Origin of the sequence: Streptomyces tagetis, from assembly GCF_018069565.1 — a bacterium.
Lineage (GTDB): Bacteria > Actinomycetota > Actinomycetes > Streptomycetales > Streptomycetaceae > Streptomyces > Streptomyces tagetis.
The window spans coordinates 225831-283501 of the sequence record NZ_JAGPNL010000006.1; the positions used below are offsets into that span (position 1 = coordinate 225831).

At 74.2% G+C, this 57671-nt stretch carries 45 protein-coding genes, 1 tRNA gene and 2 pseudogenes (1 of these 48 only partly in view); 18 read left to right on the plus strand and 30 right to left on the minus strand.

Translation table 11 applies throughout. From position 1 onward, the window contains the following. Both J5Y05_RS21885 and J5Y05_RS21890 read left to right on the plus strand, forming a co-directional pair. Positions 1-296, plus strand: the final stretch of a protein-coding gene (locus J5Y05_RS21885; RefSeq protein WP_210874744.1) for a sensor histidine kinase. It extends 1111 nt beyond the left edge of the window; 296 of the gene's 1407 nt are visible here — the last part of the coding sequence; its start codon lies beyond the left edge, outside the window; it ends in the stop codon at positions 294-296. A 209-nt stretch (positions 297-505) separates the two neighbouring features. Then, positions 506-1984 (plus strand): glycoside hydrolase family 18 protein, encoded by a 1479-nt coding sequence (locus tag J5Y05_RS21890; protein ID WP_210874745.1) that lies wholly within the window; start codon positions 506-508, stop codon positions 1982-1984. 103 nt (positions 1985-2087) lie between these two features. On the opposite strand, the gene J5Y05_RS21895 is transcribed toward J5Y05_RS21890, so the two are convergent. The 4 genes from J5Y05_RS21895 to J5Y05_RS21910 form a co-directional block, all read right to left on the minus strand. Then, positions 2088-3536 carry a GH1 family beta-glucosidase gene (locus tag J5Y05_RS21895; protein ID WP_210874746.1) on the minus strand — a complete coding sequence of 483 codons (1449 nt, stop codon included), beginning with the start codon at positions 3534-3536 and terminating at the stop codon, positions 2088-2090. A gap of 107 nt (positions 3537-3643) precedes the next feature. After that, a complete protein-coding gene (locus J5Y05_RS21900; RefSeq protein WP_210874747.1) occupies positions 3644-4552 on the minus strand; it encodes a carbohydrate ABC transporter permease in 909 nt (302 codons plus the stop codon). Between the two features lie 12 nt (positions 4553-4564). Further along, positions 4565-5572 (minus strand): carbohydrate ABC transporter permease, encoded by a 1008-nt coding sequence (locus J5Y05_RS21905; RefSeq protein ID WP_210874879.1) that lies wholly within the window; start codon positions 5570-5572, stop codon positions 4565-4567. Between the two features lie 5 nt (positions 5573-5577). Beyond that, positions 5578-6900 (minus strand): ABC transporter substrate-binding protein, encoded by a 1323-nt coding sequence (locus J5Y05_RS21910; protein ID WP_210874748.1) that lies wholly within the window; start codon positions 6898-6900, stop codon positions 5578-5580. Between the two features lie 362 nt (positions 6901-7262). Here J5Y05_RS21910 and J5Y05_RS21915 point away from each other — a divergent pair, with 362 nt between their 5' ends. Then, positions 7263-8318, plus strand: a complete 1056-nt coding sequence (locus J5Y05_RS21915; RefSeq protein WP_210874749.1) for a LacI family DNA-binding transcriptional regulator — start codon at positions 7263-7265, stop codon at positions 8316-8318. An 86-nt stretch (positions 8319-8404) separates the two neighbouring features. Here J5Y05_RS21915 and J5Y05_RS21920 read toward each other — a convergent pair. The 4 genes from J5Y05_RS21920 to J5Y05_RS21935 all read right to left on the minus strand — a co-directional run bounded on the left by J5Y05_RS21920 (position 8405) and on the right by J5Y05_RS21935 (position 11508). Next, positions 8405-8477 (minus strand) — tRNA-His (locus J5Y05_RS21920). A gap of 64 nt (positions 8478-8541) precedes the next feature. After that, entirely contained in the window at positions 8542-9198 is a 657-nt protein-coding gene (orn, locus tag J5Y05_RS21925; protein WP_210874750.1) for an oligoribonuclease, read from the minus strand. A gap of 364 nt (positions 9199-9562) precedes the next feature. Further along, positions 9563-10756, minus strand: coding sequence for a helix-turn-helix domain-containing protein (locus tag J5Y05_RS21930; RefSeq protein ID WP_210874751.1), 1194 nt, complete (start codon positions 10754-10756; stop codon positions 9563-9565). A gap of 386 nt (positions 10757-11142) precedes the next feature. After that, entirely contained in the window at positions 11143-11508 is a 366-nt protein-coding gene (locus tag J5Y05_RS21935) for a hypothetical protein (protein WP_247615084.1), read from the minus strand. Between the two features lie 411 nt (positions 11509-11919). On the opposite strand from J5Y05_RS21935, the gene J5Y05_RS21940 reads away from it, so the two are divergent. Further along, positions 11920-12447 carry a universal stress protein gene (locus J5Y05_RS21940; protein WP_030418340.1) on the plus strand — a complete coding sequence of 176 codons (528 nt, stop codon included), beginning with the start codon at positions 11920-11922 and terminating at the stop codon, positions 12445-12447. A gap of 71 nt (positions 12448-12518) precedes the next feature. On the opposite strand, the gene glmS is transcribed toward J5Y05_RS21940, so the two are convergent. The 3 genes from glmS to J5Y05_RS21955 form a co-directional block, all read right to left on the minus strand. Then, positions 12519-14336, minus strand: a complete 1818-nt coding sequence (glmS, locus tag J5Y05_RS21945; RefSeq protein ID WP_210874752.1) for a glutamine--fructose-6-phosphate transaminase (isomerizing) — start codon at positions 14334-14336, stop codon at positions 12519-12521. A 14-nt stretch (positions 14337-14350) separates the two neighbouring features. Beyond that, on the minus strand, positions 14351-14608 hold the full coding sequence (locus J5Y05_RS21950; protein ID WP_030418338.1) for a hypothetical protein: 258 nt from the start codon (positions 14606-14608) through the stop codon (positions 14351-14353). Positions 14609-14708: 100 nt separating this feature from the next. Then, positions 14709-15698, minus strand: a complete 990-nt coding sequence (locus J5Y05_RS21955; protein ID WP_210874753.1) for a DUF4429 domain-containing protein — start codon at positions 15696-15698, stop codon at positions 14709-14711. A gap of 114 nt (positions 15699-15812) precedes the next feature. On the opposite strand from J5Y05_RS21955, the gene J5Y05_RS21960 reads away from it, so the two are divergent. Beyond that, on the plus strand, positions 15813-17447 hold the full coding sequence (locus J5Y05_RS21960) for a beta-N-acetylhexosaminidase (RefSeq protein WP_210874754.1): 1635 nt from the start codon (positions 15813-15815) through the stop codon (positions 17445-17447). Between the two features lie 118 nt (positions 17448-17565). On the opposite strand, the gene J5Y05_RS21965 is transcribed toward J5Y05_RS21960, so the two are convergent. From J5Y05_RS21965 to J5Y05_RS21985, 5 genes are all read right to left on the minus strand, one after another. Further along, on the minus strand, positions 17566-18105 hold the full coding sequence (locus J5Y05_RS21965; protein ID WP_210874755.1) for a GNAT family N-acetyltransferase: 540 nt from the start codon (positions 18103-18105) through the stop codon (positions 17566-17568). A gap of 131 nt (positions 18106-18236) precedes the next feature. Continuing rightward, a complete protein-coding gene (locus J5Y05_RS21970; protein WP_210874756.1) occupies positions 18237-19397 on the minus strand; it encodes an acyl-CoA dehydrogenase family protein in 1161 nt (386 codons plus the stop codon). A gap of 3 nt (positions 19398-19400) precedes the next feature. Next, on the minus strand, positions 19401-20360 hold the full coding sequence (locus J5Y05_RS21975) for a hydroxymethylglutaryl-CoA lyase (RefSeq protein ID WP_210874757.1): 960 nt from the start codon (positions 20358-20360) through the stop codon (positions 19401-19403). Next, on the minus strand, positions 20357-22378 hold the full coding sequence (locus J5Y05_RS21980) for an acetyl/propionyl/methylcrotonyl-CoA carboxylase subunit alpha (RefSeq protein ID WP_210874881.1): 2022 nt from the start codon (positions 22376-22378) through the stop codon (positions 20357-20359). Before J5Y05_RS21980 ends, J5Y05_RS21975 begins: the two co-directional genes overlap by 4 nt. A 38-nt stretch (positions 22379-22416) precedes the next feature. Next, positions 22417-24033: a carboxyl transferase domain-containing protein gene (locus tag J5Y05_RS21985; protein ID WP_210874758.1), complete on the minus strand. Its 1617-nt coding sequence runs from the start codon at positions 24031-24033 to the stop codon at positions 22417-22419. 98 nt (positions 24034-24131) lie between these two features. Between J5Y05_RS21985 and J5Y05_RS21990 the strand changes: the two genes are divergently transcribed. The 3 genes from J5Y05_RS21990 (at position 24132) to J5Y05_RS22000 (ending at position 26915) form a co-directional block, all read left to right on the plus strand. Beyond that, entirely contained in the window at positions 24132-24731 is a 600-nt protein-coding gene (locus tag J5Y05_RS21990; protein WP_210874759.1) for an SACE_7040 family transcriptional regulator, read from the plus strand. A 97-nt stretch (positions 24732-24828) separates the two neighbouring features. Further along, positions 24829-25986 carry an acyl-CoA dehydrogenase family protein gene (locus tag J5Y05_RS21995; protein WP_210874760.1) on the plus strand — a complete coding sequence of 386 codons (1158 nt, stop codon included), beginning with the start codon at positions 24829-24831 and terminating at the stop codon, positions 25984-25986. 47 nt (positions 25987-26033) lie between these two features. Next, a complete protein-coding gene (locus J5Y05_RS22000; protein WP_210874761.1) occupies positions 26034-26915 on the plus strand; it encodes an acyl-CoA thioesterase in 882 nt (293 codons plus the stop codon). A 182-nt stretch (positions 26916-27097) separates the two neighbouring features. Here the strand turns inward: J5Y05_RS22000 and J5Y05_RS22005 are convergent, their stop codons facing one another. Together J5Y05_RS22005 and J5Y05_RS22010 are read right to left on the minus strand one after the other, a co-directional pair. Continuing rightward, on the minus strand, positions 27098-27889 hold the full coding sequence (locus J5Y05_RS22005; protein WP_210874762.1) for a phosphatase: 792 nt from the start codon (positions 27887-27889) through the stop codon (positions 27098-27100). Between the two features lie 104 nt (positions 27890-27993). Beyond that, complete coding sequence (locus J5Y05_RS22010; protein WP_307854032.1) at positions 27994-29958, minus strand: helix-turn-helix domain-containing protein; 1965 nt, start codon at positions 29956-29958, stop codon at positions 27994-27996. Positions 29959-30255: 297 nt separating this feature from the next. Here J5Y05_RS22010 and J5Y05_RS22015 point away from each other — a divergent pair, with 297 nt between their 5' ends. The 3 genes from J5Y05_RS22015 to J5Y05_RS22025 are packed head-to-tail and all read left to right on the plus strand — an operon-like array spanning position 30256 to position 34471. Continuing rightward, on the plus strand, positions 30256-31737 hold the full coding sequence (locus tag J5Y05_RS22015; RefSeq protein ID WP_210874763.1) for a sodium:solute symporter family protein: 1482 nt from the start codon (positions 30256-30258) through the stop codon (positions 31735-31737). A gap of 53 nt (positions 31738-31790) precedes the next feature. Beyond that, the gene (gene speB, locus J5Y05_RS22020) at positions 31791-32783 is read left to right on the plus strand and encodes an agmatinase (protein ID WP_210874764.1); all 993 of its coding nucleotides are present in this window, start codon (positions 31791-31793) and stop codon (positions 32781-32783) included. Beyond that, positions 32780-34471, plus strand: coding sequence for a thiamine pyrophosphate-binding protein (locus J5Y05_RS22025; RefSeq protein ID WP_210874765.1), 1692 nt, complete (start codon positions 32780-32782; stop codon positions 34469-34471). Before speB ends, J5Y05_RS22025 begins: the two co-directional genes overlap by 4 nt. A 17-nt stretch (positions 34472-34488) precedes the next feature. On the opposite strand, the gene J5Y05_RS22030 is transcribed toward J5Y05_RS22025, so the two are convergent. The 3 genes and pseudogenes from J5Y05_RS22030 to J5Y05_RS22040 all read right to left on the minus strand — a co-directional run. Next, entirely contained in the window at positions 34489-35241 is a 753-nt protein-coding gene (locus J5Y05_RS22030; RefSeq protein WP_210874766.1) for an endonuclease I family protein, read from the minus strand. 646 nt (positions 35242-35887) lie between these two features. Beyond that, positions 35888-36496 carry a TetR/AcrR family transcriptional regulator gene (locus tag J5Y05_RS32310; RefSeq protein WP_210874767.1) on the minus strand — a complete coding sequence of 203 codons (609 nt, stop codon included), beginning with the start codon at positions 36494-36496 and terminating at the stop codon, positions 35888-35890. Between the two features lie 359 nt (positions 36497-36855). Further along, a pseudogene (locus tag J5Y05_RS22040) lies at positions 36856-37076 on the minus strand (transposase); the annotation flags it as partial. Between the two features lie 957 nt (positions 37077-38033). Here J5Y05_RS22040 and J5Y05_RS22045 point away from each other — a divergent pair. The 3 genes from J5Y05_RS22045 (at position 38034) to J5Y05_RS22055 (ending at position 43844) form a co-directional block, all read left to right on the plus strand. Next, positions 38034-41786, plus strand: a complete 3753-nt coding sequence (locus tag J5Y05_RS22045) for an ABC transporter ATP-binding protein (RefSeq protein ID WP_210874768.1) — start codon at positions 38034-38036, stop codon at positions 41784-41786. 122 nt (positions 41787-41908) lie between these two features. Then, complete coding sequence (locus tag J5Y05_RS22050; protein WP_210874769.1) at positions 41909-42298, plus strand: hypothetical protein; 390 nt, start codon at positions 41909-41911, stop codon at positions 42296-42298. A gap of 115 nt (positions 42299-42413) precedes the next feature. Continuing rightward, positions 42414-43844, plus strand: coding sequence for a S28 family serine protease (locus J5Y05_RS22055; protein WP_210874770.1), 1431 nt, complete (start codon positions 42414-42416; stop codon positions 43842-43844). A gap of 67 nt (positions 43845-43911) precedes the next feature. Here the strand turns inward: J5Y05_RS22055 and J5Y05_RS22060 are convergent, their stop codons facing one another. The 3 genes from J5Y05_RS22060 to J5Y05_RS22070 form a co-directional block, all read right to left on the minus strand. Next, positions 43912-44502 carry a hypothetical protein gene (locus J5Y05_RS22060; RefSeq protein ID WP_210874771.1) on the minus strand — a complete coding sequence of 197 codons (591 nt, stop codon included), beginning with the start codon at positions 44500-44502 and terminating at the stop codon, positions 43912-43914. A gap of 114 nt (positions 44503-44616) precedes the next feature. Then, a complete protein-coding gene (locus J5Y05_RS22065; protein WP_307854035.1) occupies positions 44617-46452 on the minus strand; it encodes a glycoside hydrolase family 3 protein in 1836 nt (611 codons plus the stop codon). A 496-nt stretch (positions 46453-46948) separates the two neighbouring features. Continuing rightward, complete coding sequence (locus tag J5Y05_RS22070; protein ID WP_210874773.1) at positions 46949-47866, minus strand: LysR family transcriptional regulator; 918 nt, start codon at positions 47864-47866, stop codon at positions 46949-46951. Positions 47867-47955: 89 nt separating this feature from the next. On the opposite strand from J5Y05_RS22070, the gene J5Y05_RS22075 reads away from it, so the two are divergent. After that, entirely contained in the window at positions 47956-48849 is an 894-nt protein-coding gene (locus J5Y05_RS22075) for an EamA family transporter (protein ID WP_210874774.1), read from the plus strand. A 172-nt stretch (positions 48850-49021) separates the two neighbouring features. On the opposite strand, the gene J5Y05_RS22080 is transcribed toward J5Y05_RS22075, so the two are convergent. Continuing rightward, complete coding sequence (locus tag J5Y05_RS22080) at positions 49022-50068, minus strand: LacI family DNA-binding transcriptional regulator (RefSeq protein ID WP_210874775.1); 1047 nt, start codon at positions 50066-50068, stop codon at positions 49022-49024. A gap of 369 nt (positions 50069-50437) precedes the next feature. Here J5Y05_RS22080 and J5Y05_RS22085 point away from each other — a divergent pair, with 369 nt between their 5' ends. Genes J5Y05_RS22085 through J5Y05_RS22095 form a run of 3 tightly spaced genes read left to right on the plus strand, consistent with a single transcriptional unit; the run spans position 50438 to position 53588 of the window. Further along, entirely contained in the window at positions 50438-51589 is a 1152-nt protein-coding gene (locus J5Y05_RS22085; RefSeq protein ID WP_210874776.1) for a Gfo/Idh/MocA family protein, read from the plus strand. Beyond that, positions 51586-52737, plus strand: a complete 1152-nt coding sequence (locus J5Y05_RS22090; protein WP_210874777.1) for a dihydrodipicolinate synthase family protein — start codon at positions 51586-51588, stop codon at positions 52735-52737. The genes J5Y05_RS22085 and J5Y05_RS22090 overlap by 4 nt, the downstream gene beginning before the upstream one ends. A gap of 38 nt (positions 52738-52775) precedes the next feature. Further along, the gene (locus tag J5Y05_RS22095) at positions 52776-53588 is read left to right on the plus strand and encodes a sugar phosphate isomerase/epimerase family protein (protein WP_210874883.1); all 813 of its coding nucleotides are present in this window, start codon (positions 52776-52778) and stop codon (positions 53586-53588) included. A gap of 77 nt (positions 53589-53665) precedes the next feature. Here J5Y05_RS22095 and J5Y05_RS22100 read toward each other — a convergent pair whose 3' ends face one another. The 5 genes and pseudogenes from J5Y05_RS22100 to J5Y05_RS22120 form a co-directional block, all read right to left on the minus strand. Beyond that, positions 53666-54568, minus strand: coding sequence for a ribokinase (locus tag J5Y05_RS22100; RefSeq protein WP_210874778.1), 903 nt, complete (start codon positions 54566-54568; stop codon positions 53666-53668). A gap of 68 nt (positions 54569-54636) precedes the next feature. After that, a pseudogene (locus J5Y05_RS22105) lies at positions 54637-54839 on the minus strand (hypothetical protein); the annotation flags it as partial. A 6-nt stretch (positions 54840-54845) separates the two neighbouring features. Beyond that, positions 54846-55880, minus strand: coding sequence for a LacI family DNA-binding transcriptional regulator (locus tag J5Y05_RS22110; protein ID WP_210874779.1), 1035 nt, complete (start codon positions 55878-55880; stop codon positions 54846-54848). Positions 55881-55999: 119 nt separating this feature from the next. Next, positions 56000-56755, minus strand: coding sequence for a nucleotidyltransferase (locus J5Y05_RS22115; protein ID WP_247615086.1), 756 nt, complete (start codon positions 56753-56755; stop codon positions 56000-56002). A 448-nt stretch (positions 56756-57203) separates the two neighbouring features. Further along, a complete protein-coding gene (locus tag J5Y05_RS22120) occupies positions 57204-57614 on the minus strand; it encodes an ATP-binding protein (protein ID WP_210874780.1) in 411 nt (136 codons plus the stop codon). Positions 57615-57671 lie beyond the last annotated feature (57 nt).

The window sequence follows — 57671 nt, forward strand, 5'->3', positions numbered from 1 at the left end:
TCCTCGTCTCCGACGCGGGCCCCGGCATACCCGACCCCGGGGCCGCCCTGGCGCGCGGCCGGGGCTCGGGCACCGACGGGTCGACCGGACTCGGCCTGGACATCGTGCGCCGGCTCGCCGAGTCCACCGGCGGCGACGTCCGGGTCGGCCGCTCCGTGCTCGGCGGCACCGAGATACGCCTGCGGCTCCAGCTCGACGGCCGGGCCGCCCCGGTGCGGCGCGGCCACCGGGGCGCGGTGCGCCGCGGGCGGTGGCTTCCCGCCGCCTTCTTTAACCGGCCCCGATCCCTTCCTTAAGGCCGCCCTAAGAGCACCGCCCGCCGCCCGGAACGGCCGATTCGAGCGGTCGGGCCTCGCTAGCGTGCTGCCCACCCCCCACCCCCGGCCCGCGCGCCGGGCCCGCCGGTCTCCTCCTCGCCCGCGCCCCCAGGCGGACGAAGGGGACGGCACCGGCGGGACCCGGCGCCGGGCCCCGGGGCACCCCACGGACAGTGAAGGCAGGCACCATGACCACACACCGGCGCAGGATCAGCGGGCGGAACAAGGCGATCGGCGCCGTCGTCGCCGCGGCGGTGGCGGGCGGCGGCGCGTTCCTGTTCACCAGCAGCGCCCAGGCCGCCCCGGTCGGCGCCGCCTACACCCGGACCAGCTCCTGGACGACCGGGTACAGCGCCCAGTACGTCGTCACCAACCCCACCGGGGAGCGCGGCGCCGACTGGACCCTGGAGTTCGACCTGCCCGCCGGCGCCACGCTCGGCTCCCTGTGGAACGGCGAGGCCGACGTCAGCGGGCGGCACGTCACCGTCACCCCGCCCGCCTGGGAGAAGGACGGCCTCGCCCCCGGCGGCTCCGTCACCGTCGGCTTCGTCGTCAACGGCACCGGCGACCCGGACGGCTGCCGCGTCGACGGCGCCGCCTGCACCGACGAGCCGGACGGCGCCCCCGAGCCCGAGGGCCGCCCCGGCGAGCCCCCGGCCCCCGCCGGCACGACCCCGGCCGAGCCCGCCCCGGCCGACCCGGCGCCCGCCCCCGAGAAGACGGACCCGGCCCCCGAGAAGGCGAACCCCGCCCCCGGCGCCGGCACCACCGCCGCCACCGGCGGCTTCGCCCCCTACGTCGACACCTCCCTCCAGCCCGCCTTCGACCTGCTCGGCCACGCCGAGGCCACCGGCGTCAAGGAGTACGTCCTCGCCTTCGTCACCGACGGCGGCGGCTGCACCCCCCGGTGGGGCGGCGTCACCGACCTCGGCGCCGACGCCGTGGCCGCCCAGATCGGCGCCCTGCGCGCCGAGGGAGGCGACGTCCGGGTCTCCTTCGGCGGCGCGACCGGCTCCGAACTGGCCACCACCTGCGGCTCGGCAGGCGACCTCGCCGCCGCCTACGAGAAGGTGGTGGAGACCTACGGGCTCACCAAGGTCGACTTCGACGTCGAGGGCGGCGCCCTGCCCGACAAGGCCGCCAACACCCGCCGCGCCCAGGCCATCGCCCGGCTCCAGGGCGACCACCCCGGCCTGGACGTCTCGTACACCCTGCCCGTCATGCCGGAGGGCCTCACCCAGGACGGCGTCGACCTCCTCGCCGACGCCCGGGAGAACGGCGTGCGGATCGACGCCGTCAACATCATGGCGATGGACTACGGCCCCGCCTACAGCGACGACATGGGCACCTACGCCGAACAGGCCGCCACCGCCACCCAGGCCCAGATCAAGAGCATCCTCGGGCTCGGCGAGGAGGAGGCGTGGCAGACGGTCGTCGTCACCCCGATGATCGGGGTCAACGACGTCGTCACCGAGATCTTCCGGGTCGACGACGCGGACCAGCTCGTCGCGTTCGCCCGCGACAAGGGCCTCGGCGGACTCTCCATGTGGTCCACCACCCGCGACAAGCAGTGCGCGGAGGGCGAGAAGCCGCAGGCGGACGCCACGTGCAGCTCGGTCCTCCAGGAGCCCGCCGCCTTCTCGAAGGCGTTCGCCGCCTTCCGGTGACCGGCCGGGGCCACCAGGCCCCGACCGCCCCGCACGGACGCGGGGCGCGGCACCCCCCGTGGTGTGCCGCGCCCCGCTTCCCGCTCCCCCCGGGGAGGGGTGTCTACTCGGCGGAGTCCACCGGCTCCACCGGCGGCAGCGTGCCCGTGCGGGCCGCCCGCCCGTACCAGAGGGCGCTCGCCTTCGGGGTGCGCTCCTGGGAGGCGTAGTCGACGTACACCGCGCCGAACCGCTTCTCGTAGCCGTAGGCCCACTCGAAGTTGTCCAGCAGGGACCACAGGTAGTAGCCGCGCACGTCCGCGCCGTCGGCGATGGCCCGGCGCACCGCCGCCAGGTGTCCGTGCAGGTAGGCGACGCGCTCCGGGTCCTGGACGGAGCCGTCCGGCTCGGGCTTGTCGTCGTAGGCGGCGCCGTTCTCGCTGACGTACAGCGGCAGTCCGGGCGCCTCCCGGGTGTACCGGGTGATCAGGTCGTACAGGCCGGTCGGGTCCACGCTCCAGCCCATCTCGGTGCGCTCGCCCGGCGGCTGGTGGAAGGCGACGTCGTCCGCGGCCGGCCACGGCGAGTGCGCGCTCGCCCCGTGCCCGTCGGCGCGCGGACCGGCCGCGTCCGGATCGGCCGCCGACACCACGGTCGGCGTGTAGTAGTTGAGGCAGAGCGCGTCCAGCGGCTGGTGGATCGCGTCCAGGTCGCCGTCCTGGACGAAGGACCAGTCGGTGACCCGCGCGGTGGCCTCCAGCAGGGTCGCCGGGTAGGCGCCCCGCAGGATCGGGCCGTGGAAGATGCCGCCCGACAGGTCGTCGATCTTCGTGGCCGCCGCCCGGTCCGCCGGGCTCTGCGTCAGCGGCCGGACGACGGAGGTGTTGAGGCTGAGCGCCACCGAGTTGCGGGACGGCATCACCGAACGCAGCGCCACCGAGCCCAGCCCGTGCGCCAGGTTGAGGTGGTGCGCCGCCCGCAGGGCCGCCGCCGGGTCGGTGCGGCCGGGGGCGTGCACCCCGGAGGCGTAGCCCAGGAAGGCGGCGCACCAGGGCTCGTTGAGGGTGATCCACTGCTCCACCCGGTCGCCGAGCGCCTCGCCGACGATCCCCGCGTACTCGGCGAAGCGGTAGGCGGTGTCCCGGGCCGGCCAGCCGCCCGCGTCCTCCAGCTCCTGCGGCAGGTCCCAGTGGTAGAGGGTGACCGCCGGTTTGATCCCGGCGGCCAGCAGCTCGTCGACCAGCCGGCGGTAGAAGTCCAGGCCGCGCTGGACGGCGGGGCCCCGGCCGGTCGGCTGCACCCGGGGCCAGGAGATGGAGAAGCGGTAGGCGCCCAGGCCCAGTTCCGCCATCAGCGCCACGTCATCGCGGTAGCGGTGGTAGTGGTCGACAGCGATGTCGCCGGTGTCGCCGCCGGCCGTCTTCCCCGGCGTATGGCTGAAGGTGTCCCAGATCGACGGGGTGCGGCCGTCCTCCCGGACCGCGCCCTCGATCTGGTACGCCGAGGTGGCGGCGCCCCACAGGAAGGAGGCGGGGAAGGTCACCGGGGTCACCGGCGTTGCGGACTCAGGCATGGAAGCGCTCCCATAGTGGGTCGGGAAAGACCGACACGTAGTAAGGACGAAGGAAACGGGGGCGGGGCGGCCAGGGCCCGGCCCCCGGTACGAGGGGCGGCCGGGCGTCAGCCCTTCACGGCGCCCTGCATGATGCCCCCCACGATCTGCTTGCCGAAGACCGCGAAGACCAGCAGCAGCGGCAGCGTGCCGAGCAGCGCGCCCGCCATGATCAGGGCCTGGTCGGGGGTGTAGCCGCGGCCGAGGCCGGCCAGCGCGACCTGCACGGTCGGGCTGCCGTTCTGGGTCAGCACCAGGAACGGCCACAGGAAGTCGTTCCACGTCTGCACGAACATCAGCATGCCCAGCACGGCCATCGCGGGCCGCGCCACCGGGAACACCACGTGCCACACCACGCGCCAACTGCTCGCGCCGTCCACGCGGGCGGCCTCGATGATCTCGTCCGGCAGCGCCTGGAGCAGGTACTGCCGCATGAAGAACACCCCGAAGGCGTTGACCAGCGACGGCAGGATCACCGCCTGGAGCTGGTCGGACCAGTCGAGCTTGGCCACCATCATGTACAGCGGGATGATGCTGAGCTGCGGCGGCACCGTCATGGTGCCGATCACGATCAGCAGCAGGGCGTTGCGGCCCTTGAACCGCAGCTTGGCGAAGGCGAAGCCGGCGATCGTGGACAGGAAGACGATGGTGAGCGCCGACGTCCCCGCCACCAGGGTGGTGTTGAGGAACGCCTCGCCCAGATTGGCGTCCACCCAGGCGATCTGGAGCTTGTCGAAGAGGTTGGCGCCGAACCAGAACGGCGGCGGCGTCTGCGCCAGGCGCTGGTTGTCGCGCGAGGCGGCGATCGCCGTCCACACCAGCGGGAACAGCGAGACGACGGTGAACAGGACGAGGATGCCGTAGGCGAGGGGCCCGGCGTGCATCTGCCCGCCGGCCCGGCCGGCCTTGGCCCGGCGGGCCCGCCGGGGCGGGGTGGGCACCGGGTCGGCCGGGGGTTTCGTCAGGGTCGAGGTCACGGCCGGTTCTCCTTAACTACTGGCCCGCAGCCGGCGCGAGATCAGCGAGTTGACGAGTCCGATCACGATGAGGATCAGGAACATCGTCCACGCGATCGCCGAGGCGCGGCCCAGGTGCTGGTTGATCCAGCCCTGCTCGTACAGGTACAGCCCGAGGGTCTGGAACTGGTGCTGGGAGCCGCCGGAGGCACCCTTGTTGGCGTCGAACAGCAGCGGCTCGCCGAAGACCTGGGAGGCGCCGATCGTCGACACGACCACCGTGAACAGGATCGTCGGACGCAGCGACGGCAGCGTGACGTGCACGAACTGCCGCCAGCGGCTGGCGCCGTCCAGTGCCGCCGACTCGTACAGGTCCTGCGGGATCGCCTGCATCGCGGCCAGGTAGATCAGCGCGTTGTAGCCGGTCCAGCGCCAGATGATGATCGAGGAGACGGCGAACTGGGAGGCCCAGTGCTCGTTCTGCCAGTCGACGTTGTCGATGCCGACCAGGTTCAGCACCCAGTTGATCATCCCGTAGTCGCGGCCGAAGAGGAGCACGAAGACGAGGGAGGCGGCGGCGATGGAGGTCGCGTACGGCGCCAGCATGGCCACGCGGTAGAAGGTGGAGCCGCGCAGCTTGTAGTTGAGGATGTGCGCGATGCCCATCGCCATCAGCAACTGCGGCACCGTCGAGATGATGCCGATGGTCAGCGTGTTGCGGGCGGCGTTCCAGAAGAACTCGTCGTCGAAGATCCGCGTGTAGTTGCGCAGCCCGACCCAGGTCATGTCGGTCGGCGCGGTCAGCTCCACCGTGTGCAGCGAGGCCCAGCCGGTGTAGATCAGCGGGAACAGGCCGAAGGCGAGGAAGAGCAGGAAGAACGGCGAGATGAAGGCGTACGGGCTCCAGCGCATGTCGCGCTGCCAGCGCCGGGAGAGCCGGGCCCGTTTGCGCTCCGCCTCCGCCGCGTCCCCGGCCGGCGGGCGGCCCGGGGCCGCGCCCCCCTTCGCGGGGGGCGCGGCGGTGTCGTGCCGGGAGGTCATTCCGGTCACTTCTCCAGGTTGTTGTCGATGGTCTTCACGGCCGTCTCCCAGGCGTCCTTGGCCGACTTGCCCTGGGTGACGAGGATGACGCCGTTGTCCGTCAGACCCTGCTGCATGATCTGGTCCTTCGGGCCGATGACCTGCGTCGGGATGGACGAGGCGGCCTTGGCGAAGATCTCGCCGATCGGCGCGTCACCGGTCATCTCGTTCTTCGCGCCCGTCACCTGCGACATGCCGTACGCACCGGGCGCGCTCGGGAAGCTGCCCTGCACGGCGAAGAGCTTGGCCTGCTGCTCCGGCGCGGTCAGCCAGGCCACCAGCGCCTCGGCCTCCTTCACGTGCTTGCCGCTCTTGGGCACGCCGAGGAAGGTGCCGCCCCAGTTGCCCGCCTTGGGCGGCGCGGCCACGTCCCACTTGCCGGCCGCGTCGGGCTGGGACTTGCTCTTGAGGTAGCCGAGCATCCACGGCGGACAGGCCACGGTGGCGAACTTGTTGTTGGAGATGGTCTGGTCCCAGGCCGGCTGGAACTGGGTCTGCGACTGGACCAGGCCCTCCTTGGCGGCCTTCGCGGTCAGGTCGAAGGCGGCCTTGACGGCGGGGTTGTCCTTGTAGACGACCTTGCCGGAGGTGTCGTAGAAGCGCTGCTCCTCCGAGCTGAGGATGGCGTTGAGCAGCCCGCCGGGGGAGTCCATGAAGGAGGTCTCCTTGCCGGCGCCCTTCTTGTACTTCTCGCCGGCCTCGACGAGCTTGCCCCAGTCGCCTGCCCAGAGCTTGCCGACCTCCTCGCGGTCGGTGGGCAGACCGGCCTTCTCGAAGAGGTCCTTGCGGTAGCAGACGGCCATCGGGCCGATGTCGGTGCCGAGTCCTATGGTGGCGCCGTCCTTGGTGGTGGCCTGCTGCCACTTCCAGTCCAGCCAGGCGTCCGGCTTCACGCCCTCGGCCTTGGACATGTCCGTGAACTTGGCCGCCTGGGTCTCGACCACCTCGGCGATGTTGCCGACCTCGATGGCCTGGATGTCGAGCAGGCCGCTGTTGGTGGTGAGGTGGTTGACGAGAGCGGGGTAGTAGTTCTCGTTCCGCTCGATGACGTTCTCTTCGATCTTGATGTCGGGGTGGAGCTTCTCGTACTCGGTGTAGAGTCCGGCCTCCTTGAAGCCCATGGCGCCGAAGAGACCGAGGGAGATCTTCGTCTTGCCGCTGCTGTCGCCGCCCGACTTGCCGGAGTCGTCGCCGTCGTCGGCACAACCGGCCAGCAGCCCTGCGCCCAGCGACACGACGGCCGCGAGGACCATCGCCTTGCGGGCGGTTCGGGTACGTGCTGCTCGCATTACGTCCTCCTGTTGCCCTGACGTGCCGACCCCCCGGCCAACTGCTGTGCTGGGCCCGATAGTTCATGTTCGTTCATCGCTGCGGCTCGGGCGGGGAACGTGCGGGATGTGTATGTGCCAGGTACTGTGGGAGCGCTCCCACAAGTGATGTGTTGAAGAGTCGTCGGTCCGGGCGGGGGTGTCAAGGGAGCGGACGCGACGAAATGCCTTCAGTTATCGGCCTGTTAACTGGACGCGTGGGCCGTCCGCCCGGCGCTCCGATGGCACCGCGCGACGGTCCGGGGGCGGTCATTACAGCGGACCGGCCTGTTAAATTCCAGGCCAGCCGCAGAGTGCGGGGCATCGACGGGAAGGCAGAGCCGATGGCAAGCCACGGAGCGCGGGGGCGGAGCGGTGGCCGGCCCACCCTCGAAGAGGTGGCGGCACGGGCGGGCGTCGGCCGCGGCACCGTCTCGCGGGTGATCAACGGCTCGCCCCGGGTGAGCGACGCGACCCGGGCCGCTGTCGAGGCCGCGGTGGCGGAACTCGGCTACGTCCCGAACACCGCCGCCCGCGCCCTCGCCGCCAACCGCACCGACGCCATCGCCCTGGTGGTGCCGGAACCGGAGACCCGGTTCTTCGCCGAGCCGTACTTCTCGGACATGCTCAAGGGCGTCGGGGCGGAGCTGTCCGAGACGGAGATGCAGCTCCTGCTGATCTTCGCGGGCAGCGACCGCAGGCGGCAGCGGCTCGCCCAGTACCTCGCGGCGCACCGGGTGGACGGTGTGCTGCTGGTCTCGGTCCACGCCGACGACCCGCTCCCCGACCTGCTGGCCCAACTGGAGATCCCGGCGGTGATCAGCGGCCCGCGCTCGGCGGGGGAGACCCTCGCCTCGGTCGACTCGGACAACTACGGCGGGGCCCGCTCGGCCGTCGAGCACCTGCTCGCGCGCGGGCGCGGGCGCATCGCGCACATCACCGGACGGCTCGACGTGTACGGCGCCCAGCGGCGCGTCGACGGCTACCGGGACGCCCTGCGCGACGCGGGGCACGACGCGGACGAGCTGCTGATCGAGTCGGGCGACTTCACCGAGGAGGGGGGCCGCCGGGCCATGGCGGAGCTGCTGCGGCGCAGGCCGGAGCTGGACGCGGTCTTCGCCGGCTCGGACGTGACGGCGGCCGGTGCCCGCCAGGCGCTGCGCGAGGCGGGGCGGCGCATCCCGGAGGACGTGGCGCTGGTGGGGTACGACGACTCGGCGATCGCCCGCCACCTGGACCCGCCGCTGACCAGCGTCCGCCAGCCGATCGAGGAGATGGGCCGCGCCATGATCGACCTGCTGCTCGCGGAGATCGCGGACCGCCGTCCGGCGGCCTCGCGGGGGCTGGAGCGGCAGCATGTGGTGCTCGCCACGGAGCTGGTGGAGCGCAGCTCCTCCTGAGGGGGCCGCGGGGGGCGTGTCAGGGGGCTCGCGGGAACGCGATCGGCCGGTGGCCTCCTCGCGGAGGTCACCGGCCGATGACACAGGGTGAGTGACGGGACTTGAACCCGCGGCATCCTGGACCACAACCAGGTGCTCTACCAGCTGAGCTACACCCACCATGGCCGGTCGTCAGAATCCGTGGTGGATTTCCCCGACCGGCTGAGAAAAGTGTACAGGGTCCTCAGGGGTGCTCGCGCCCACCTTTCGCCGCGCCCGCCGGGGGCGCGGCGCCGGCCTGTCCCGCGCCCACGACGTGCTTCGCGGCGATCGCCTTGGCGGTCTCGGAGTCGGGGCCGGGCTGCGGCACGAAGACGGCCTCGCGGTAGTAGCGCAGCTCGGCGATGGACTCGCGGATGTCGGCGAGGGCGCGGTGGTTGCCGTTCTTCTCGGGGCTGTTGAAGTAGGCCCGCGGGTACCAGCGGCGGGCCAGCTCCTTGACCGAGGAGACGTCGACGATTCGGTAGTGGAGGTACCCCTCCAGGGCCGGCATGTCCCGCAGCAGGAAGCCGCGGTCGGTGCCGACGGAGTTGCCGCACAGCGGGGCCTTGCCGGGCTCCTTGACGTGCTCCCTCACGTACGCCAGCACCTGTGCCTCGGCGTCCGCGAGGGTCGTGCCGCCGGCCAGCTCGGCCAGCAGCCCGGAGGCGGTGTGCATCTCGCGCACCACGTCCGGCATCGTCTCCAGGGCCCGGTCCGGCGGCCGGACGACGATGTCGACACCCTCCCCGAGGACGTTCAGTTCGGAGTCGGTGACGAGGGCGGCCACCTCGATGAGCGCGTCGTCGGACAGCGAGAGGCCGGTCATCTCGCAGTCGATCCACACCATGCGATCGTTCATGCGAACACCCTACGGCGCCGGTGCGGGGGTTGGACCGGGGCCGTACGCGGCCCGCCCGCGCGGCACCGGTCGGCGGGGCCCGGCGGCCCGGCGGCGCGAGTCGTCGTACGGGCGGACGGTGGGGGTGTGCCCCGGCCCGGGAGGCGGGGGAGCGCCGGGAGGGCGCGGGGAGGGCGCGGGGAGGGCGGGGAGGCTGCCCCAGACGGGCGGGCGGCGGGGCGGCGTGCCCGGCCCGCGAGGGGGCTGGGCACGACGAGGGCCCCGCCCGGGAGGACCGGCGGGGGAGTGGCCCCCGCCGGTCCTCCCGCAGGCGAGGGGCGGGGGGAGCGCCGGACGGGCCCTCGCCCGTCCGGCGCCCCCGGGGTCAGGGCAGGCCGCGCTGGCCCGGCAGGCCGGCCACCGGTACCGGGACGGCGGTGCGCCGCGTCTGGTACGGCACCGTGCCCTCGGAGGCGAGGGCCGACGGCGGCAGGCCGTCGTGCGGGCCGGCGCCGCGGGAGATCCCCACGGCGGTCTCCGGGTCCACCGGCCGTTCGGCCTGCGGACGCCGGGCCCGGTAGGCCGCCCGGTAGGCGGCCGGGGACGAGCCGAGCTGGCGGCGGAAGTGGCCGCGCAGCGCCACCGGCGAGCGGAAGCCGCAGCGGCCCGCGACCTCGTCCACCGAGTAGTCGGACGTCTCCAGCAGGCGCTGCGCCTGGAGCACCCGCTGGGTGATCAGCCACTGGAGCGGCGCGCTGCCGGTGAGCGAGCGGAAGCGCCGGTCGAAGGTGCGCCGGCTCATGTAGGCGCGGGCCGCCAGCGTCTCCACGTCGAACTGCTCGTGGAGGTGCTCCAGCGCCCAGGCGACGACCTCGGCGAGCGGGTCGGCGCCGATCTCCTCGGGTAAAGACCGGTCGAGGTAGCGCTCCTGGCCGCCGCTGCGGCGCGGGGGCACGACCAGTCGGCGGGCCAGCGCGCCGGCCGCCTCGTTGCCGTGGTCCGTGCGCACGATGTGCAGGCACAGGTCGATCCCGGCGGCCGTCCCCGCGGACGTCAGGACGTCCCCGTCGTCCACGAACAGTTCGCGCGGATCGACGTGCACCGACGGATAGCGCTTGGCCAGCGTCGGCGCGTACATCCAGTGCGTGGTGGCCGGGCGGCCGTCCAGCAGGCCCGCCGCCGCCAGCACGAAGGCGCCGGTGCACAGTCCGACGATGCGCGCGCCCTCCTCGTGCGCCCGGCGCAGCGCGTCGAGCGCGTCGTCGGGTGGCGGCGAGGTGATCGACCGCCAGGCGGGCACCACCACCGTGCCGGCCCGTGCGATCGCCTCCAGCCCCTGCGGCGCGGTGAGTTCCAGGCCCCCTGTGGTCCGCAGCGGGCCGTCCTCGCCGGCGCACACCAGCAGGCGGTAGCGCGGCACGCCGGCGTCCTGACGGTCTATGCCGAACACCGACAGCGGTATGGAACTCTCGAAGATGGGTCCGCCGCTGAACAGCAGTACCGCGACGATCTCCTTGCGGCGTCGCCCGGAGAGCTTCCGGGTCGCGGTTTCCGGCGCGGCAGCGGAGTCGTGGCTCATGCTGCTAAGCCCCCCTCGGTGGTCGCGGTGCCCTGATCCCTTCGGGTCTGTCGCTCCAACACGTTTCCCCTCGGTCCTGCACGAGTCCCCCGCCGTAGACAGTCAAGATCGAATCTACTGCGTCCCGTCGCGCCGAAGTGGCCGGTTCGGCACGGGGGACATTGTCGACATGGCAACTTGGCGTGAAGCAGTCGATCACGAAGCGTCGCACTCCCGGGCGCCACAGGGAAGTGCGCCTCGTCGCAGTGGCCAATCCCCATAGGGTGCGTGGGGCCCCCGAGACCCTTTCCGTGCAGGTGGAACGGGGGTTGAGGGGTGGTCAGGACGGGGGGTGAGGCTACGTCAGAAGTTGGCTGAAAAGATACGGGCGCGTGCGCGGAAACCGGTCAAGCGACCGGTGTGCTCTCCCCGGCGTGTCGTACGCCCCCGCGCGCCCCCGGCACGGACCCCGCCCGTCCTCCGTTCCGGGCGCCGTCCCGGGTGTCGTCCGGCCCGCCCTCCCGGCCCGCCGGCCGGGCCGCGTGCCGCTCGGCGCGGCGCAGCAGGAGCCGGCAGGCGCCGGTCATGGCGGCGAGGCCCAGGGCGGTGCCGGTGGCGCCCGCGAGGGAGGTGCCGCACCAGAGCAGGGCGACGGGGGCCAGGACGCCGCAGAACGCCGCCCAGCGCGGCGGCCCGGTGCCGGCGCCCGGGGGCGGCGGCACCGGCTCGGGGCCCCGGGGCGGGGGCGCGGCGGGCGGAGGCGATCCGGACATGGCGGCTCCCTGGGGTGTGGCTCACGGGGGTCAACGCGGGCCCGTGCCCTCGGTCACGTCCGCCCCCGCCCCGGCCGCCTCCGCCCGCGCCCTCGGCCGCCACCGGGTGGCGCCGGGTGGCGCCGGAGGGCGTGCGGTGAGCCGGGGGGCGCGCGGTGGGCCGGAGGGCGCGCGGGCTTCCGTACACCGCCCGGCGCGCTTCCGGGACGCGGGGACCATTGCGTTACGGGCGCACCCTCGTGCATGCTCCGGGGAACCCGCGACGGACGCCGGGCGGGATCTGGCGAAGGACTGGCGAAGGAGGAGTGCCGCCGTACCCTTGGGGGTATGGGCTTGGGAAGACGATTCCCGGACACAGCTTCGCCGCACACCGTGGTCCCACCCATAAAGGACAAAAACGCCGAGACAGTCATGGCCGGTCACGAATTCTTCGAACCCGCGGACCGTAAGCGGCCCGTCGCCGAACCGACGGCGGCCGAGCCCCTGGCGGCCGAAGATCCACGCCAGTTGTGCGACCCAGCCTTCAAGCACGGCGTCGTCGTCGGCTTCGACGGCTCCACCTCCAGCGAGCGCGCGCTGGCCTATGCCATCGGCATGGCCCGCCGGCTGGGGGCCGGACTGGTCATCGTGCATGTCGCCAACCGCCTGCCCACCACGGTGTGGGCGGGGTGCGAGCCCCCCGTCTTCGTCGACGTCCCCGACCACCGCACCGAGGTGCTCGGGCTGGAGCTGGCCTGCGCGGACCATCTCTCCGAGGTGCCCTGGATCCTGGTCGAGCGCGGCGGCGACATCTGCCACGAACTGGAGGAGGTCGGCCGCGAGTACGAGGCGGACGCGATCGTCGTCGGTTCCAGCCACGGCGTCGTGGGCCGCCTCTTCGGCTCCGTCGCCGGGCGCCTGGCCAAGCGCGCCCGGCGCCCCGTGGTGGTCATCCCGTAGCACCGGCGGGCACGGGCGGGCGTCCGTACGGCGTCCGTACGGCGTCCGTACGGACCCCGGCGGCCCCGGAGTTACTCGACCGTCACCGACTTGGCGAGGTTGCGGGGCTTGTCGATGTCCCGGCCGAGCGCCAGCGCCGTGTGGTAGGCGAGGAGTTGCAGCGGGATGCCGAGCAGGATCGGGTCCAGCTCGTCCTCGTTCTTCGGGACCACGATGGTGTGGTCCGCCTTCTCCTGCTCCCGGTGCGCCACGGCGAGGATCGGGCCGCTGCGGGCCTTGATCTCCTCCATCGCCGCCCGGTTCTTCTCCAGCAGGTCGTCGTCGGGCACGATCGCCACCGTGGGCAGCGCCGGTTCGATCAGGGCGAGCGGGCCGTGCTTCAGCTCGGAGGCCGGGTATGCCTCGGCGTGGATGTAGGAGACCTCCTTGAGCTTCAGGGACGCCTCGCGGGCCACCGGGTACCCCCGGACGCGGCCGATGAAGAGCATCGAGCGGGCCTCGGCGCAGCGCGCGGCCAGCTTCTCGATCTCGTCCTCGCGCGCCAGGATCTCGGAGATCTGCTCCGGCAGCCGGCGCAGCCCCTCGATGATCCGGCGCCCGTCGCGCACCGACAGGTCGCGGGTGCGGCCCAGGTGCAGGGCGAGCAGCGCGAAGGCGACGGTGGTGTTGGTGAAGCACTTGGTGGAGACGACGCACACCTCGGGGCCGGCGTGCACGTACATGCCGCCGTCGGCCTCCCGGGCGATGGCCGAGCCGACCACGTTGACGATGCCGAGCACCCGGGCGCCCTTGCGCTTCAGCTCCTGCACCGCGGCGAGCACGTCGTAGGTCTCCCCGGACTGGGAGACGGCGACGTACAGCGTGTCGGGGTCGACCACCGGGTTGCGGTAGCGGAACTCCGAGGCGGGCTCGGCGTCCGCGGGGATGCGGGCCAGCTCCTCGATCATCTGGGCGCCGATCATCCCGGCGTGGTACGAGGTGCCGCAGCCGAGGATCTTCACCCGGCGCACCGCGCGCGCCTCCCGGGCGCCCAGGTTGAGGCCGCCGAGGTGCACGGTGGAGAAGCGGTCGTCGATCCGGCCGCGCAGCACCCGGTCCACGGCCTCCGCCTGCTCGTGGATCTCCTTGTGCATGTAGGTGTCGTGGCCGCCCATGTCGTACGAGGCCGCCTCCCACTCCACGGTGGTCGGCTCGGCGGTCGTACGGGTGCCCTCGGTGGTGTACGTACGGAAGTCGTCGGCCTTGAGGGTGGCCATCTCGCCGTCGCCGAGGGTGACTATCTGCCGGGTGTGGGTGACCAGCGCGGCGATGTCCGAGGCGACGAACATCTCCTTCTCGCCGATGCCGAGGACGACCGGCGAGCCGTTGCGGGCGACGACGATGCGCTCGGGGAAGTCGGCGTGCATGACGGCGATGCCGTAGGTGCCCTCGATGAGCCGGAGCGTGTCGCGGACCTTGTCCTCCAGCCGCGTCGCCTCGGAGCGCGCGATGAGGTGGACGAGGACCTCGGTGTCGGTCTCGGAGAGGAACTCGACGCCGTCCGCCTCCAGCTTGCGGCGCAGGTCGGCGGCGTTGTCGATGATGCCGTTGTGGACGACGGCGACCTTCTCGTCGGCCGACAGGTGCGGGTGGGCGTTGACGTCGGAGGGGGCGCCGTGGGTGGCCCAGCGGGTGTGGGCGATGCCGGTGGTGCCCTTGAAACGGGCGGGGACCTTGGCCTCCAGGTCCCGGACCCGGCCCTTGGCCTTGACCGTCTTCAGCCCCGCCGTCTTCGGCGAGGTGACGACGATGCCCGCCGAGTCGTAGCCGCGGTACTCCAGCCGCTGCAGGCCCTCCAGCAGCAGCGGGGCCACGTCACGCTTGCCGATGTATCCGACGATTCCACACATGTACCGGTTCTTCCTCAGCCGTAGACGATGCGGCGCAACTGGCGGAGCGTCAGCTCCGGTGGTGCCACCGCGCGGTACTTCAGATCCGCCGCGATCCGCTCGAAGATCGTCGCGTTCACCAGGCCCTGGGCCTGGAGTTCGCGGTGGCGGCGACGGACGTACTCCTCGGTCGTCTCGTCGAAGTAGGCGAGCACGTCCTGGACCACGCGCAGCGCCTCGCCCCGGCTCAGGGGGGTGGACCGCGTCAGATGGTCAACGAGTTCGTCGTGCACCCGGTAGATCCTGAAGGTAAGGAGGGGGGCTTCGCAAGAAACCTGCCCGATATCGGGCAGGAACATAGTCAAGACTCCGCCCAATGCCACGTGACCGCGCTCACATGCGCCGCAGGACCGCCTGCTTGGCCTGGGTGAACTCCTCGTCGGTCAGCACCCCCGAGCGGTGCAGCTCGCCCAGTTCCCGCAGCCGCCGCAGCAGCGCGTCGTGGTCGTCCCCGGAGCCCGACGCGGAGCCCGGCCCCGACCCGGCCCCGGAGTCCGGCGCCCCGGTGCCGGACGCGGTGCCCGGACCGCCCCCGGCGCCCGGACCGGACCCGGTGCCGGCGGACGGTGCCGGCGGCTTCGCCGTCGTGATCCCCCGCGGCCGGGACTCCCCGGCGGGCGCCGCCGACGGGTGCGGCAGCCGGGCCTGCACCGCCGCGGCCACCAGCACCATCAGCGGGTCCTTCCTGAACCCCCACAGCTCCACCGCGTTGGGGTCGTACTTCGGCGGCATCCTGCTCGGCGCGGCCCGTACGGCGAAACGCAGGTAGCCGTTCTCCAGCCCCGCCGTCGGCTGCCACTCCACGCCGACGATGTCCTCCAGGGGCAGGGTGCGCGGCCCGGTGGCCGACTTGGCGCTCTCCGCCTGCCACCGCCACTCCAGCCGCACCCGCTCCCCGTCGAAACTGGCCGTGCCGTCCCCGGCCGACACCGACAGCGGCACCGCCGGGCCCGCCAGCAGGAAGGTGTCCACCGGCCCGGACGGCACCTCCTCCAGCAGCAGCGCGTTGCGCACCTCCGCCACGACGTACTCGGCGACGCCGTACCGGTCGGAGTCCACCGTGAGCTGGTACGGGTCGTGCGGCTCGGCCAGCCGGCCGCCCGCCGCGTGCAGCAGCGGGTCCGCGCCGTCGCGCAGCCGCAGCCGCAACCGCCCCGAACGCCTGCCCTGTTCGAACGAGATGCCCGCCAACGCCCGCAGCGGGACCAGCACTTCACCCAGCTCCCGGCGGAGCAGCCCGACGGACTTGTCCCGTCCGGGCGTCAGCCGCAGGGCGTCGCCGTCGAAGACCCAGGTGCCGTCGCGCTGGATGATTTCCGTCATGCGGGCATTGTTTCACCGCCGCCGGGGGAGGGAGCGGGTGCGCGAACCCGCCCTCCCCGCAACCCCGTTGAAGGGCGACGGCCGCGCGTTCGTCCACCCGTGAAGGGAGCGCACGTGACACGGCACCACCGGCCCACAACGACCTCCCGCGTGACCCGCCTGCTCGGTTCCCTGCTGCTCGTGGCGACGGCCGGCGCCGTCACCACCGGCGCCGCACCGGGCCCCGCCCCGGCCACCGTCCCGCTGGACCGGGTGATCCCCGCCCCCGCCTCGGTCCGGCCGGGCGGGGACCCGTACCGCATCACCTCCGGCACCCGCGTCCACGTCGACGACGCGCCCGGGGTCCGCCCCGTCGGCGACTACCTCGCCGCCGTGCTGCGCCCCGCCACCGGCTACCGGCTCCTCGTCACCTCCGGCGGCTCCCGGGGCTCCGGGGACGCCCGGGAGGACGGCGGCATCCGGCTCCGCCTCGCCCCGGGCCCGTACGGGGAGGAGGGGTACAGGCTGCACAGCGCCCGCGACGGCGTCACCCTCACCGCCGCGCACCCGGCCGGCCTCTTCCACGGCGTCCAGACCCTGCGCCAACTGCTCCCGCCCGCCGTGGAGAAGGGCACCCGGCAGCCCGGCCCCTGGGTGGTGGCGGGCGGCACCATCGAGGACACCCCGCGCTACGGCTGGCGCGGCGCCATGCTCGACGTCTCCCGGCACTTCTTCACCGTCGACGAGGTCAAGCGCCACATCGACCGGCTCGCCCTCTACAAGTTCAACCGGCTGCACCTGCACCTCAGCGACGACCAGGGCTGGCGCATCGCCGTCGACTCCTGGCCCCGGCTCACCGCCCACGGCGGCTCCACCGAGGTCGGCGGCGGCCCCGGCGGCCACTACACCAAGGCGCAGTACCGCGAGATCGTGCGCTACGCGGCCTCGCGCCACCTGGAGGTGGTCCCCGAGATCGACATGCCCGGCCACACCAACGCGGCCCTCTCCTCCTACGCCGAGCTGAACTGCGACGGCCAGGCGCCCCCGCTCTACACCGGCACCGAGGTCGGCTTCAGTTCCCTGTGCGTGGGCAAGGAGATCACCTACGACTTCGTCGACGACGTGGTGCGCGAACTGGCCGCGCTCACCCCCGGCCCCTACCTCCACATCGGCGGCGACGAGGCGCACTCCACCAGCCACGGGGAGTACGTCCGCTTCATGGAGCGCGTGCAGCCCGTCGTCGCGGCGTACGGCAAGACGGTCGTCGGCTGGCACCAGCTCACCGGCGCCGAACCGGCCGAGGGGGCGCTCGCCCAGTACTGGGGTCTGGACGGCACCCCGGCCGCGGAGAAGGCCCGCGTCGCCGAGGCCGCGCGCAACGGCACCGGGCTGATCCTCTCCCCGGCCGACCGGGTCTACCTGGACATGAAGTACACCGCCGACACCCCGCTCGGCCTCGCCTGGGCCGGATACGTGGAGGTGCGGCGCTCCTACGACTGGGACCCGGGCGCCTACCTGCCGGGCGTCCCGGCGTCGGCCGTCCGGGGCGTGGAGGCGCCGCTGTGGACGGAGACCCTGGACAGCTCCGAGGAACTGGAGTTCATGAGCTTCCCCCGGCTGCCCGGCGTCGCCGAGCTGGGCTGGTCGCCCGCGGCCACGCACGACTGGGAGGACTACCGGCTGCGGCTCGCGGCCCAGGCGCCGAGGTGGGAGGCGCTGGGCATCGCCTACCACCGCTCGCCGCAGGTGCCCTGGCCGGACCGGGGCTGACGCGCTGACGGGCACCCCGGAGGACCGTCTCCGGGGTGCCCGCCGGTCTGGGGCCGCCCCGCGCCCGAGGGCGCCGGGGCGGGGCCGGGCTCGGAAGGGCCTCGGGGGCCCGCCCGGCCTAGGCGAACACCGCCTCCTCGAACCGCTCCCGGGTGCACAGGCGCGGCGGCGCCCCCTCTCCCGCCCTCCCGCTCGCGGGCACGAAGCCGAGGGCGGCGTGGAGCGCGGGCCCGGCGGGGTCGCCGGGGCGGGGCGCGGCGACGATCCGGCGTACCGCCGGGTCCGCGAAGAGGTGGGCCAGGGTGGCGGTGAGGGCGGCGCCGGCGAAACCGCGCCCGGCCGGCGCGTCCGGCGCGAGGGTGAAGCGCAGGCCGAGGTCGCCCGGCTCGGCCGGGTGCCCGCCGGGCGCCTCGCGGTGGGCGGTGACACTGGTCTCCACCAGGAAGGCGGGGACCCCGTCGTGCAGGCCGAGGAAGGCCGCGCGGTGCGGGTCGGCCGCGGTCCGCATGCAGGCCCGCTCCACGTCCACCAGCCGCAGGGCGCGTTCCGGGCCGGTGGCCCGGGGGTGGGTGAGCCAGCCGTGCACCAGTTCGGCGTCGGTCAGGGGGTCGAGGGGTCGGAGGGTGAGGGCTCCGATGCCCGCGGTCATGGTCCTCATCGGCTGAACTCCCGGAAGCTCGACTAAGGCAAGCCTAACCTAAGTCGGCCCGAGGTGCACTCCGGGTCACCGGCCCACCGGATCACCACCGCCCCGCCGGGGCACCAGGGCCCGCCCGGGTCCTCCGGGCCTTAGCCCGTCAGCCCCAACTCCCGGGCGATCAGCATCCGCTGGACCTCGCTGGTGCCCTCGCCGATCTCCAGGATCTTCGAGTCCCGCCACATCCGGGCCACCGGGTACTCGTTCATGAAGCCGTAGCCGCCGTGGACCTGGGTGGCGTCCCGGGCGTTGTCCACCGCCACCGTGGACGAGTACAGCTTGGCGAGGGCCGCCTCCTTCTTGAACGGTTCGCCCGCCACCAGCCGCGAGGCCGCGTCACGCCAGGCCAGTCGCGCCGTGTGGGCCTTCATCTCCATGTCGGCGATCTTGAACTGGATCGCCTGGTTGGCGCCGATCGGCCGGCCGAAGGCGTGCCGCTCCCTGGCGTACTTCACCGACTCGTCCACGCAGCCCTGCGCCAGACCGGTGCCGAGCGCCGCGATGGCGATCCGGCCCTCGTCCAGGATGCGCAGGAACTGGGCGTAGCCGCGGCCCTCCTCGCCCAGCAGGTTGGCGGCCGGGACCCGCACGTCGGAGAAGGACAGCTCACGGGTGTCCGAGGCGTTCCAGCCGACCTTGGAGTACGGGGCGGCCACCGTGAAGCCGGGCGTCCCCGACGGGACGATGATCGCCGAGATCAGCGGGCGGCCGTCGGGCTTGCGGCCGGTGACCGCGGTGACCGTGACCAGGCCGGTGATGTCGGTACCGGAGTTGGTGATGAAGCACTTGGTGCCGTTGATCACCCACTCGCCGGTCGACTCGTCCAGCCTGGCCGTGGTCCGGGTCGCGCCCGCGTCCGAGCCGCCGTCCGGCTCGGTCAGCCCGAAGGCGCCCAGGATCTCGCCGGAGCAGAGCCGCGGCAGCCAGGTCCGCTTCTGCTCCTCGGTGCCGAAGAGGTGGACCGGCATCGCGCCGAGCGAGACACCGGCCTCCAGCGTGATCGCCACCGACGAGTCGACCCGGGCCAGCTCCTCCAGGACGAGGCCGAGGGCGAGGTAGTCGCCGCCCATCCCGCCGTACTCCTCGGGGAAGGGCAGGCCGAACAGCCCCATGCGGCCCATCTCCCGCACGATCTCGTACGGGAACTCGTGCCGCTCGTAGAAGTCGCCGATCTTGGGCGCCACGACGTCGTGGGCGAACTCCTCCACGGTGCGGCGGAGTTCCTCCAGTTCGGGGGAGAGCTTGTGGTCCATCGGTCACTGCTCCTTGTGGGAGTCGGCGGCGGAGCCGGTGAGGGCTCGTACGGTGCGGGACGGGCTGGGCCGTCCCAGTCGGTCGGCCATCCACACGCTGGTGGCGACGAGGCGGCTGAGGTCGACGCCCGTGTCGATGCCGAGTCCGCGCAGCATCCACACGAGGTCTTCGGTGGCGAGGTTGCCGGTGGCGGACTTCGCGTACGGGCAGCCGCCCAGTCCGCCGGCCGAGGCGTCGACGGTGGTGACGCCGTGTTCCAGCGCGGCCAGGGTGTTGGCCAGCGCCTGTCCGTAGGTGTCGTGGAAGTGCACGCCGAGGACGCCGGTGGCGATCCCCGCGTCCTCCAGCGCGGTGAGCAGGGCGCGGACGTGGCCCGGGGTGGCCACGCCGATGGTGTCGCCGAGGCTCAGCTCGTCGCAGCCGAGGTCCACCAGGGCCCGGCAGACCCTGACCACCCGGTCGACGGGCACCGGGCCCTCCCAGGGGTCGCCGAAGCACATCGACAGGTAGCCCCGCACGTGCCCGCCGGCCTCCTTGGCGCAGGCCACCACCGGCTCGAACATGGCCAGCGCCCCGTCCACCGAGCGGTTGAGGTTGGCCTGGGCGAAGGACTCGGTGGCGCTGGCGAAGACGGCCACGCGCCGGGCGCCGAGCGCGAGGGCCCTCTCCAGCCCCCGCTCGTTCGGCACCAGCACCGGCAGCTCGGCCGGCACGTCCGCGACCAGCGGGAACAGGGCCTCGGCATCGGCCAGTTGGGGCACCCAGCGGGGGTGGACGAAGCTGGTCGCCTCCACCGTGGCCAGCCCCGCCCCGGCGAGCCGGCGGATGAACTCCGCCTTCACCTCGGTCGGGACGGTCGCCGCCTCGTTCTGCAGCCCGTCGCGGGGGCCGACCTCGTGGATGCGGACCCGGGCGGGCAGGCCCGGCGCCGGCACGGTCATGGGCAGCGCGTCGGTGCTCATGCGCCCGCCTCCTCGTCACCGAGCGGTGCGATGACGGCCAGGACCTGGTCCATGGAGACCGTGGTGCCGGGCGTGACGTCCAGTTCGGCGACGGTGCCGGCGTGCGGGGCGCAGATGACGTGCTCCATCTTCATCGCCTCCACCACCAGCAGGCTCTGCCCGGCGGCCACCTCGTCGCCGACGGCGGCCTTCACCACCGTCACCGTGCCCGGCATGGGCGCGGTGAGCGAGTCGGCGCCCGCGTGGGCGGCACGGTTCAGCGAGGCGGCGACCGGGTCGTGGTCGCGCACCTGCCAGGCGTCGCCGTCGCGGCCGATCCAGGAGCCGTCCGGCAGCGCGGCGACCGTGTGGGTGACCCCGTCGAGTCGGACGGTGTACCGCTCTCCACCGCCCGTGCGCACCGGGGTGACGGCAAAGGCGCGCGAGGGCCGCTCGGCGCCGGCCGCGAGCAGCTCGTACCCGCCGTCCGCCGTCTCCCGCACCCGGACGGTGACCGGCTCCCGGCCCGGCACCCGCAGGTGGTGCGGGGTCCAGGCCCGCTCGCCGCCGAGGCGCCAGCCGTCGGCCGCCGCGAACGGATCGCCCGCGCCGCCGCCGTCGCGGGCCAGGGCCGCCTGCCGCAGCAGCGCCGCCACCGCGTACACCTCGTCCGGCACCTCGTCGGTGACGAGGCTCTCCACGTCCCGCTCCACCAGGCCCGTGTCCAGCTCGCCGGCGATCACCGCGGGGTGGGCGAGCAGCCGGCGCAGGAACCCGGCGTTGGTCCGCACGCCCAGCGTCACCGTCTCCGCCAGCGCGGCCCGCAGCCGGCGCAGCGCCGTGGCCCGGTCGGGCCCGTGGGCGATCACCTTGGCCAGCATCGGGTCGTAGAGGCTGCCGACCTCGGTGCCCTCGTCGAGCCCCGAGTCGGTGCGCACCCCCTCGCCGTGCGGCTCGCTCAGCCGCAGCACCGTGCCGCCCGAGGGCAGGAAACCGCGCGCCGGGTCCTCCGCGCACAGCCGCGCCTCGACCGCGTGCCCGGTCAGCCGGACGTCCTCCTGCGCGAGGCCCAGCCGCTCGCCCGCCGCCACCCGGAGCTGCCACTCCACCAGGTCCACGCCGGTCACCAGCTCGGTCACCGGGTGCTCCACCTGGAGCCGGGTGTTCATCTCCATGAAGTAGTACGAGGACGGGTCGCCGCCGGGGACGATGAACTCCACCGTGCCCGCGCCCCGGTAGCCGCAGGAGCGGGCCGCCTGCACGGCCGCCTCGCCCATCGCGGCGCGGGTCGCCTCGTCCAGGAGGACGCTCGGCGCCTCCTCGACGATCTTCTGGTGCCGGCGCTGGAGCGAGCACTCGCGCTCGCCCAGGTGCACCACGTTCCCGTGGCCGTCGGCCAGGACCTGGATCTCGATGTGCCGGGGCCGGTCGACCCACCGCTCCACCAGGAGCGTGTCGTCGCCGAAGGAGGCGCGGGCCTCCCGGCGGGCCGCGGCGATCTCCTCGCCCAGCGCCGCTGCCTCCCGCACCAGCCGCATGCCCTTGCCGCCGCCGCCCGCCGAGGGCTTCAGCAGCACCGGCATCCCGATCTCCCGGGCGGCCTCGGCGAGCCGCGCGTCGCTCAGCCCGCCGCCGCTGGAGCCCGGCACCACCGGCACCCCGGCCGCCCGCACCGTCTCCTTGGCGCGGATCTTGTCGCCCATCAGGGCGATGGCGTCGGCCGGCGGGCCGATGAAGACCAGCCCCGCCTCCTCGCAGGCCCGCGCGAACTCCGCGTTCTCGGCGAGGAACCCGTACCCCGGGTGGACGGCCTGCGCCCCCGTCGCGCGGGCGGCCTCCAGCAGCCGGCCGGCCGACAGATAGCTCTCCGCCGCCGGCGCCGGGCCGATCCGTACCGCCGTGTCGGCCTCCCGGACGTGCCGGGCGCCGGCGTCGGCGTCGGAGTGGACGGCCACCGAGCGCACCCCCAGCGCGCGCAGCGTCCGGATGACGCGGACGGCGATCTCGCCCCGGTTGGCGACCAGCACCGTGTCGAACATGCGTCCCGTGCTCCCTGTCTGTTCCATGGGTCCCCTCCTCACATCCGGAAGATGCCGAACCGGGGCTCGCCCAGCGGCGCCCCGGCGCACGCGGTCAGGGCGAGACCGAGCACCCGGCGGGTGTCGAGGGGGTCGATGATCCCGTCGTCCCACAGGCGGGCCGTCGCGTAGTAGGCGTTGCCCTGGCGCTCGTACTGGGCGCGGACCGGCGCCTTGAACGCCTCTTCCTCCTCGGCGGGCCACTCCTCCCCGCGCGCCTCGGCCTGGTCCCGCTTGACCGTGGCCAGCACCGAGGCCGCCTGTTCCCCGCCCATCACCGAGATCTTGGCGTTGGGCCACATCCACAGGAACCGCGGCGAGTAGGCCCGGCCGCACATCGAGTAGTTGCCCGCGCCGTAGGAACCGCCGACGACGACCGTCAGCTTCGGCACGCGCGTGCACGCCACCGCGGTCACCATCTTGGCGCCGTGCTTGGCGATGCCGCCCGCCTCGTAGTCCCGGCCGACCATGAAGCCCGAGATGTTCTGGAGGAAGACCAGCGGGATGCCGCGCTGGTCGCACAACTCGATGAAGTGGGCGCCCTTCTGCGCCGACTCGGAGAAGAGGATGCCGTTGTTGGCGACGATCCCCACCGGGTGGCCGTGGACGCGGGCGAAGCCGGTGACCAGCGTCTGCCCGAACTCCTGCTTGAACTCCGCGAACCGGGAGCCGTCCACCACCCGCGCGATGACCTCCCGCACGTCGTACGGGGTGCGGGAGTCGGCCGGCACCACCCCGTACAGCCCCAGGGGGTCGGCCTTGGGCTCCACCGAGGGCAGCACCTCCCAGGGTGCCGCGGCCCGCCCGGGGAGCGTGGAGACGATGGTGCGCACGATCCGCAGGGCGTGCGCGTCGTCCTCGGCGAGGTGGTCGGTCACGCCGGACACCCGCGCGTGCACGTCGCCGCCGCCCAGCTCCTCGGCGGTCACCACCTCGCCGGTGGCCGCCTTCACCAGCGGCGGACCGCCCAGGAAGATCGTCCCCTGGCCCCGGACGATCACCGCCTCGTCGCTCATCGCCGGGACGTACGCCCCGCCCGCCGTGCAGGAGCCGAGGACGGCGGCGATCTGCGGGATGCCGGCGCCCGACATCCGGGCCTGGTTGTAGAAGATCCGGCCGAAGTGCTCGCGGTCGGGGAAGACCTCGTCCTGCATCGGCAGGAAGGCGCCGCCGGAGTCCACCAGGTACAGGCACGGCAGCCGGTTCTCCAGGGCCACCTCCTGGGCGCGCAGGTGCTTCTTCACCGTCATCGGGTAGTACGTGCCGCCCTTGACCGTGGCGTCGTTGGCGACGATCACGCACTCCCGGCCGCCGACCCGGCCGATCCCGGCGATCACCCCGGCGGCCGGGGCCTGCCCGTCGTAGAGCCCGTCGGCGGCGAGCGGTGCCAGCTCCAGGAAGGGCGAGCCGGCGTCGAGGAGTGTGTCGACGCGGTCGCGGGGCAGCAGCTTGCCGCGCGCGGTGTGCCGCGCCCGTGCCCGCTCTCCGCCGCCGAGCCTGGCCGCGGCCAGCTTGCCGCGCAGCTCCTCCACGAGGGCGCGGTGCGCCTCCTCGTTGGCCCGAAAGGACTCCGAGGCGGGATCGGCCGCCGTCGTCAGCTCCGGTGCCTCGTGCATCCTGCGGTCCCCTCACCCAGTGGTCGGCCGGTTAATGACCGTTAACGCATCCGCCTTCAGGTTAACGACCGCTAACCTCCCTGTCTACAATCGGTCCCATGACCACCAGAACCGACGCCCTCACCCGCCGCGAGCAGATCCTCAAGGAGGCCGCCCGGCTCTTCGCGGAGCGCGGCTTCCACGGCGTGGGCGTCGACGAGATAGGCGCCGCGGTCGGCATCAGCGGCCCCGGTCTCTACCGGCACTTCCCCGGCAAGGACGCGATGCTCGCCGAGCTGCTCGTCGGCATCAGCGGCCGGCTGCTGACCGGCGCCAAGCGGCGGCTGGCGGAGGCGGACCCGGCGGCCGGGCCCGGGGTGGTCCTCGACTCGCTCATCGAGGGGCACATCGACTTCGCGCTCGACGACCGCCCGCTCATCACCCTGCACGACCGGGAGCTGGACCGCCTCCGGGACAGCGACCGCAAGCTGGTGCGCCAGCTCCAGCGGCAGTACGTCGAGCTGTGGGTCGGGGTGCTCTGCGAGGTCTACCCGGACGTGGCCGAGCCGAGCGCCCGCTCCGCCGTCCACTCGGTCTTCGGGCTGCTGAACTCCACCCCGCACCTGGGCCGCCCCGGCTCGCTGCCCGGCCGCGGGGTGACCGCCGGGCTGCTGCACCGGATGGCGCGGGGCGCCTTCGGGGCCGTGGCCGCCGAGTGACCGGGGTTACCCGCGGCGCGCTCTGGACGCTTCTTGCTACCCACCGGTACGGTGGGGTCTGAGCAAGCGCTTAGACACGTACTCTGGAGGTGGCGCCGTGCGCCGTACGGTGTTCAACGAGGACCACGAGGCGTTCCGCGAGACCCTCCGGGCCTTCATCGAGGCCGAGGTCGTCCCCGTCCACGACGAGTGGTTCGCCGCCGGCCAGGCGCCGCGCGAGTTCTACTACAAACTCGCCGACCTGGGCCTCTTCGGCATCAACGTCCCCGAGGAGTACGGCGGCGCCGGACTGGAGTCGCACAAGTTCGAGGCGATCCAGTACGAGGAGACCGCCCGCGCGGGCGTCAGCTTCGGCGGCTCCGGCGTGCACGTCCTGCTCGCCCTGCCCTACCTCAAGATGCTCGCCACCGAGGAGCAGAAGAAGCGCTTCCTGCCCAAGTTCGTCTCCGGCGAGGAGATGTGGGCCATCGCCATGACCGAGCCGGGCACCGGCTCCGACCTCGCGGGCATGAAGTCCACCGCCCGGCTCTCCGAGGACGGCACCCACTACGTCCTCAACGGCGCCAAGACCTTCATCACCGGCGGCGTCCACGCCGACAAGGTCATCGTCTGCGCCCGCACCGCCGCCGCGACCCCCGAGGACCGCCGCCACGGCATCTCCCTCTTCGCCGTCGACACGAAGTCCGAGGGCTACTCCGTCGGCCGCAAGCTCGACAAGCTCGGCCTGCGCACCTCCGACACCGCCGAACTCGCCTTCGTCGACGTCAAGGTCCCCGTCGAGGACCTGCTCGGCGAGGAGAACAAGGGCTTCTCCTACCTCGGCGCCAACCTGCCCTCCGAGCGCTGGGGCATCGCCTTCGGCGCCTACGCCCAGGCCAAGGCCGCCGTCCGCTTCGCCCAGGAGTACGTGCGGGAGCGCACCGTCTTCGGCAAGCCCGTCGCCGCCTTCCAGAACACCAAGTTCGAGCTCGCCGCCTGCCAGGCCGAGGTCGACGCCGCCGAGGCCGTCGCCGACCGCGCCCTGGAGGCCCTGGACGCCGGCGAGCTGACCGCCGCCGAGGCCGCCAGCGCCAAGCTGTTCTGCACCGAGGTCGCCCACCGCGTCATCGACCGCTGCCTCCAGCTCCACGGCGGCTACGGCTACATGAACGAGTACCCCATCGCCCGCCTGTACGCCGACAACCGCGTCAACCGCATCTACGGCGGCACCAGCGAGGTCATGAAGATGATCATCGCCAAGGACATGGGCCTGTAGCACCCGCGGCGGCCGGGGCACGACGAACGCCGGAGACGACACACTCCATGAGCGAGGCACTCCACGCCCTCCTCGACCTGCTCGACCTGGAGCGGATCGAGGAGGACCTCTTCCGCGGCCGTTCCCGGGCCGCCGTCATCCCCCGGGTCTTCGGGGGACAGGTGGCGGCCCAGGCCCTGGTCGCCGCCGGGCGCACGGTCCCCGAGGACCGCCACGCCCACTCCCTGCACGCCTACTTCCTGCGCCCCGGCGACCCCGAGGCGCCCATCGTCTACGCCGTCGACCGCATCCGCGACGGACGCTCCTTCACCACCCGCCGGGTGGTCGCCGTCCAGCACGGCAAGCCCGTCTTCGGGCTCTCCGCCTCCTTCCAGGCCCCGGAGGAGGGCCTGGACCACCAGGCGTCCATGCCCGACGCCCCCGACCCGGCCACGCTGCCCACCTTCGAGGAACGGCTGCGCGACTACCCCCACCTCGACCCCGGCGTGGCCGCGCGCATCGCCGAGGCCCGCGCCGCGGTCGACCTGCGCTACGTCGACGAACCCCCCTTCGGCGCCTACGGCACCCCCCGCGAACCCCGCTCCCAGGTCTGGTTCCGCACCAACGGCAAGCTGGAGGGCGCCCTCGACCGGCACCTCCTCCACGTCGTCCTCGCCACCTACGTCTCCGACATGACCCTGCTCGACTCCGTCCTGCTCGCGCACGGCCGGGGCGGCTGGGCCGTCGGCGACGTCGTCGGCGCCTCGCTCGACCACGCCATGTGGTTCCACCGGCCCTTCCGCGCCGACGAATGGCTCCTGTACGACCAGGAGTCGCCCTCCGCCTCCGGCGGCCGGGGCCTCGGCCAGGCCCGCATCCACACCCGCGACGGGCGGCTCGCCGTCTCCGTCGTCCAGGAAGGCGTGGTCCGCGTCCCCCGGCGGCACTGAGGGCGTGGCCGGGCGGGAACGGCGGAGGGACACCCGCCGACGGCGGCTCCCGTCCCGCTGCTCCACGTCGCCTGGGTGCCGGGCCGGCCCCCGGCGCCGCGTTCCTCGTCGGCCGGCCCCGGGGCCGTGACGGGGACGCCGGTCACGGCCGGGGCGGGGGTGTGCGCCGGGGCGGACGGGGCTCAGGTGTCCAGGCCCGCCTGGGCCAGCAGGTACGCCGTCATCGGGTCGTAGTAGCGGGGGCTGACCACGTGGTCGTCGAGCGGCACCGTCACCTGTACGGTGCCCTCGGCCTCGGCGAGGAAGAGCGCCGGGTCGTTGCAGTCGGCGTAGCCGACCGCGTCGACGCCGTGCCGGCCGGCGTACCCCGCCCAGCCGTGGTCGGCGACGACCAGGTCCGGCAGCGGCCGGCCGGTCCGCTCCAGCCCCGTGAGGATGGCCTTCATCGGCTCCCCGGAGTGCGTGTGCCACAGCGAGGCGCCGTGCTCCAGCATCGCCACGTCCGCGAACTGCATGACGTACCCCTCGTCCGTGGTCAGCCCCTCCGGGATCACCACGATCTCGCAGCCGGCGGTGCGCAGCGCGGCGGCCGTGGCCCGGTGCACGTCGAGCAGGCCGCCCGGGTGACCGGTGGCGAAGAGCACCCGCTGCTCGCCGTCGGCCGCCTTGCGCAGCCGCGCGGCCATGCGCTCCAGGGCGTCCAGGGTCAGTTCCGGGTCGATGGTGTCCTGCCCGTACCGGTACTCCGGGTCGTCGTTGACGCCGACCCGCTCCGCCATCACCGCGAGCACGTCCTGCTCGTCGGTCCAGCGGTCGCCCAGCTCCAGGCCGAGCCAGAAGTGGCGGTCGCCGTTGGCCAGCTTCCGGTAGTGGGAGAGGTTGTTCTCGCGGGGGGTGGCGACATCGCCCGCGATACGCGTCCTGACGAGGTGTTCGGCCAGTTCGGCGCGGCTGGGTGTCCCGGGTATCGGCATGGCTCCATTGTGGGGCAGCGGGCGGCGGGCGTCTCGGGACACCGCCCGCTGGGACGCGGCTCACCCGTACGTGTATGGGTGCCGGGTGGGTGCGGGGCCGGGGGTCACCGGCGGCGCAGCGCGAACCACAACTCCATCCGCACGTCCGGGTCGTCCAGGTCGGCGTCGAGCAGCGTCGCGCAGCGGGCGACGCGCTGACGGACCGTGTTGCGGTGTACGGACAGGGCGACGGCGGTCCCCTCCCAACTGCCGTGCAGCGACAGCCAGGTACGCAGCGTCTCCACCAGCGCCGGTGGCCCGGCGAGAGGCGCGAGCAGCGCGCGGGCGTGCGCGTCGGCCTCGCCGTCCGGCACCAGGTCGGCGAGGGCGGGCCGGGCGCCGTGCCGGACCAGGGGGGCGCGGGTGGCGCGGGCGCGGGCCAGCGCCCGTGCCGCCTGGGCGTCGGCGGCGGGCCACTCGTCCGGGGTGACGGCGGCGCTGACACCCAGCGTCCAGCCGGGCTGGGGGCGGGGGCCGGGGGCGGCTGTGCCCGTGGGGGTGGTGCCCGTGGTGGTGGTGCCGGTGGTGGGGGTGGTGGCGGGTGGGGCCTCCGGCTCGGGCGGGCGGGGGCCGCGGGCCGGGTCGGGGGCGGGCCGCGGGCCGCGCGCGGGGCGGGGGATCGGCTCCGGGGGGATGCCCGGCCCGGTACCGGGAACGGCCCGGTTTCCCGCGCCCGCGCTCGTTCCCGGCGCCGTCGCCGGTCCGGTTGCCGTGCCTGTGCCGGTGGGCGGTCCTGTCGCCGCGTCTGTGCCGGCGCCCGGTCCCGTTCCGGTGCCCGTGCCCGTGCCCGTTCCGGTGGCCGGTCCCGTTCCGGCGCCCGCGCCCGTTCCGCTCCCCGCGCCCGTTCCGGCGCCCGCGCCCGTTCTGGTCCCCGCGTCCGGCGCCGGTCCCGCGCCGGGGCCCGGTGGTGTGCCCGGCCGCATGCCCGTCCTGGGGCCTGTCCCCGCGCCCGTTCCGGCCCCCGTACCTGCGGGGATCAGGAGCCGTACGACGTCGTTCGCGCGGTCGATCAAGGGGGAGCCGAGGGCCGTGCCGAGGGCGGAGACCGTCGTGGCGTCGGGGGCGTAACGGCCGTCGGAGCGGGCGTGCACCACGTACCAGCGGCCCCCGTCCGCACCGTCCCCGCCGTCGTCGGACCCGGGGAGCAGCAGGGGGGCGACCTCCTCCGGCCGGGCGCCCAGCAGCAGCCGGACCAGGGCCGAGGAGCGGCCGGCCCCCGAGCCGCTGTGGTGCTCGCCGGTGAGCAGGGAGAGCAGCACCGCGGCGAGGGAGGTGATGATCTGGTCCCCGGGCTCCCGCCGCCCCGCCGCCACCCCCAGCGCGAAGCCGCGCCCCGTTCCCAGCGTGTACGCGGCGAGCCGGGTGCCGGCCACCGTGTCGCTGGCCGTGGTGGAGCCCCGGCCGGTGACGAAGCGCGCCAGGTCCGCCAGCCCGCGCCGCACCGGGCCGGCCGGCTCGCGCCCCGCCGACGCGACGGGCGTCCCCCCGGGGCCGTAGAGCACCGCCCATCCGTCGAGCCGGGCGGAGAGCCGGCGCAGTACCGCGGGCACCGGGTCGGGCCGGGCCGCCGCGGCGGCGAGACCGCGCTGGGCCTCGGAGACCCGGCGCAGTTCGGCCAGCCGCGCCTGGGCCATGAGCTGCCACACCGCGCGGGCCACCGCCGAGAACGTCGTCCGCGGCGGCACCTCCACCAGCGCCAGCCCCCGCGCCTCGCAGGCCGCGCGCAGTGCCGTCGGCACGGTGTCGTGCACCGGCGCCAGGCCGAAGCCGAGGGCCGCGCCGCCCGCGGCGACGATCCGGGCCACGTAGTCGTCGAAGTAGCCGTCCGGGACCGCCTCCGCCTCCGGGGCGTGCACGCCCGCCGTCAGCAGCAGCTCCCCGCCGAGCAGGTACGGCAGCGGGTCGGCCATCTCCGAGGTGTGCACCCAGTGGACCGTCACGCCGGCGGCCGGGGGGCCGGTGATCTGCCGCAGCCCGAGGTCCTCGCGGGCCAGCAACGCGGCGAGCGGCACCGGGGGCGTGGGCGGCACGGGCGGCGCGGGAGGTACCGGAGGCGCGGGCGGTACCGGGGGCGTGGGCGGTACCGGGGGCGTGGGCGGCACCGCCCCGGACGTCGGCCCGCCCGGCAGGGGGTTCGGGGGTGTCGCGTCCCGCATGATGGACGTTTCCTCCACTCCGGTGGCCATGAATAGAGGAAACGTACACTTCGCAGCCGCTTTTCGGCCACCTAATGTCGGTCCGGACGCAGCGGGCGGATCTCCCCGCGCCGCGTCCCCGGACATCTCCAGCGGCACGACACACCACCGGAAGCGCGCGAAGGAGCCCTCATGGCCGTCGACTACCTCGTGATCGTCGTCTATCTCGCCGGCATGCTGGCCATGGGCTGGTGGGGCATGCGCCGCGCCCGGTCCAAGAGCGATTTCCTGGTCGCCGGCCGCCGCCTCGGCCCCGCCATGTACTCCGGCACGATGGCCGCGATCGTCCTCGGCGGCGCCTCCACCATCGGCGGCGTCGGCCTCGGCTACAAGCACGGCATATCCGGCGCCTGGATGGTCCTCACCATCGGCCTCGGACTGCTCGCCCTCTCCGTCTTCTTCTCCGCCCGCATCGCCCGGCTCAAGGTCTACACCGTCTCCGAGATGCTCGACCTGCGCTACGGCGGCAAGGCCGGCATCATCTCCGGCATCGTCATGTGGGCGTACACCCTGATGCTCGCGGTGACCTCCACCATCGCCTACGCCACGATCTTCGACGTCCTCTTCGACGTGAACCGCACCCTGGCGATCGTCCTCGGCGGCTCCATCGTCGTCGCCTACTCCACGCTCGGCGGCATGTGGTCCATCACCCTCACCGACATGGTGCAGTTCGTGGTGAAGACCATCGGCGTGCTCCTCCTGCTGCTGCCCATCGCGGTCGTCAAGGCCGGCGGCTTCGGCGCCATGAGGGACCAGCTCCCCGCCTCGTACTTCGACCCGCTGGGCATCGGCGGCGAGGCCATCTTCACCTACGTGATGATCTACACCTTCGGCATGCTGATCGGGCAGGACATCTGGCAGCGGGTGTTCACCGCGCGCGGCGACTCCACCGCCAAGTGGGGCGGCACCGTCGCCGGCACCTACTGTCTCGCCTACGCCGTCGCCGGCGCCGTCATCGGCACCGCCGCCAAGGTGCTCTACCCGAACCTCGCCAGCGCCGACGACGCCTTCGCCACCATCGTCAAGCACGAACTCCCCGTCGGCGTGCGCGGACTGGTGCTCGCCGCCGCCCTCGCCGCCGTCATGTCGACCTCCTCCGGCGCGCTCATCGCCTGCGCCACCGTCGCCAACAACGACATCTGGTCGCGGCTGCGCGGCGTCGTGCGACCCGGCGCGGCCGACGGCGACCACGACGAGGTCCGCGGCAACCGCGCCTTCATCCTCGCCATGGGCCTCGCCGTGATCGCCACCGCCATCGCCCTCAACGACGTCGTCGAGGCGCTCACCGTCGCCTACAACCTCCTCGTCGGCGGCCTCCTCGTGCCCATCCTCGGCGGACTGCTCTGGCGGCGCGGCACCGCGCAGGGCGCCCTCGCCGCCGTCGTCGTCGGCGGTCTCGCCGCCCTCGGCCTCATGGCCGGCTACGGCATCCTCGCCACCGAGCCCGTCGCCTACGGACTCCCCGCCGCCCTCGTCGTCTACGTCGCCGTCTCCCTGGCGACCCCGCCGACCGACCCCGCCGTCCTCGCCGCCTGGCGCGACCGCCTCGCGGGCCGGGACGTGCCGCCGTCCGCCCCCGACACCGCCCCCGAGCCCGCGCCGACGCGACAGTAGAGTCGTACGGCCGGCAGTGCATACGTGACGAAGCGCCCGAAGGAAGGCAGTACATGAGCAGCAGCAACGAGACGCCGCGCGGTCCGGTCGACTCCTCCCGCGTACCGCGCTACGCCGGCCCCGCGACCTTCGCCCGGCTGCCCCGCCTGGACGAGGTCGGCCGGGCCGACGTGGCCGTGGTCGGCGTCCCCTTCGACTCGGGCGTCTCCTACCGCCCCGGCGCCCGCTTCGGCGGCAACGCCATCCGCGAGGCGTCCCGGCTGCTGCGCCCGTACAACCCGGCCCAGGACGCCTCCCCCTTCGCCCTCGCCCAGGTAGCCGACGGCGGCGACATCGCCGTCAACCCCTTCAACATCCACGAGGCCGTCGAGGGGATCGAGGCCGCCGCCGACGAACTCCTCGGCACCGGCGCCCGCCTGATGACCCTGGGCGGCGACCACACCATCGCCCTCCCGCTGCTGCGCTCGGTCGCCCGGCGGCACGGCCCGGTCGCCCTCCTCCACTTCGACGCCCACCTCGACACCTGGGACACCTACTTCGGCGCCGAGTACACCCACGGCACCCCCTTCCGGCGGGCGGTGGAGGAGGGCATCCTCGACACCGAGGCCCTCTCCCACGTGGGCATCCGCGGCCCGCTGTACGGCAAGAAGGACCTCACCGACGACGCGAAGATGGGCTTCGGCATCGTCACCTCCGCGGACGTCTACCGGCGCGGCGCCGACGAGGTCGCCGACCAGTTGCGCCAGCGCATCGGGGACCGCCCGCTCTACATCTCCATCGACATCGACTGCCTCGACCCGGCCCACGCGCCCGGCACCGGCACCCCCGAGGCCGGCGGCATGACCTCCCGCGAACTGCTGGAGATCCTGCGCGGACTCTCCTCCTGCAACCTGGTCTCCGCCGACGTCGTCGAGGTCGCCCCCGCCTACGACCACGCCGAGATCACCGCGGTGGCGGCCTCCCACACCGCGTACGAACTGACCACCCTGATGAGCCGCCAGATCGCCGAGGCGCGGGAGCGGAACGAGGAGAGCGCGTCCCGGTGACCCACGACCACGACCTGGTGCTCCGCCCGACCGACGCCCAGACGAAGGCCGCCCTCGCCCCGCCCCCCGGCCGCATCGGCGGCGATCTGGTCATGGAGACGCTGGCCGGGCTCGGCGCGACCACCGTCTTCGGCCTGCCCGGCCAGCACGCCCTCGGCATGTTCGACGCGCTGCGCCGCTCCGACCTGCGGTACGTCGGCCTGCGCGTCGAGAACAACGCCGGTTTCGCCGCCGACGCCTACGGCCGGATCACCGGCGAGGCCGCCCCGCTGCTGCTGTCGACCGGCCCCGGGGCGCTGACCGCGCTGGCCGCGCTGCACGAGGCCGCCGCCGCCTCCGCCCCCGTCCTCGCCATCAGCAGCCAGGTCCCGGCCGCCGGACTCGGCGGGGGCCGCCACGGCTACCTGCACGAACTGCCCGACCAGGCGGCCTCCTTCCGGGGCGTCGTCAAGTCCGTGCACACCGTCCGCACCCCCTCGCAGATCCCCTCCGCCCTCGCGGACGCCTGGCGCTCCGCGCTGAGCGCGCCGCACGGGCCGGTGTGGGTGGAGATCCCGCAGGACGTGCTGCTGGCCGAGACCCACCTGCCCGTCGTCACGGCCGCGGACGCGACCCCCGCGGAACTGGTCCCGCGCGTCGAACTCACCGCCGTCGCCGCCGACCTTCTGGCCCATGCCGAGCGGCCGGCCATCATCGCCGGCGGCGGAGTGGTACGCGCCGACGCCTCCGGCAAACTGCGCCGACTGGCCGAGCGGCTGGCGGCACCGGTCGTGACGACCTTCGGCGGCAAGGGCGCCTTCCCCTGGCAGCACCCGCTCTCGCTCCAGTCCTGGCTGGAGGACCGGCACACCACCGACTTCCTGGAGGACGCCGACGTCCTGCTCGTCGTCGGCTCGGGCCTCGGCGAACTCTCCTCGAACTACCACACGTTCCGGCCACGCGGCCGGGTCGTCCAGATCGAGGCCGACCTCGGCAAGCTGGAGTCCAACCACCCCGCGCTCGGCATCCACGCGGACGCCCGCCTCGCCCTCCAGGCCCTGCTGGAGACGGTGCCCGAACGCACCGACCCGACCGCCCCCGACCGCGTCCGCACGCTGTTGGAGAAGGTCCGCGCCCGCATCGACGCCCAGGAACTCACCCTGGAACAGGACGTGCTGGCCGCCGTCCGCCGCGCCCTGCCGGACGGCTCACCGTCCTTCTGGGACATGACGATCCTCGCCTACTGGGCCTGGTCGGCCTTCGACGCCAAGGCGCCCAACACCATGCACTCGGCCCAGGGCGCGGGCGGCCTCGGCTACGGCTTCCCGGCGGCACTCGGCGCGGCTGTCGCCGACCCCACCCGCCCGGTGCTGGCGGTCTCCGGCGACGGCGGCGCCCTCTACTCCATCGCCGAACTCGCCACCGCCCGCCAGTACGACCTGGACGTCACCTGGCTCATCGTCGACGACGGCGGCTACGGCATCCTGCGCGAGTACATGACCGACACCTTCGGGCAGCCCACGGCGACGGAGCTGGCCCGCCCGGACTACGCGGCGCTGGCCGAGTCCTTCGGGGTGCCGGGCGTACGGACCACCCCGCAGTCGCTGGAGGACGACCTCACGGCGGCCCTGGCGACCCCGGGCCCCTCGGTGGTCGTCCTCCCGGCCGTACTGCGGATGTTCGCGCCGACCCATCTCGACGGCCGGTAGCCGGCACGGCACGGCTCCTACCAGATGGCCGCGACCCACTCCGGGTGGTCGACGAACGGGTTGCGGTTGTGCTGGTAGGAGTCGTGGATGACCTGGTTGCGGCGCTGCTCGAAGGCGTCCGGCGGGTCCTCGGCGCTCCACTTCTTCAGCACGTCCAGCTTGCCGATGAACGGCTTGCTGCCGTTGCCGACGCTGCCGTTGACCTCCAGGTCCGGCCAGCCGTCGTCGCCCTCGTAGCGGACCGCCATGTAGAAGATCATGCGGGCCACGTCCCCCTTGACGGCGTCGCGGGGTTCGAAGGAGTCGGAGTCGCCGAGGCTGCCGCCGCCGCCCGGGACGGGGCTGCCGCCGTTGTCGAAGTCCTTGTTGCCGCGCGAGCTGTTGACCTGGACGTCTGCGGGCCGCAGGTGGTGCAGGTCGGTGCCGGGGCCGGTGGCGGTGCCGAAGTCGCCGTGGGACTTGGCCCACACGTGCTCGCGGTTCCAGTCGCCGGTGTTGCCGCCGTTGCGCATTTTGGCGCGCGAGTCGCCCGAGTACAGCAGGATCACGTTGGCGCTGTTGCCGGGGTCCTGGTCGGTGTCCTTGAGCGCGTCCCAGACGGCGGCGTAGGAGAGCTTGGTCTGGTCGCTGATGATCGTGTGGAGGGCGGCCTTCAGGTCGTCCCCGGTCTTGCCGACGGCGTCCTTGTAGTACGTCGAGTCGTAGTCCGCCGCGGTGATGGGCGGGGCTGCCATGACCGGCGGGGCCGCGGTGATGGGCGGGGCCGTCATGACCGGCGGGGCCGGTGGGGCCGGCAGGGCCGGTGGGGCGGACGTGACCGTCGCGGCCGATGGAGCCGACGGGGCTGATGGAGCCGACGGGGCTGATGGAGCCGATGGAGCCGACGGGGCCCACAGGGCTGATGGAGCCGACAGGGCCGACGGGGCCCACAGGGCTGATGGAGCCGACAGGGCCGACGGGGCCCACAGGGCTGATGGAGCCGACAGGGCCGACGGAGCCGACAGGGCTGATGGAGCCGACAGGGCCGACGGGGCCGACAGGGCTGATGGAGCCGATGGAGCCAGTGGGGCCGGCAGGGCCGGCAGGGCTGCCGCGGCCGGTGGGCCCGGCGGGGGCGGTGCGGCGGTGGCCGGGGCCGCGGTCAGGGAAGGGGCGGCGAGGCCGGCCAGGACGGCAGCGGTGGCGAGGGCCACCGCCCTCCGGCGACGGATGCGTATCGCGAGCATGTGGGGTGTCCGATCTACGCGGGTTGACGGTGCGTAGATCGTGGCATGCACATGCGGTGCGTCGGGTGGACACGGCGTGGCGATTACGTGACAAAACGCCAGGTCCAGCGAGAGAAGGGAGAGTTGGGAGCCCTGGGGGACGGGAGCCGGGTGTGCCCGCGGAGGTGGACGGGTGCCGGTGCGCCGTGGCTCAGTCCGTAGGGGTCCAGGGGGTGAGCAGATCGCTCACCAGTTCCCCGAAGGCGTCGTCCAGCGCGTCCTCCCGCTCCTGGTCGCCGACGGCCTCGGGGCAGAGCGCCGCCGGGCGGGCGACCCAGAGGATCTTCCACGTCCTGGACCGCAGTGCCGGGTCGGCCAGGACACCGCCGCGTGGGGCCAGCGGATGCAGCACATCGCCGACCCGGTCCGCCGCCGTCCGCACCAGCGGACCGTCCACCGCGCTGTGCGCGGCGGAGAACACCCCGGGCGAGGAGCGCGCCACCGCGGCCGTCGTGGGATGCCGGCGCACCACCCGGACCACCTCGGTCAGATGCGCCACGATGCCCGGCACGGTGCCGTCGCTGGGCGCCGTCCGCCGGGCCTCGTCGAAGGCATACCCGATCTCGACCGTCATCGCCCGGGTGCGCAGCGCGCCGGCCGACTTCCAGTGGGTGTAGAGGAAGGTGCGCGAGGTGCCGCACTCCCGGGCGATGACCGACAGCGGGACATCGAGGCCGTGCGTCCGCATGAGGAGCCGCACCGTCCGGATCACGTGCCCGGTGGCGTAGATGTTGCGGCCAGGACCGTAGAAGAAGCTCACAGCACACCATGGTCGAAAAAACGTGAACAGATGCCGGACAAATGTCAGAAAGGCACTCGGACGAGCGATGGGCGGGCGACCCGAGCCAAACTGTTCACGTTCTGGAGAGAGGGGTGGTCCCCCGGAGCCCCCGATCCCCCCTCCCGCCGACGCCCCCACCGCCCAACCCCACCCAGCCCCACCCGAGCAACCCCGCCGCCCATCGCCCATCGTCCATCGCCCGCCGCCCGCCGCCCGCCGCCCGCCGCCCGCCGCCCGCCGGCCGACGACCGACGACCGCGGTCCGTGGTCCGTGGTCCGTGGTCCGCTCACCCAACCGGTCTTGCCCAGCCAGCCATGCGGGGCACCGCGGTGGGCTTGTCGAAGTCGTAGCCGCGGTCGGCGAAGAGCCGCCGGGGACGATGGCGGGGTCCGCGCAGGCCCCGGATGCGGGGAATGGCGTCGAGCGGCGGGATGAGCTGGGTGACGTGGTGCCGTTCCCGCCGGTCAGAGACACCGCGAGCGGGGTGCCGTGCCGGTCGACGATCAGGTGGTGCTTGCTGCCAGGACGACCGTGGTCGGCCGGTGACGGCCGAGCGTGGAGCCCCCTTTCCCTGTGTACCGGTGTCGCCGTTCTGGGCAGGGCGACAGCAGAGGAGCCACGAGGGCCCACAGGTCACCGGGTACAGGATCAATTTCCACGCACGGAAGGGTGCCAGAAGAACGTGGTCGAGGTGGATAGTTCCGCCCAGCACACTCGTCCGATGAGCGAGAGCGCAGAGCCCGACAGATGGGAGGGCCCCAGTGGCCATGGTCCTCTCCGGCCTGGCGGCTCAGTGGCCGTGGTCCCTTCCGGGCCTGGCGGCCCTGCGCCCACGGTGCCCTCCGGGCCCGGCGGTACCGGCCATGGCACCCCCGGCCCGCCGAGCCACCGTGAAGTACCGGGCCGTCACAGGGCACGACCGAGGCGCGCTCCGTGTACCGTCCACCGCCACCGCCGCCGGGGGCGACGGCACCGCCACTGCTACCACCGCCGGGGGCGACGGCACCGCCACTGGCACCGGCACGGCCACCGGCATCGGCATCGGCACGGCCACCCGCACCGGGCCCGGTCCGGGCCGGCCGCTTGCGGTGGTCCTGGCCACGATTCGCGGCGCCGGCACGTCACCACGGAGGGACTGACCGCCCCCGGACGCGACCGTCCACGGCGGGTGGAGCGGGGTGATTCCCCGGCCGGCACCGGAAACCTGTGCCCGGTCGGGCCGCCCGTGGCCGCCGGGGCGGGCCGCACTCCCTCGGTGCGGCGGCCATCGTGGGAGGGCCCGGTCGCCGCCAGGCACCGGCACCACCGTGGCCGTGACTCCACGGGCCCCTGGCCTGCCACGGCGCCCCGGGCGGGGGCGCCGGGCGGGGCGTGGCCCGGACCGGTCGGTTCTGCCGGCCTCGGGCGTACGTCCGGTCCGGTGAGCCGGCGCCGCCGAATGTGACGGCGGGATGAAAAACGGCCCCGCCCGTGTTGGTGCATCCGGAAGATCAGGGACGATCGGAGGGCTCCGGCGTGGTAGCGCAACCGGGATGGGTACGGCGGCTGGCGGGCTACGCCTGGCGAAACCCCAAGGACGTCGTCCTCGCCCTCGGCGCCTCCCTGGCCGGCATGGCCGTCATGGCCCTGGTCCCCCTGATCACCAAGGTGATCATCGACGACGTGATCGGCGGCAGCCGCTCCATGGCGGTGTGGGCCGGACTGCTCGGCGCCGCCGCCGGTGTCGTCTACGTCCTCACCTACATCCGCCGCTACTACGGCGGCCGGCTCGCCCTCGACGTTCAGCACGACCTGCGCACCGACATGTACGGCACGATCACCCGGCTCGACGGTCGGCGGCAGGACGAGCTGTCCACCGGGCAGGTCGTCGGGCGGGCCACCAGCGACCTCCAGCTCATCCAGGGCCTGCTCTTCATGCTCCCGATGACCATCGGGAACGTCCTGCTGTTCCTGATCTCCCTGGTGATCATGGCGTGGCTCTCCCCGCCGCTCACCCTCGTCGCGCTCGGCGTCGCGCCCGCCCTGTGGTTCATCGCCCGCCGCAGCCGCTCCCGCCTGCACCCCGCCACCTGGTACGCCCAGGCCCAGGCCGCCGCCGTCGCCGGAGTGGTCGACGGCTCCGTCGGCGGCGTCCGGGTGGTCAAGGGCTTCGGCCAGGAGGACCAGGAGACCGGCAAGCTCCGCGCGGTCGGCCGGCGGCTCTTCGCGGGACGGCTGCGCACCATCCGCCTGAACTCCGTCTACACCCCCGCGCTGCAAGCGGTGCCCGCCCTCGGCCAGGTCGCCATGCTCGCCGTCGGCGGTCTGCTGGCCGTACGCGGTCACATCACCCTCGGCACCTTCGTCGCCTTCTCCACCTACCTCGCCCAGCTCGTCGGCCCGGTCCGGATGCTCGCCATGGTCCTCACCGTCGGCCAGCAGGCCCGCGCGAGCACCGAACGCGTCCTGGAGCTGATCGACACCGAGCCCTCCCTGACCGACGGCACCCGGGACCTGCCCGCCGACGCACCCGCCACCGTCGAGTTCGACGGCGTCTCCTTCGGCTACGACCCCGAGCGGCCCGTCGTGGACGGTCTCTCCTTCGAGATCCGGGCGGGAGAGACCCTCGCCGTCGTCGGCGCCTCCGGCTCCGGCAAGTCCACCGTCTCCCTGCTCCTGCCGCGCTTCTACGACGCCACCCACGGCGCCGTCCTGGTCGGCGGCCACGACGTGCGCGAACTCACCCTGGACTCGCTGCGCGCCGCGATCGGCCTCGTCCCCGAGGACTCCTTCCTCTTCTCCGACACCGTGCGCGCCAACATCGCCTACGGCCGCCCCGAGGCGAGCGACGAGGAGATCGAGGCCGCCGCCCGCGCCGCCCAGGCCCACGGCTTCATCACCGACCTGCCCGAGGGCTACGCCACCACCGTCGGCGAACACGGCCTCACCCTCTCCGGCGGGCAGCGCCAGCGCGTCGCGCTCGCCCGCGCGCTCCTCACCGACCCCCGCCTGCTCGTCCTCGACGACGCCACCTCCGCCGTCGACGCCCGCGTCGAGCACGAGATCCACGAGGCGCTGCGCCAGGTCATGCGCGGCCGGACCACCCTGCTCATCGCGCACCGCCGCTCCACCCTGAACCTCGCCGACCGCATCGCCGTCCTCGACCGGGGCCGCCTCGCCGACCTCGGCACCCACGAGGAACTCCAGCAGCGCTCAGCCCTCTACCGGCGCCTGCTCACCGACCCCGACGAACTCGGCGGCGTCTCCCCGGGCCACGTCCCGCCCGCCGCGCCCCGCGAGGAGACCTCCGTGGGGGTCACCCCGCTCGACCTCGTCCGAGGATGGGGCAGCGGCGAACCGGACGCCGAGTTCGACGCCGAGCGCGGGATCACCCCCCGGCTGTGGACCGGCGACCGGGAGCCCCGGGACCCCGCCCTCGACGGCACCCCGGCCACCCCCGAACTCCTCGCCCAGGTGGCGGCCCTGCCCCCGGCGACCGACACCCCGGACGTCGACGAGGAACGGGCGGTGCGCGCGGAGGAGTCGTACGGACTGCGGCGGCTGCTGCGCGGCTTCCGTACGCCGCTGCTGTTCTGCCTCGCCCTGGTCACCGTCGACGCGGGGATGGGCCTGCTGCTGCCGGTGCTGATCCGGCACGGCATCGACCAGGGCGTCACCCGGCTCGCCCTCGGCGCGGTGTGGGCGGCGGCCCTGCTGGGGCTGCTCGCCGCGCTCGCCCAGTGGGCCGCGCAGACCGGCGAGATCCGGATGACCGGCCGGACCGGCGAACGCGTCCTGTACTCGCTGCGCCTGAAGATCTTCGCCCAGCTCCAGCGGCTCGGCCTCGACTACTACGAGCGCGAGCTGACCGGCCGGATCATGACCCGGATGACGACGGACGTGGACGCGCTGTCGACGTTCCTCCAGACGGGCCTGGTCACCGCCTTCGTCTCGGTCGTCACCTTCTTCGGCATCATGGTCGCCCTGCTGGCGATCGACGTGCAGCTCGCGCTGGTGGTCTTCGCCACGCTGCCACCGCTGATCGTGGCGACCTGGTTCTTCCGCCGGGCCAGCGTGAAGGCGTACGAACTCGCCCGGGAGCGGGTCTCCGCCGTCAACGCCGATCTCCAGGAGTCGGTGGCGGGGCTGCGGATCGTGCAGGCGTTCCGCCGCGAGGACGAGGGGCGGCGGCGCTTCGCCGAGCGCAGCGACGGCTACCGGCGGGCCCGCATCCGCGGCCAGTGGCTGATCTCGGTCTACTTCCCGTTCGTGCAGTTGCTCTCCTCGGGTGCCGCGGCGGCCGTGCTGATCGTGGGCGGCGGCCGGGTCGAGGCGGCGACGCTGACCACCGGCGCGCTGGTGGCGTACCTGCTCTACATCGACCTGTTCTTCGCGCCCGTCCAGCAGCTCTCCCAGGTCTTCGACGGCTACCAGCAGGCGTCCGTCTCGCTGCGCCGCATCCAGGAGCTGCTGCGCGAGCCCACCTCCACCCGGCCGCCGGAGCGGCCCGCCGAGGTCGGCGCGCTGCGCGGCGAGATCGCCTTCGAGGACGTCCGCTTCGCCTACGGCGACGGGGAGGAGGCGCTCACCGGGATCGACCTGCGCATCCCGGCCGGGCAGACCGTCGCCTTCGTCGGCGAGACCGGCGCCGGCAAGTCCACCCTGGTCAAGCTGGTCGCCCGCTTCTACGACCCGACCGGCGGCCGGGTCACCGCCGACGGGCGGGACCTGCGCGACCTCGACCTGACCGCGTACCGGCACCGGCTGGGCGTCGTCCCGCAGGAGACGTACCTCTTCCCCGGCACCGTCCGGGACGCCATCGCCTACGGGCGCCCCGAGGCGACCGACGCCGAGGTGGAGGCGGCGGCCCGCGCGGTCGGCGCCCACGAGATGATCGCCGGCCTCACCGGCGGCTACCTCCACGAGGTCGCCGAACGGGGCCGCAACCTCTCCGCCGGGCAGCGCCAGCTCATCGCACTGGCCCGCGCCGAACTGGTCGACCCCGACGTCCTGCTCCTCGACGAGGCCACCGCCGCCCTGGACCTGGCGACGGAGGCCCAGGTCAACCTGGCCACCGACCGTCTCGCGGGACGCCGGACCACGCTGGTGGTGGCCCACCGGCTCACCACCGCCGCCCGCGCCGACCGGGTCGTCGTCATGGACCGGGGCCGGGTCGCCGAGGACGGCACGCACGAGGAACTCCTCGCCCTCGACGGCCGGTACGCGCGGCTGTGGCGCACCTTCACCGGCGCGGCCGGACCGGAGGAGCCGGTCGGCGCCGTCCTCTGACACCCCGCGCGGATTCGCGCAACCGTGCGACCCGCGCCGGGCGTCCGTACCTCCGTACGCCGGAAGGTGCCCCCGGGCGCCGTCCGGCGGTGTGCCGTCATACGGAGGGGTGGTGGTGCCCGGTGGGCGAGGGCGGGGGAACACGCCGGCGGCCGGTCCGCGCCGGGGCGGTGCTGGCGGCGGCCGGACTGCTCGCGGTGGCCCTGCCGTATCCGGCGGGGGCCGCCGGGGACTGCCCCGGCCACCGGGTACGCACGCTGCACTTCGCCACCGGCTCGGTCCGGGTCCACCAGCACGGCCGCTATCTGTGCGCGGTCACCGTCCCGCACGGGCGCGGCACCGGACGGACCGTCACCGTCGGCGTGCAGGCGCGCGGCGGCCGGCCGGTCGTGGCGACCCGGCACACCGCGCGCCGGGCGGGCCCGGTGACGGTGTACGCCGGGCGGCGCTGGGTGCGGGTGTGGGGCGCCGTGGACCGCGGATCGGCCGCCTCCGGCTGGTTCCGCCGCTGACCTCGCCGCGGGCGGCAGGCGCCGACTTCTTCCGGGCAATTCCCCATGTCCCCTGGTGCGCGGGGGAGTTGCTCCGATACGTTCCGCCGGACGTCCGTTACCCAGGGGAGAACGCATGCGCAAGGCGCTCAGATGGCTGCTGGCGCTGGTGGTGCTCATCGGCACCGTCGGCACGGCCGGGACGGCCACCGCCGCCCCGCCGGAGGCCACCGCCGGCGACATCAAGGACCGGCTCCTGTCCATCCCGGGCATGAGCCTGATCGAGGAGAAGCCCTACACCGGCTACCGCTTCTTCGTCCTGAACTACACCCAGCCGGTCGACCACCGGCACCCGGCCAAGGGCACGTTCCAGCAGCGGATCACCCTGCTGCACAAGGACGTGAGCCGCCCGACCGTCTTCTACACCGGCGGCTACGGCGTCTCCACCTCGCCCGGCCGCCGGGAGCCGACCCAGATCGTCGACGGCAACCAGGTCTCCATGGAGTACCGCTTCTTCACCCCGTCCCGGCCCGCCCCGGCCGACTGGTCGAAGCTGGACATCTGGCAGGCCGCCAGCGACCAGCACCGCGTCTTCACCGCCCTCAAGCCGCTCTACACCAAGAACTGGATCTCCACGGGCGGCTCCAAGGGCGGCATGACCGCCACGTACTACGAGCGGTTCTACCCCCGCGACATGGACGGCGTGGTCGCCTACGTCGCCCCCAACGACGTGGTGAACAAGGAGGACTCGGCCTACGACCGCTTCTTCGCCCGTGTCGGCACCAAGGAGTGCCGCGACCGGCTGGGCGCCGTCCAGCGCGAGGCGCTGGTACGCAGGGCCCCGCTGGAGAAGCGCTACGCCGCCGAGGCCGCCGCGGCCGGCTACACCTTCACCACCATCGGCAGCCTGGACCGGGCCTACGAGGCCGTCGTCCTCGACTACGTGTGGGGCTTCTGGCAGTACAGCACCCTCGCCGACTGCGCCACGATCCCGGCGAACGCCCGCACCGCCACCGACGAGGAGATCTGGAACTCGGTCGACACGATCTCCGGCTTCTCCTTCTACACCGACCAGGGCCTGGAGCCGTACACGCCGTACTACTACCAGGCGGGCACGCAGCTCGGCGCCCCCACGATCCATTTCCCGCACATCGAGAAGAAGTACGTGCGCTACGGCTACCAGCCGCCGCGCAACTTCGTGCCCCGCTCGATCCCGATGACCTTCCAGCCGTGGGCCATGCGGGACGTGGACACCTGGGTCCGGCACAACGCCCGCCAGATGCTCTTCGTCTACGGTGAGAACGACCCGTGGGGCGCCGAACCCTTCCGCCTCGGCGCCGGGGCGCGCGACTCCTACGTCTTCACCGCCCCCGGCATGAACCACGGCGCCAACGTCGCCGGTCTGGTGCCGGCGCAGAAGGCCCTCGCCACCGCCCGCATCCTCGACTGGGCGGGCGTCGCCCCCGCCGCCGTCCAGGAGAACCCGGCGGTGGCCAGGCCGCTCGCCGCGTTCGACGCCACGCTCGACCGGCGGGACGTGGAACGCGAGCCGATGCTGAGGCCGTGACCCCCGGGCACCCCCGCCCCTCGCCGGGCGCGGGGGTGCCTGCCGCGCCCGGCCGCCGGTGACCTCCTCACACCGGCCGGGCGCACCCCACCGGGCGGTCGCCGCCCAGGTGGACGAAGAGGGCGGTCCCCGACGGGCAGTCGCCGCGCGCGGAGACCGCGTCGCTCACCCGGTAGCGCGGCGCGTGCTCGCCGCCGCCGTCGCAGGCGGTCTCGCGGACCGTGCCCGCGGCGGCCTCGTACACGCAGTCCCCTACGATGGTGCGCGGACCGCCCCCGCCGCCCGGATCGCCCGGGTGCGGCGGCTGGAGCGAGCGCATGCACGCGTAGCCCCGCGCCGGGCCGTCCTCGCTCACGTGCAGCACGAAATCGGTGGTCGCCGGGCACAGGGGGCCGTCCCCGGCCGCGGTGTCGTACCGGGCCACCACCCGCGCCGCCGCCCGCTCGCCGGCGCAGGGCACCTCGCGGACCCCGACGGTCCCGAAGGAACTGCACTCGCCGACCGCGAGGAACACCGCCCCGAACCCGGACGGCGCGACGGAGGCCCCGGCAGGCGCCGGGCGCCCGGCCCCGCCCGCCGGTGACTGGCACCCCGTCAGCAGGGCGCCGCCCAGCACGCCCAGCGCGCCCAGCGCCGCCACCGACCCTCGTCCACGCATCGCCGTCCCCCGGTTCCCCGACCAGCGTGGCCCGCCGCGGCGGGCGCGCGCCAGCGGCGCGGGAGGCTTTGCGCAGGGCGGTGGAGGCGCCCGGGGCGCACGGCGCAGGCCGCGCTACGCCCGGTAGCGCAGTCCGTGTCCGACGGGATGGAGCACCGCCGTCGGATCGTCGGCCCGCGCCACCGGCACCGGCAGCCGCCCGCGCGGGCCGGCCCGCCCGGCGAGGACCCGGGCCGCGGCCCGCACCTCGACGTCCGTCCAGGAGTAGGTGGCGAGGACCGCGGGGACGCCGTCGAGGTGGGCCGCGTCGTACGGATCGCGGACGGCGAGGGCGACCACCGGTCTGCCCGTCTCCAGCAGCCGCCGGACCAGGGCGAGCTGGGCGCTGCCCGCGGTGACGTTGTAGGTGACGGCCACCACCGCGTCGGCCTCCCCGGCCGCCGCCACCGCCTGTCCGGTCAGGGCGGCGGAGGGGGCGGTGCCGGTGGACAGGGCGGTGGCGGTGAAGCCCAGCTCCGTCAGCGCCTCCGCGAGGACCGTGGTGGGCGGGCCCGTGGTGCCGGAGGGGGAGGCGGGGTCGGCGCCGACGACCAGCAGCCGGGGCGTACGGCGCCGGGAGAGCGGCAGCAGCCGGTCCTCGTTGACGAGCAGGGTGGTGGTCCGCTCGGCGATCCGGTCGGCCGCGGCCAGGTGCCCGCGGGTGCCGACGGTGCGGTCGACGTCCTTCCGGGTGGTGTACGCGTCCTCGAACAGGCCCAGCTTCGCCTTCAGCCGCAGCACCCGGAGGATCGATTCGTCGAGCCGGGACTCCGTCAGCTCGCCGTCACGGACGGCCGACAGCACCGCGTTCCAGGCGAGGTCCAGGTCGGGCGGGTTGAGGAGCTGGTCGACGCCGGCCTTCAGCGCCAGCACCGGCACCCGCTCGTCGCCGTACTTGGTGCGCACCCCCTCCATGGCGAGGGAGTCGGTGACCACGACCCCGTCGTACCCCAGCTCCTCGCGCAGGATGCCGGTGACGATGGGGCGGGAGAGGGTGGCCGGGTCACCGGAGCCGTCGAGCGCCGGGACCATCAGGTGGGCCGTCATCAGGGAGTCGATCCCCGCCTCGATCGCCGCGCGGAACGGCGGCGCGTCCAGCTCCTCCCACTCCGCGCGGCTGTGGGTGATGACGGGGAGCCCGGTGTGGCTGTCGGTGGCCGTGTCGCCGTGCCCGGGGAAGTGCTTGGCGCACGCGGCGACCCCGGCCCGCTGGTAGCCCGTCACCTCGGCGGCCACCAGCTCCGCCACCGACCGGGGCTCGGAGCCGAAGGACCGTACGCCGATCACCGGGTTGGCGGGGTTCACGTTCACGTCGGCGACCGGGGCGTAGTCCTGCCGGATGCCCAGCGCGCGGAGCTCGGCCCCGGCGATCCGGCCCAGCTCGCGCGCGTCGGAGCGGGAGCCGCCGGCGCCGATGGCCATCGCGCCCGGCAGCAGGGTGGCCGGGGCGCCGACCCGGGCCACGATGCCGTGTTCCTGGTCGGTGGAGACCAGTACCGGCAGCCCGCGCGGCAGGGAGAGGGAGGCCCGCTGGATGCCGTTGGACAACTCGGCGATCTGGTGCGGGTCACGGGTGTTGTGCGCCCAGGTGAAGTAGATGATGCCGCCGACCCGGTACCGGGCGAGCAGTTCGGCGGCGGTGCGGACGCCGGTCTCCCGCAGGTTGGCGTCGACGTCGGCCGGGTCGGGGTCGGTCGCGGAGTGGCCGTAGACCCGCATGACGAAGAGCTGGCCGACCTTCTCCTGGAGCGTCATGCGGGAGACGAGGGCGCGCAGCCGGCGGTCGTCGGGTGCCCGGCCGGCGGCCCGCGCGGTGCCGCCGGCGGCGAGGGCCGCGCCGACGCCCGCGCCGGCGGCGAGGAGGGTGCGTCGGGAGGTCTGTGCGGTGCGTGACGTGCGGCTTCGAGGCACGTGCGCTCCTTCCGGAGTGATCCGCTGGAGTCCCCGGGACGGGGTGAAGGAAACTTCCGAGAAAACAGCAGTATCCGGGAAGTTTTCGCCAGTCAAGGGAACGCACACGCCCCCGGGCGGGTCCACGGGGGCGCTCGGGACGGGCCGGGTGCCGCCTCCGGGGCCCGCGAGCGGGGGCGGCGAATGGGGCGCGCGGCGGGGCCCGCGGTGGGCGCGGGGCGGGGCCGCGGCGGGGCTCGCGAGGGGGCCCGCCGCCGACGCTGGGAGGGGGGCGCGCCGACGGCGGCGGGGACGCCGGGGCGCGGGGCGGTGGAGAGGGAGGCCGCGACCGGCGGCCGGCACCGCGCCGCGGACTCGTCCGGCGGCCCGTGACTGTGACGGGCCCGCGCCCCGAAAGGTTCCCGCGCCGGGACCCGCCGAACCCGGCCGGGGCCCTCCGAACCCGGCCGGGGCCCTCCGAACCGTCAGCGGGGCGTGTACGTGGAGGCGGCCGGGGTCAGCGGGGCGTGTGCGCGGAGGCGGCCGGCCAGTGGTCCCGCAGCGCCCGGACGGTCCGCGCGATCGCCGGACGCCGGGCCGCTCCCGCACGCCACAGCGCGTACAGCCGCCGTACCGGCACCGGATCGAGCGGCACCTCCACCACCCCGGCGGGCAGCGGCCCGCGCCCCAGCCGGGGGATGAGGGCGATGCCCAGCCCGGCGGCGACCAGCGCGACCAGGGTCGGGTTCTCGTCGGCCTGGTGGACGATGTCCGGCTCGTGCCCGGCCGCGCGCAGGGTCCGTACCAGCCAGTCGTGGCAGACCCGCCCCGGCGGCTGGCAGATCCACCGCTCGCCGCCCAGCTCCGCGCGGCGCACCGCCTCCCGGCCCGCGAACGGATGCCCCTCCGGTACGAGCAGGTCGCACGGGTCGTCGCCGATGACCGCCTGCTCCACCCCGGCGGGGGCGGGCAGCGGCACGATGTCCCAGTCGTGGGCCACGACCAGGTCGACCACGCCCTTGGCCACCAGGTCCACCGACAGGTGCGGGTCGACCTCGGTGAGGCGGAGGTCGAGGGCGGGATGGCGCCGGGTCAGCTCGGCGAGGACGCCCGGCATCAGACCCCGCGCCGCCGAGGCGAACGCGGCGATGGTCAGCCGCCCGGCCGGCACCCCGCGCCGCTCCTCCAGCTCCGTCTCCGCGCGCTCCACGATGGCCAGCAGTTCGCGGGCGGTGGCGACGAGCTGACGCGCCTCGTCGGTGAGGCGTACGCCGCGCCCCTCCCGTTCCAGCAGCACGGTACGGGTCTCCCGCTCCAGCTTGGCTATCTGCTGGGAGACGGCGGAGGGCGTGTACCCGAGCGCGGAGGCCGCCGCGCCGACCGTGCCGTGCACGGAGACGGCGTGCAGGGCGCGCAGCCTCTGGAGGTCGAGCAACGGGGACTCCCATTCATCAGCGGTGCTACATCCGACCGTGCAGCAATCATCGCTGGTGCTTCACGGTCGGGGAAGGTGATCCTCGACGCATGCGCCCGTCCCACCTCGCCCTCGCCGTGCTCGTCGCCGCCGTCTGGGGCGTCAACTTCACCGTCATCGAGATCGGCCTGGACCACTTCCCGCCGCTGCTCTTCTCCGCCCTGCGCTTCCTCGCGGCGGCGCTGCCCGCGGTCTTCCTGGTGGGGCGCCCGAAGGTGGCGTGGCGGTGGATCGTGGGGGTGGGGCTGGTGCTGGGGGTGGCCAAGTTCGGGCTGCTCTTCGTCGGCATGGACGCGGGGATGCCTGCCGGGCTGTCGTCGCTGGTGCTCCAGATCCAGGCGGTGTTCACGGCCCTGTTCGCCGCGCTCGCCCTCGGGGAACGCCCCTCCGGGGTGCGGATCGCGGGCATGCTGATCGCCCTCGGCGGCATCGGCGTGGCCGCCGTCGACCAGGGCGCGGCGGGCGGGCCGGTGGCCTTCGCGCTGGTCGTCGGGGCGGCGGCGTGCTGGGGCGTGTCGAACGTCCTGACCCGCAAGGCCGCCCCGGAAGACTCGCTGAACTTCATGGTGTGGGTCTCCACGGTGCCGGTGCTGCCGCTGCTCGCCCTCTCCCTGCTGCTGGAGGGGCCCTCCCGCGACCTGGCGGCGCTCGGCTCCCTGGACTGGCGGGGCGCGGGCACGGTGATCTACGTCGCCTGGATCACGACGGTGTTCGGCTTCGGGGCGTGGGGCTGGCTGCTGCGCCGCCACCCGGCGTCCACGGTGGCGCCGTTCTCGCTGCTCGTGCCGGTCTTCGGCATGTCCGCCGCCGCCCTGTTCCTGGACGAGGCGATCACGCCGCTGCGCTGGTGCGCCGCGGCCCTCCTGGTCGGCGGCGTGGCCCTGACCTCCCTGCCCCGCACCGCCCCGGCCCCCGCGGTCACGGTGGAGACACCGGCGCGGTGACGGGCCCTTCGGGGGCGGACGGGGACGGGCCTCTCGGGGGCGGGCCTTCGGGGCGGGCCTTCGGGGAGGGCCGGGACGGGCCCCCGCGGCCCCGTCGGAACGTACCCCGGCGGGGCGGAGAAGGCGCCGGTCCGGGGCGGAGAAAGCCCTGGTCAGGCGGCTCAGGGGCGGGTCAGGGGCGCGGGGGCGCGGTGGAGGCGCGGACCATCAGTTCCCCCCGTACCGTGGCGATGCCCCCGGGCGGCGGCTCCTCGCGGCCCATGGCGATGCGCCCGGCGCGGGCGCCCGCCTCGGCGAGGGGAAGGCGGACCGTCGTCAGCGCGGGCACCGCGTCGATGCTGAAGGGCAGGTCGTCGAAGCCGGCCACCGACACGTCCTCGGGAATCCGCAGCCCGCGCTCGCGCAACGCCGCGCAGGCTCCCAGCGCGACGGAGTCGTTGGCGGCGACGACCGCGGTCAGGGCGGGGTCCCTGCGCAGGAGTTCGAGGGTGGCCTCGTAGCCGGACCGCCGGTCGTAGCGGCCGTGGACCGTACGGCGCGGATCGTCCTCGACGCCGTACGCGGCGAGCGCGGCGCGGTGTCCCTCCAGCCGCTGCCCCGTGGTGGTGCGCTCGCGCGGGCCCGCGATGTAGCCGAGCCGGCGGTGTCCGAGCCCGAGCAGGTGCGCGGTCAGCTCCCGTCCGCCCCCGGCGTTGTCGAAGGTCAGCGCGATCGCCCCGGTCTCCGGGACCGCGGGCCGCCCGCACAGGACGATCCGCGTCCCCGCATCGGCGAGTCTGCCCAGCTTGGCCGTCATCGCCGCCTGGTGCGCCGCGTCCTCCAGGGCGCCGCCGGTCAGCACCACGGCCGCGGCCCGCTGGCGTTGCAGCAGCGTCAGGTAGGTCAGCTCGCGCTCGGGGGCTCCGCCGGTGTTGCAGACCACGGCCAGCCGTTCCCCGCCGGCCCGGCCGCCCGGCCCGCCCATCTCGGACTGGATCGCGCCGGCCATGATGCCGAAGAACGGGTCGGCGATGTCGTTGACCAGGATGCCGACCAGGTCGGAAGTGGCGGCGGCCAGCGCGCTGGCGGGGCCGTTGAGCACGTAGTCCAGCTCCGCGACGGCCTTGAGCACCCGCTCGCGGGTGGAGGCGGCGACGGGGTAGTTCCCGTTCAGCACGCGCGAGACGGTCGCGGGGGAGACCCGGGCGCGGGCCGCCACGTCCGCCAGTGTCACCGTCATGTCCTCGTCCTCCGGTCACGCATCAGTCATCCACCACCATCCCGCCACAGGCGGCACCGTGTCCGGCCACACGCGGCACCCGGCACTCCCGTACCTCCCGGCGGCGCCGCGGCCACCCCGCACGCCCCCTACGCGACCGCACGGCCCGCACGCCCCCTACACGACCCCACGGCCCCGCACGGTTCCGCAGCGACCCTACGGCCCCCGCACCCCCGCCCCGCACCGCCGAAGGACACGGCTCCACACCCGGCGCGTCGCCCCCCCGCGACAACTCTCCCGCACCGCGCCCTTGTCCGCACCGCCGTCCACAGGCTAGCGTCGGCCCCGTATAGAAAGCGCTTGCTATCCCCTGTACGAAGGGACCTCGACGTGACACGCAAGACGGTGCGGATCGCCATGAACGGCGTGACCGGGCGCATGGGCTACCGCCAGCACCTCGTCCGCTCCATCCTGGCCCTGCGCGAGCAGGGCGGACTCGACCTCGGCGACGGCACCGTGCTCTGGCCGGAGCCCGTCCTCGTCGGCCGCCGCGAGCACGCCCTGCGCGAACTGGCCGGGCGGCACGGCCTGGAGCACGTCTCCACGGACCTGGACGCGGTCCTCGCCGACGACACCGTGGACATCTACTTCGACGCCCAGGTGACCTCGGCCCGTGAGGAGGCACTGCGCAAGGCCATCGCCGCCGGCAAGCACGTCTACACCGAGAAGCCCACCGCCACCGGTCTGGCCGGCGCCCTGGAGCTGGCCCGCCTCGCCCGGGACGCGGGCATCCGCCACGGCGTCGTCCAGGACAAGCTCTTCCTCCCCGGGCTGCTCAAGCTCAAGCGCCTCGTCGACGGCGGCTTCTTCGGCCGGATACTGTCGGTGCGCGGGGAGTTCGGCTACTGGGTCTTCGAGGGCGACTGGCAGGACGCCCAGCGCCCGTCCTGGAACTACCGCGCCGAGGACGGCGGCGGCATCGTCGTCGACATGTTCCCGCACTGGGAGTACGTGCTGCACGAGCTGTTCGGCCGCGTCACCTCCGTCCAGGCGCTGACCACGACCCACATCCCCCAGCGCTGGGACGAGCACGGCAAGCCCTACGACGCCACCGCCGACGACGCGGCGTACGGCGTCTTCGAACTCGACGGCGGCGCCGTCGCCCAGATCAACTCCTCCTGGGCGGTCCGCGTCCACCGCGACGAACTCGTCGAGTTCCAGGTCGACGGCACCGAGGGCTCCGCCGTCGCCGGACTGCGCGACTGCCGCGTCCAGCACCGCTCGGCCACCCCCAAGCCGGTCTGGAACCCGGACATCCCCGCCGGCGAGGTCTTCCGCGACCAGTGGCAACAGGTCCCGGACAACGGGGAGTTCGACAACGGCTTCAAGGCCCAGTGGGAGCTGTTCCTCAGGCACGTCTACGCCGACGCCCCCTACCGCTGGGACCTGGAGGCCGGCGCCCGCGGCGTCCAGCTCGCCGAACTCGGCCTCCGCTCCAGCGCCGAGGGCCGCCGCCTCGACGTCCCGGAGATCGTGCTGTGACCCTGCGCCTGCCCTCCGCCGACGGCACCCTGCGGAGTCACCACCCCCGCACCGACCCCCGCGTCCTCACCCCAGGAAGCGCTTTCACCTCCCGTACGGTCCTCGCGGCGGCGCACGTCGTCGCCGACCCGTTCGCCGACACCACCCCCGACTCGCCCGCCGCCGTCGACTGGGACGCCACCCTCGCCTTCCGCCGCCACCTGTGGTCCCACGGACTGGGCGTGGCGGAGGCGATGGACACCGCCCAGCGCGGCATGGGCCTGGAGTGGGCCGGGGCGGCCGAACTCATCCGCCGCTCCGCCGCCGAGGCCGCCGCGGTGGGCGGCCGGATCGCCTGCGGCGTCGGCACCGACCAGATCGCCGCCGGTTCCCTCCAGGAGATCCGCGCCGCCTACGAGGAGCAGTTCGCCGTGGTGGAGGGGGCGGGCGCCCAGGCCGTCGTCATGGCCTCCCGCGCCCTCGCCGCCACCGCCCGCGGCCCCGAGGAGTACCGGGAGGTCTACGGCCACCTGCTGCGCCAGTCCGCCCGGCCGGTGATCCTGCACTGGCTCGGCCCGATGTTCGACCCGGCGCTGGAGGGCTACTGGGGCTCGTCCGACCTGGACGCGGCCACCGCCACCTTCCTGGAGGTCATCGCCGACCACCCGGACAAGGTGGACGGCATCAAGGTCTCGCTGCTGGACGCCGGGCGCGAGGTCGCCCTGCGCCGGCGTCTGCCCCGGGGCGTGCGCTGCTACACGGGCGACGACTTCCACTACCCGGAGCTGATCGCCGGCGACGAACAGGGCTTCAGCCACGCCCTGCTGGGCATCTTCGACCCGCTGGGCCCGCTCGCCGCGCAGGCGCTCCGCGTCCTGGACACCGGGGACACCGAGGGCTTCCGCGGCCTGCTCGACCCCACCGTGGAGCTGTCCCGGCACCTGTTCCGGGCGCCCACCCGCTTCTACAAGACGGGGGTGGTGCTGCTGGCCTGGCTCGCCGGGCACCAGGACCACTTCGCCATGGTGGGCGGCCTCCAGTCGGCCCGTTCCCTGCCGCACCTGGCCCGCGCCTACGAACTCGCCGACGGCCTCGGCCTCTTCCCCGATCCGCAGCGGGCCGAGGCCCGGATGCGGACCCTGCTGAGCCTGTACGGAGTGGAGCAGTGACCCACGACCCGCGCCTGGAGCGCTTCTCGGTCAACCAGATGACGGTACGGCAGCTCTCCCTGCCCGAACTGACCGACGCCTGCCAGGCGTTGGGCATCGGCAAGGTCGGCCTGTGGCGGGAGCCGGTCCAGGAGTACGGGGTGGAGGCGGCGGCGAGGCTGGTCCGCGACGCGGGCCTCGCCGTCACCACCCTGTGCCGGGGCGGTTTCCTCACCGCGACCGACCCGGGCGAGCGCGCGAAGGCCCTGGCCGACAACCGCCGGGCCGTCGACGAGGCCGCCGCGCTCGGCACCGACACCCTGGTCCTGGTCTCGGGCGGCCTCCCCGCCGGGGACAAGGACCTGCGCGGGGCGCGGGAGCGCGTCGCGGACGCCCTCGCCGAACTCGCCCCGTACGCCGGTGACCACGGGGTCCGGCTCGCCATCGAGCCGCTGCACCCGATGTTCGCCTCCGACCGCTGTGTGGTCTCCACCCTCGCCCAGGCCCTGGACCTCGCCGAACGCTTCCCGGCGGACCGGGTGGGCGTGGCGGTGGACACGTACCACGTCTGGTGGGACGACCGGGCGCCGGAGCAGGTCGGGCGGGCGGGTGCCGCGGGGCGCGTCCACACCTTCCAGCTCGCCGACTGGACCACCCCGCTGCCCGAGGGCGTCCTCAACGGCCGCGGCCGGCTCGGCGACGGCGCGGTGGACCTGCGCCGGTGGCGGCGCCTGGTGGAGGCGGCCGGGTACACCGGGCCCATCGAGGTCGAGCTGTTCAACGAGGAGCTGTGGGCCCGCGACGGCCGGGAGGTCCTGGCGGAGACGGCCGCGCGCTTCCTCACCCACGCGGGAGAGGAGGCACCGGAGTAGGCGGGGGAACGGCGGTCTCGCCCGGCGGAAGAGATCCCCGGGCAGCACGCCCCGTTCGCAGGAGTACCCCGCCCCCCTCACAGCGCGTCGACCTCGGCCGCCGTCGGGTACGACACCTGCGCCCCGGGCCGGGTGACGGCCGCCGCGCCCACCCGGGCCGCGTAGGCGGCGGCTTCCGTGAGGGAGGCGCCCGTGCCCAGCCGCCAGCCGAGCGCCGCGGCGAAGGCGTCCCCGGCGCCCGTCGTGTCGACCGCCCGCACCCGCACGGACGGCACCCGGGCCTCGCCCGCCGCCGAGGCCACCAGGGCCCCTTCGGCGCCCAGCGTGACGACCACGGAGCGCGGCCCGGTCGCCAGCAGCGCCCGCGCCCAGTCCTCGGGCCGTTCCCCCGCCTCCCGGTCGCCGAGGATGACCCGGGCCTCGTGCTCGTTGACGATCAGCGGGTCGCAGGCGGCCAGCACCTCCGGCGGCAGCGGCTGCGGCGGGGACGGGTTGAGGACGAGACGGCTGCCGGGCCCGAGGTTCCGGGCCACCTCGGCGACCGTCTCCAGCGGGATCTCCAACTGGGTGGAGACCACCCGCGCGGAGCGGACGAGGTCCCGGGCCGCGCGCACGTCCTCGGGGGTCAGCCGGCCGTTGGCGCCCGGCGAGACGACGATGCTGTTGTCGCCGGACGGGTCGACGGTGATCAGGGCCACGCCGGTCGGCGCCCCGCCGGCCAGCACCCCGGAGGTGTCCACCCCGGCCGCCCGCTGCGAGTCCAGCAGCAGCCTGCCGTGGTCGTCGTCGCCGACCCGGGCCAGCAGCGCCGTACGGGCGCCGAGCCGGGCGGCGGCCACCGCCTGGTTGGCGCCCTTGCCGCCCGGGTGGACGGCCAGGTCCGTGCCGAGCACCGTCTCGCCGGCGCCCGGCCGCCGCTGGACGCCGATCACCAGATCGGCGTTGGCCGAGCCGACGACCAGCAGATCGTAGTCGTACATCGTTCTCTCCCGGATCTCCCCGTACGCGTACGGGCCCGTACTGCCCTGATGTTGCCTGCCGTGCCGGATCAGCCGTCGAAGCCGGCCACGTTCCCGCGCGTGACCACCTTCACCGGCACTTCACCGGCACCTTCACCGTCGCCCCCGTGTCCTCGCCCCCGGCGGCGCGCAGCGCGTCGCGCACGGCGATCCTGCCGAGTTCCTTCGCCCGCTGGGCGACCGACGCGGACAAGGCGCCCGCCTCGACCGCCTTCGGCCCGCCCGGCGTCCCGCCCGCTCACGGCGTACTCCTTCGTACGGGGGACGGGGACCGTGCGGGGTCCGGCTCGCCGCAGGAGCGGCGGGGGACCAGCCGGGCCGGCAGGGTCACGGACTCGCCGGGCCTGCCCCCGATGCGGTCGACCAGCGCGCGCACCGCGGCCCGGCCCAGCTCGCCGGTGGACTGGGCGATGGCGGTGATCGGCGGGTCGGTGTGCACGAACCAGCGGATGTCGTCGAAGGCGGCCAGCGCGATGTCGTCCGGCACCCGAAGCCCGCGGGCCCGGATCGCGTCCAGCGCGCCGAGCGCCATCAGGTTGTCGGCGGCGAAGACGACCTCGGGCGGCTCGGGCAGGGCGAGGAACCCCTCGGTGACCCGGCGCCCGCTGCCCGCCTGGAAGTCGCCCTGGCCGATGTACGCGTCGGGCAGCGGCAGCCCGTAGGCGCCCAGTGCCTCCCGGAAGGCGTCCACGCGTTCGCGGCCGGTGGTGGTCGCGGCGGGCCCGGCGATGATGGCGAGGCGGCGGTGGCCGAGGGCGTGCAGGTGCGCCACGAGGTCCCGCACGGCCTTGCGCCCGTCGGAACGGACCACGGGCACGTCCACGCCGGGCAGCCAGCGGTCGACGAAGACCATCGGCGTGCCCGCGCGCACGGCGTCCAGCATGCCGGGGGAGCCGCCGTCGGTGGGGGAGACCAGCAGCCCGTCGATGCGGCGGTCCAGCAGGGTCGCCACGTGGTGGTCCTGGAGGTCGGGCCGCTCGTCCGCGTTGCCGATGATCACGCTGTACCCGAGGGCGCGGGCCTCCTCCTCGACGGAGCGGGCCAGTTCGGCGAAGTACGGGTTCAGCACGTCGCTGATGACCAGGCCGAGGGTGCGGGTCTGGTGGGTGCGCAGCGAGCGGGCGACGGCGTTGGGGCGGTAGCCGAGCGTCTCGACGGCGGCCAGTACGCGTGCGCGCGCGGCGGGGCTGACGGACGGGTGGCCGTTGAGCGCCCGCGAGACCGTCGCGACGGACACACCGGCCTCGGCGGCGACGTCCTTGATACTCGCCATCGCTGCTCCAGTCCCTCGTGTAATCGATTACACAAGGGATTGGAATCGATTACACGGCCGCGCGGCAAGACCCTGGAGAGTCCCGAGACCGAATCGTGATGTGCGGGGGAGGAGGGGTTCTACGGCCGGTGGCGGGCCACCACCTCGTCGATCGCGGGCCCGAGGAAGCCCCGGGTCAGCCCGGCTCGCCGGTCCGGCCGGAGCGCCGGGGCAGGGGCGGGGCGCCCGTACCGGCGCCGCCGGATGTCGTCCACCACCTCGCCGGGGGCGCCCAGGGCGGTCAGGACGTCGAGCGCCTCGGCCTTGGTGATCAGCCGCCCGCTCTCCAGGGTCACGCTCGCCCGCGCCAGGGTGAGCAGCCCGAGGTCCACCCACACGTCCCGCAGCCACCGCTCCGGGTGGTCGAGGGCAGGCCGCCAGAAGGAGCGGAGGTCCTCGACGACGAACCCGGCGAGCTGCCGGTCGCCGACGGGCGGTACGAACTCCGCGGGCGGCGGCCCGTACAGCACCCGGCCGAACCGGTGCAGCTCGACGCGGGTCACCGCGGTCACCGGTCGGCGCATCAACTCCCCGTGGGCCCAGGCGGGATGCTCCCGCCCGAGGTCGCCCCAGGCGTCGGCCGCCACGTAGGCGCAGTGCACCGCGGACGCCGACGGGAACTCCTCGGCGAGCCCCCGGTGCACCGCGACGACCCGTTCTCCCTCGGCGCCGGTGAGGGCGCGCTCGGTCACGGCGACCAGGTCCAGGTCGCTGATCCCCGGCCGGTGGTCACCCCCGGCCCACGACCCGTGCGCCCACAGGGCCACCACCGCCGGCACCCCCCGAAGCCCCCCGGCGAACCGCTCCAGCACCCACCCTGTGACGTCGTCTGTCATACGGTCAGTCTCCTGCACGGAGCGGTCCGCCATGCCTCCGTCGGCGAAACGGGCGCCGCCAGGGCCGCGCGCCCGGGACCGGCGTGCCCGGGACCGGCGCGCCCCGGCGGCGCCCGGCGCGGTCGCGGACGGGGACGGGGGCCCGGGTCGGTCGAGCGTCGCGGAGAACGCCCTGCCTCGTACGAGCCGCCCCGCCGGTGGGCGAGCACGGCCGGCCGGTCGGCCGCGTTGATCAGGCCGACCAGGCAGACCGGCGTGGCAACCGGGTCGTCGTCGTGGTGCTCGCGAACCCGGGTGCGCGCAAAGTGCTTTGACGACGGCTTCTACGCGGTGCAACCTCGAGAAACGTACCGGCATACGGCGGGAAACCTCCTGAACCGCTGACGGAGCGAGGCGACCTCACCGGCGAATCCCGGCGGCGGCGGGTGGCCGCGTGCTTCGGGGACCTTCAGGCCGCCGCCAGTTCGCACCACACGTACTTGCCTCGGTTGCCCTGCCCCACCAGCGGATGCCAGCCCCATCCGTCGGCGCAGGCCACCACCAGCGCCATCCCCCGTCCCTCCTCCGGCTCCTCCGTCGGTCCCGGCGGTACCCGAGGCTTGGGCGGTTCGGGGTCCGTGTCCCACGCCCCGATGCGCAGCGTGCCCGGCGGCGACCAGCGGACGCGGAGGGCGGCAGGGCCCTTGGTGTGCCGTACGGCGTTGGAGATCAGCTCCGCCGCGAGCAGCTCCGCGACGTCCACGAGCCGGATCAGTCCGTGCATGGTCAGAATCAGGCGCAGGGTGCGGCGGCTGATGGTCACGGCGCGAAGGTCGTTGGGGATGGAGAGGGAGTACTCCCAGGACTCGTTTTCGGGCATGCGGGACTCCGTTTTCGGAAGGAGGGGGAAGGGGGCGCGTCCGGTGTCATTGCCGCA

What these genes read in the sequence shown, in the direction of transcription:
- J5Y05_RS21890 (WP_210874745.1), top strand. Translation starts at nt 506, where the DNA reads ATGACCACACACCGGCGCAGGATCAGCGGGCGGAACAAGGCGATCGGC.
- J5Y05_RS21895 (WP_210874746.1), bottom strand. Translation starts at nt 3,536, where the DNA reads ATGCCTGAGTCCGCAACGCCGGTGACCCCGGTGACCTTCCCCGCCTCC.
- J5Y05_RS21905 (WP_210874879.1), bottom strand. Translation starts at nt 5,572, where the DNA reads ATGACCTCCCGGCACGACACCGCCGCGCCCCCCGCGAAGGGGGGCGCG.
- J5Y05_RS21910 (WP_210874748.1), bottom strand. Translation starts at nt 6,900, where the DNA reads ATGCGAGCAGCACGTACCCGAACCGCCCGCAAGGCGATGGTCCTCGCG.
- J5Y05_RS21915 (WP_210874749.1), top strand. Translation starts at nt 7,263, where the DNA reads ATGGCAAGCCACGGAGCGCGGGGGCGGAGCGGTGGCCGGCCCACCCTC.
- orn (WP_210874750.1), bottom strand. Translation starts at nt 9,198, where the DNA reads ATGAACGATCGCATGGTGTGGATCGACTGCGAGATGACCGGCCTCTCG.
- J5Y05_RS21930 (WP_210874751.1), bottom strand. Translation starts at nt 10,756, where the DNA reads ATGAGCCACGACTCCGCTGCCGCGCCGGAAACCGCGACCCGGAAGCTC.
- J5Y05_RS21935 (WP_247615084.1), bottom strand. Translation starts at nt 11,508, where the DNA reads ATGTCCGGATCGCCTCCGCCCGCCGCGCCCCCGCCCCGGGGCCCCGAG.
- J5Y05_RS21940 (WP_030418340.1), top strand. Translation starts at nt 11,920, where the DNA reads ATGGCCGGTCACGAATTCTTCGAACCCGCGGACCGTAAGCGGCCCGTC.
- glmS (WP_210874752.1), bottom strand. Translation starts at nt 14,336, where the DNA reads ATGTGTGGAATCGTCGGATACATCGGCAAGCGTGACGTGGCCCCGCTG.
- J5Y05_RS21955 (WP_210874753.1), bottom strand. Translation starts at nt 15,698, where the DNA reads ATGACGGAAATCATCCAGCGCGACGGCACCTGGGTCTTCGACGGCGAC.
- J5Y05_RS21965 (WP_210874755.1), bottom strand. Translation starts at nt 18,105, where the DNA reads ATGAGGACCATGACCGCGGGCATCGGAGCCCTCACCCTCCGACCCCTC.
- J5Y05_RS21970 (WP_210874756.1), bottom strand. Translation starts at nt 19,397, where the DNA reads ATGGACCACAAGCTCTCCCCCGAACTGGAGGAACTCCGCCGCACCGTG.
- J5Y05_RS21975 (WP_210874757.1), bottom strand. Translation starts at nt 20,360, where the DNA reads ATGAGCACCGACGCGCTGCCCATGACCGTGCCGGCGCCGGGCCTGCCC.
- J5Y05_RS21980 (WP_210874881.1), bottom strand. Translation starts at nt 22,378, where the DNA reads ATGTTCGACACGGTGCTGGTCGCCAACCGGGGCGAGATCGCCGTCCGC.
- J5Y05_RS21985 (WP_210874758.1), bottom strand. Translation starts at nt 24,033, where the DNA reads ATGCACGAGGCACCGGAGCTGACGACGGCGGCCGATCCCGCCTCGGAG.
- J5Y05_RS21990 (WP_210874759.1), top strand. Translation starts at nt 24,132, where the DNA reads ATGACCACCAGAACCGACGCCCTCACCCGCCGCGAGCAGATCCTCAAG.
- J5Y05_RS22000 (WP_210874761.1), top strand. Translation starts at nt 26,034, where the DNA reads ATGAGCGAGGCACTCCACGCCCTCCTCGACCTGCTCGACCTGGAGCGG.
- J5Y05_RS22005 (WP_210874762.1), bottom strand. Translation starts at nt 27,889, where the DNA reads ATGCCGATACCCGGGACACCCAGCCGCGCCGAACTGGCCGAACACCTC.
- J5Y05_RS22015 (WP_210874763.1), top strand. Translation starts at nt 30,256, where the DNA reads ATGGCCGTCGACTACCTCGTGATCGTCGTCTATCTCGCCGGCATGCTG.
- speB (WP_210874764.1), top strand. Translation starts at nt 31,791, where the DNA reads ATGAGCAGCAGCAACGAGACGCCGCGCGGTCCGGTCGACTCCTCCCGC.
- J5Y05_RS22030 (WP_210874766.1), bottom strand. Translation starts at nt 35,241, where the DNA reads ATGACGGCCCCGCCCATCACCGCGGCCCCGCCGGTCATGGCAGCCCCG.
- J5Y05_RS22055 (WP_210874770.1), top strand. Translation starts at nt 42,414, where the DNA reads ATGCGCAAGGCGCTCAGATGGCTGCTGGCGCTGGTGGTGCTCATCGGC.
- J5Y05_RS22060 (WP_210874771.1), bottom strand. Translation starts at nt 44,502, where the DNA reads ATGCGTGGACGAGGGTCGGTGGCGGCGCTGGGCGCGCTGGGCGTGCTG.
- J5Y05_RS22075 (WP_210874774.1), top strand. Translation starts at nt 47,956, where the DNA reads ATGCGCCCGTCCCACCTCGCCCTCGCCGTGCTCGTCGCCGCCGTCTGG.
- J5Y05_RS22080 (WP_210874775.1), bottom strand. Translation starts at nt 50,068, where the DNA reads ATGACGGTGACACTGGCGGACGTGGCGGCCCGCGCCCGGGTCTCCCCC.
- J5Y05_RS22095 (WP_210874883.1), top strand. Translation starts at nt 52,776, where the DNA reads ATGACGGTACGGCAGCTCTCCCTGCCCGAACTGACCGACGCCTGCCAG.
- J5Y05_RS22100 (WP_210874778.1), bottom strand. Translation starts at nt 54,568, where the DNA reads ATGTACGACTACGATCTGCTGGTCGTCGGCTCGGCCAACGCCGATCTG.
- J5Y05_RS22110 (WP_210874779.1), bottom strand. Translation starts at nt 55,880, where the DNA reads ATGGCGAGTATCAAGGACGTCGCCGCCGAGGCCGGTGTGTCCGTCGCG.
- J5Y05_RS22115 (WP_247615086.1), bottom strand. Translation starts at nt 56,755, where the DNA reads ATGACAGACGACGTCACAGGGTGGGTGCTGGAGCGGTTCGCCGGGGGG.
- J5Y05_RS22120 (WP_210874780.1), bottom strand. Translation starts at nt 57,614, where the DNA reads ATGCCCGAAAACGAGTCCTGGGAGTACTCCCTCTCCATCCCCAACGAC.